This is a genomic window from Tersicoccus phoenicis (assembly GCF_001968835.1).
In the GTDB taxonomy this organism is placed as follows: Bacteria; Actinomycetota; Actinomycetes; order Actinomycetales; family Micrococcaceae; genus Tersicoccus; species Tersicoccus phoenicis.
In genome coordinates this window covers 1-52,985 of record NZ_MRDE01000018.1, presented here as the reverse complement: position 1 = coordinate 52,985, position 52,985 = coordinate 1, and the positions used below count along the sequence as shown (strand labels likewise).

The window sequence follows — 52,985 nt, the reverse complement described above, 5'->3', positions numbered from 1 at the left end:
CCCGAGGCCGTGCGGACTCTGCGAACCCAGGCCACCAGCCGATCCTACCGACCCCCGCTTAGTGCCTTAACAACACACTAACCCCGACCATCACCCCACGTCAGCCCCCTCTAGCTTGTCGAGACCACAGCAAGTGACCCAACTCAGGGGGAGCCCGTGCGACGCCCGGCTTCCCCGATCATGCCTCGGTGAGGCGGGCGCGCAGGGCGTCCAGGTCCTCCGGCGCGAGGCCGGCCCGCAGCAGGTAGTCGGCGGCGTCGAGCTCGGCCAGCGTACGCAGCAGGTGGGTGCGGGTCTCCGCGACCCAGGCGTCCAGCTGCTCAGGGGTCCGGTAGCGCTCGACCGGGTGGTTGATGACACGGAACCGCTCGTTGGCGGCGCGGACACCGACCTCGTAGTCATCGGCGATGGCCTCGTCCGGGACGCCGAGCAGCTGCAGCAGGAGCATCACGACCAACCCGGTGCGATCCCGCCCTCCGGAACAGTGCACCAGGACTCCGCCCGGCGGGGCGGTGGCGACGTCGTGCACGATCCGCACGAAGCGCTCGGGCCACAACCGGAGGTTGTCGGCGTAGTACTTCGGGGTGTTCAGGTAGGGCCAACACAGCTGTTTGAACTCGACGTGCGTGGGGTCCTCGGTCGGGCGGACCAGCCGGTGCAGGCCGTCGAGTGCCTCGTCGTCCACGACCGCGTCGCTGGACCGCCGGCCACGCTCGTCGTCGTTGCGCAGGTCGATCACGGTGCTCACCCCGTCCGCGCGCAACTGGACCCAGCCGGCGGTCGTCATCGTCTCCGGACGACCGGAACGGAACAATTGCCCGTGTGCGACCCGGCCCCCGCCCGCCACGGGCAATCCGCCCAGGTCCCGAACATTGATGGCGCCTTCCCACTGCGGCGTGCTGATCCCCATGCCCGGAGGCTATCAATCTTCTCGTTTGTCGAAGGAAATGGCACCCGAGTCGAACCCACCCGAACGATCCTCGAGGTACGTGCCTGTTCGGACGAAAGGGGACGTGTCGACCAGAGCGAGCTCTGCGAGCGCCGGGAGATCCAGTCCCCGTGTCCGGGCCGGGACGTACCGGACCGATCCACCGCGATGGAACAGCAAGAACACGGAAAAGGCGCCGACCTCACGGTCGACGCCTTTTCGACTGAAGAACAACTCAGGCCGGAACGCGCTCGGCCAGCTCCTCCTCCACCCACCGCCACGGCCGGGTGCGGCGGCACAGGTACTCGGCGTACGCGATGGAGGTCAGGAAGTCCGGGAACTCGGCCCGCAGGGACGAGCGCTCCAGGATCTCCCGCGCCTCGTCGAACCGGTCACCGTCCGTGCGCTCCAGCCCGTCGAACTCCTCGTCGAGCAGGCGTTCCACGTACTCGGCGGTGACGATCTCCCCGTCCTTGGTCAGCGCCTCGCAGTGGATCCACTGCCAGAGCTGGGCCCGGGAGATCTCGGCGGTGCCCAGGTCCTCCATCCGATTCCCCACCGCCACGGCGCCCGTCCCGCGCAGCCACGACTCGAGGTACCGCAGCCCGATCCTCAGGTTGACCAGGATGCCGTCCTCGGTGATGCTGCCCGTCGTCGCGGCGACGTCCAACAGCGCCCGGTCGGAGAACTCCACGTCCTCCCGCAGCCGATCCAGCTGGTTCGGGGCCTCGCCGAGCGCCACGTCGAACACCGCCCGGCACCGCATCACCAGACCGGGGTGCGCCACCCAGGACCCGTCGAACCCGGCCTCGGCCTCGCGCTCCTTGTCCCGCACAACCCGTGCCAGGGCCCGGTCGTTCTCCCCGGCGTGCTCGGTCACCGGGATCACCGTGCTCAACCCGCCGATCGCGTGGGTACCCCGCCGGTGGGCGACGGCCACGAGCTGCTCGGTGAAGGCCCGCATGAACGGCTGGCTCATGCTCACCCGTTCCCGGTCCGGCAGAATGAACCGCGGCCCGCGCTGCCGGAAGTTCTTGATCATGCTGAACACGTAGTCCCACCGGCCGGCGTTCAGGCCGGCCGCATGCTCGCGCAGCTCGTACAGGATCTCGTCCATCTCGAACGCGGCCGTGATGGTCTCGACCAGCACCGTGGCCCGGATGGTGCCGCGCGGGATGCCCAGCAGCTTCTGCGCCAGCACGAACACGTCGTTCCAGAGCCGCGCTTCCTCGGCCGACTCGATCTTCGGCAGGTAGAAGTACGGGCCGGAGCCATGGCTGATCAGGTGCTGCGCGTTGTGGAACAGGTAGAGCGCCAGGTCCACCAGTCCACCCCACACGGGCCGACCGGCGATCTGCAGGTGCTTCTCCGGCAGGTGCAGGCCGCGGGGCCGCACGATGACGGTCGGTCGTGGACCGTCGGGGACAGTCCCAGAATCCAGCTCGGGGATCGCGCCGCGCAGGCCGTCGTTCAGGTTGAGCTGGCCGGTGATGACGTTCTCCCAGGTGGGCACGCTGGCGTCCTCGAGGTCGGCCAACCACACGTTGGCGCCCGAGGTCAGGGCGGTCACGGTCGACGCTCGGTCCACCGGGGTGGTGATCTCGACCCGCCGGTCGGTCAGGTCCGGCGCGGGAGGCGCGACCCGCCACGTGGTGTCCGCCCGCACGTGGGCCGTGTCCGTGCGATAGGCCGGATCCTTGCCCAGGGCGATCGACCGGCGGCGGGTGCGCCGCGCCTCGAGCAGTTCGTCCCGGCGGGCGCACGTCGCGCGGTGCAGGGCGGCGACGAACCGCAGCGCGTCCGCGGTCAGGACCTCCTCCTCCCGTCGGATCGACGGCGCCAGCAGCGTCACTCCGTTGATGATGCAGCCCTCGGTGCTGATGTGGTTCATCTGATTCCCTCCTTGCGACCTGCGTGTCTCGAGCGGAAGATCTCCGCGTCCTTCAACACTGCTGGAGCAGTACCGCCGTTGCCCCCGGAAAGCCGAGTGAAGTTGTCTCGTTCTTCGCGGTCGGACAAGAAGGGGCGGGTGAGAAGGGGCGGCAGCGCGTCGACGGCTCCACTGCCGCGGGCGAGCACGATCGAGGGCGACCGCCGCCCGGTCCCGGACAGACCGGAGGGCCGGCACCCCGACGTCGTCGGTGGTGCCGGCCCTCGGCGGACTCGGGAGCGCGGAGCGCTCAGCGGTGATCGGATGCGTGGCGGCTCAGTGGAACTGGCCCTCCTCGGTGGAGCCGACCAGCGCCAGCGTGGACCCGGTCGGGTTGAGGGCGGTGGAGACCAGGTCGAAGTACCCGGTGCCGACCTCCCGCTGGTGCTTCGTGGCGGTGTAGCCGCGGGACTCGGCGCCGAACTCGCGCTCCTGCAGGTCGACGTAGGCGGACATGCCGTCGCGGGCGTACCCGTGCGCCAGGTCGAACATGGAGTAGTTCAGGGCGTGGAACCCGGCCAGGGTGATGAACTGGAAGGTGAATCCCATGGCGCCCAGCTCCCGCTGGAACGTCGCGATCGTCGCGTCGTCCAGGTGCTTCCTCCAGTTGAACGACGGCGAGCAGTTGTAGGCCAGCATCTGGTCCGGGTGCTCGGCCTTGACCGCCTCGGCGAAGCGGCGCGCCAGCTCCAGGTCCGGCGTCCCGGTCTCCATCCAGATCAGGTCGGCGTACGGGGCGTAGGCCTTGGCCCGGGCGATGCACGGCTCGATGCCGTTGCGCACGGTGTAGAAGCCCTCGGCGGTCCGCTCGCCGGTGAGGAACGGAACGTCCCGCTCGTCGACGTCGGAGGTGATGAGGGTGGCGGCCTCCGCGTCGGTGCGGGCGACGACGACGCTCCGCGTCCCGGACACGTCGGCGGCCAGGCGCGCGGCGTTCAGGGTGCGGACGTGCTGCTGGGTGGGGATCAGCACCTTGCCGCCGAGGTGCCCGCACTTCTTCTCGCTCGCCAGCTGGTCCTCCCAGTGCACGCCCGCGGCACCGGCGGCGATCATCGACTTCATCAGCTCGTAGGCGTTCAGCGGGCCGCCGAAGCCGGCCTCGGCGTCGGCGACGATCGGCACCAGCCAGTCCTCGACGGAGCTCTTGCCCTCGGCGAACTCGATCTGGTCCGCCCGCAGCAACGCGTTGTTGATCCGGCGCACCACCGTGGGCACGGAGTTGACCGGGTACAGCGACTGGTCGGGGTAGGTCTGGCCGGACGTGTTCGCGTCGGCGGCGACCTGCCAACCGGAGAGGTAGATGGCCTGCAGGCCGGCCTTGACCTGCTGCACGGCCTGGTTGCCGGTCAGGGCACCGAGGGCGTTGACGTAGCCGCCGTCGGCCCGGCCCTCCTGCAGCGTGGTCCACAGTTTCTCGGCGCCGCGGCGGGCCAGCGTGTGCTCCTCCTGCACCCGGCCGCGCAGCCGGACGACGTCCTCGGCGGTGTAGTCGCGGGTGACGCCTTCCCACCGGGAGTCGGCCTCCCATTCGAGGGTCAGGGCCTCCGCCTGCTGCGTGAGGGACTGGTTCGTGGGCTGGTCGTCCGTGGGCTGGTCGTTCGTGGGATGGCGATCCGTACTCATCGGATGCTCCTTCGCGTCGATGCGGGCGGCGCGCGTGATGCGGTGCGCCTTGCTGTGCCTTTCACTTTGCTCGATCTGCGCGGCCCTGGACCCTCTGATCGTGGTGAAGAACACCATTTCTTCCTCTAGAGTGCAGAAATGACCGTTGACGGATGGTACCGGGATCCCGCCGACCGCCGCGCCCGGGAAGACGCCCCGGACCTGGACGTGATCAGCCTCGGCCGCCGGGTCCGACACCTGCGCAAGCGCCGGGGCCTGACCCTCGATCAGGTGTCCAGCGCCGTGGGCACCGCTCCCAGTCAGCTGAGCCTGATCGAGAACGGCAAGCGCGAGCCGAGACTGAGCCTGCTTCGCGCACTCGCCTCGACGTTCGACGTCGCCCTCGACGACCTGCTCGGCGCCGAGCCACCCACCAGGCGAGCCGCCCTGGAGATCGCCCTGGAGAAGGCGCAACGCGGTCCGCTCTACCAGTCGCTCGGTCTGCCGACCATCCGGGTCGGCCCCCGCACGTCGACCGAGGTGCTCGAGGCGATCGTCGGACTGCAGGGAGCCCTGGAGCGGCAACTCGAGGAACAGATCGCCACGCCCGAGGAGGCACGACGCGCGAACACGGAACTGCGCGCGGAGATGCGACGGCGGGACAACTACTTCCCCGCGATCGAGCAGGAGGCCACGGCCTTGCTCGGCGCCATCGGGTACACCGGCGGCCCACTGTCCCAGCACGTCATCGCCGACATCGCCCGGCACCTCGACTTCACCCTGCACCATGTCGGCAACCTGCCGCACTCCACCCGCTCGGTCACCGACCTCAAGCACCGGCGGATCTACCTGCCACGGGGCAACGGGGAAGGCCACGACCCCCGCTCCGTGCTCCTGCAGGCACTCGGGCACCACGTGCTCGGCCACGGCACGCCGGGCGACTACGGCGAGTTCCTGCGGCAGCGGGTGGAGACCAACTACTTCGCCGCCGCCCTGCTGCTGCCGGAGGAGACCACGGTGGCCTTCCTGCAGCGGGCGAAGGCCGTCCGTGAGCTTGCGGTCGAGGACATCCGCGACGCCTTCGCCGTCTCCTACGAGACCGCGGCCCACCGGTTCACCAACCTGGCCACCCACCACCTGGGCATCCCCCTGCACTTCCAGAAGGTGCATCGCTCCGGGATCATCTACAAGGCGTACGAGAACGACGGCGTCAGCTTTCCGGCCGACCACACGGGCGCCATCGAGGGGCAGCCGGTGTGCCGGTACTGGACGTCCCGCGAGGTGTTCGACGTGCCGGACCAGTTCTCGGCCTTCAACCAGTACACCGACACGCCGGCGGGAACCTACTGGTGCACCGCGCGGACCGAGCACAGCGCGGGTGGTCTGTTCTCGCTGAGCATCGGGCTGCCGTACGCGCACGTGAAGTGGTTCCGCGGCCGGGAGACGACGGCCCGGTCGGTGTCCCGCTGCCCCGACCCGGACTGCTGCCGGCGGCCGCCGGGGGAGTTGGCGGACGCGTGGGCGGGCCTGGCGTGGCCCAGCGCGCGAGCACACTCCCATCTGATGGCGGCACTGCCGCCGGGCGCGTTCCCCGGGGTGGACGAGACCGAGGTCTACGAGTTCCTGCAGGCGCAGGCCGAGCGCTGATTCAGATTCAGCGAGCGTCGAGGCCGTTCGAGTGCATCACGCCGGTCCGGCGTCGCGCGGGATCGTCACCACCCAGACGAAGTCGGCGACCGGGGTGACGGCATCGAAGGAGCGCTCCTCGTCGGCGTCGATCCGCGCCGACCGCCTCTCCCCGATCCGCGTCTCCGCCCCGCCCGCCAGCACCCGCACCTCACCGGCGGTCACGTGCACCATGGACGCGGGGGCGCCGGGCGCCGATCCGGTGCGGTAGCGGTCGCCCCGGACCAGGTGCCACGTCCACAGCTCGATGGTCGCCTCGGGCGTCTCGACGGCGTTGACGAGATAGGCCCAGCTCCCTTCCTCGGTGGACCAGATCTCGACGCCGTCGGGCGCCGGCCGGTCCTGGACGCCGACCAAGGCGGCGAAGCTGGTGCCGAGTGCTCCGGCGATCTTGTCCACGGTGGACACGCTCGGGTTCGCCTGGCCCAACTCGACCTGGGTGAGCATCCGACGGCTGACGCCGCTGCGTTCGGCCAGCTTCACGACGCTCAACTCGAGACCCGTCCGCAGCGCGCGGATCCGGGCACCGAGCAGACGGGCCACGTCCGACCGGATCTGATCGCTCATGCGCTCCTCACGGAATGATCGGCCACAGGATGGCCGGCGGTCTGCTCCCCACTGCCTCAACACCACCTGTCTGAGCAGTATAGTGCTCAGAGAGGTCCAGCACGGTGACGCGTGCGTCAGGACCCACCATCGATGGCGCAGGACGAGGACGACGGGAGGGGGCACCATGACCAGGACGCCGACGCTCGCCCCGGACCGGGTCGACACGTCGCGCCACCGGTGGGACGTGCTTCGCTGGCAGGTGGGCTACGGGACGTTCGGCGTGCCCCAGGCGGCCGCGCCGATCGCCTTCGCGCTGGTGGCCCTGGCGGTCACCGGGTCAGCCAGATCCGGAGCGGCCCTGGTGTTCGCGATGACGACCGCTCAGGTACTCGGCGCGGTTCCCGTGAGTCGACTCGGTGTGAGTTTCAACAGCGTCCGCTACCTGCGCGGGCTCATCGCCCTGCGGACGATCGCGCTCGCCGTCCTGACGGTGCTCGCCGGGCTGAGCGTGCCCTTCCCCTGGCTCTTCGCGCCGGTCGTCGCCGCGGGCGTGGTCAACGGGGCGGCGTACGGCTACCAGCGGCTGTTGCTCAACCACCTGGTCGAACCGGCCGGGCTGCCCCGGGCGCTCGGGGTGGCGGCGACCCTGAACGAGGTCACCTTCGCCGTGGCGCCGGCGCTCGCCGCCCTGCTCGGCGCGATCTCCCCGACGTGGGCACTGGCCGCGGTCACCGCGCTCGGCGTCGCCCCCCTGCTGCTGTTGCCGAGCGTGCCGACGGCCGGCCCTCCCGGTCCCGCAGGGCCGCCGCGAGGACCGCGACGCGCCCGCCAACCGATCGGGCGCCCCGCCGCTCTCTGGCTGCTGTGCGCCGGCGCCAGCGGTGCCGCGGTCGCGGCGATCGAGGTCGGTGCCGTGTCCTTCGCCCTGTCCTTCGGGCTCGGGCCCGGCTGGGCGTTCCTCTTCGCCCTGGTGCTGTGTGCGGGCTCGGTGAGCGGCGGGATCTGGGTCAGCGTTCGGAACCGCGTCCCCGGGCTGGGGACGGTCACCGTCTTCCTCGGACTCACGACGGCGGCGTCCGGCCTGGTCCTCGCCGGCAGGCAGCTCGTCACGGCCCTGGCCGGGGCCGCCGTCATCGGCTTCCTGCTGCCGGCCCTGGGCACGTTCTATTCACTCGTCGTCGACCGGCTCGCGCCCCCGCACCGGCGGGCCGAACTCTTCGCCCTGCTGCGCACCGCGAACAACGTCGGTGTCATCGCCGTCAGCGCCCTGCTGGCCCTGCTCGGTCTGACCGCCGCGCTCATCGGCTCGTTCGCTCTGCTGGTGCTCGCCACCGTGCTCGTGGCGGTGTACGCCGCCCGGGTCCGTGGTGCTCGTCCGCCGGCCGACGCCGTCTGAGCAGCTGACCAGCGAGCGAGCCGTCAGCGGGGGTCGAGCGCCTTGACGACCCGGCCCACCGAACCGCCGAGGTTCCACTGCTCGCCGAGCGCCTCGACCCGTTCCCGGTACTTTCCCGTGATCGGGCGCAACTGCGTGTCGACATCGCCCAGATCCAGGTCCCGGACCACCCGCACGACCGGGGCGGCCGCGGCCAGGTAGTCCGTGGCGGCGATGATCTTCGCGCGGGCGCCGCGGGACATGCCGCTGCCGGCGTCCGCGGCGGCGGCGATCACGCCGTCGAGGTCGCCGTGGTCGGCGATCAGCCCGGCGGCGGTCTTCTCACCGACGCCGGCGACGCCGGGCAGTCCGTCCGAGGTATCGCCGCGCAGCGTCGCGAAGTCCGCGTACTGGGCGGCCGCAATGCCGTACTTCTGCCGGATCACCGCCTCGGTGACCACCTCGATCCGGTTCATTCCGCGGGCCGTGTTGATCACCCGGACCCCGGCGGCGTCGTCGACCAGCTGGAACAGGTCGCGGTCGGAGGTCACGACGTCGACGGGCCTGTCCGCTCGCGTCGCGAGGGTACCGATGACGTCGTCGGCTTCGTGGTCCGCGGCCCCGACCACGGCGATGCCGAGGGCGCCGAGGGTACGCCGGATCAGCGGCACCTGCGGTTCCAGCGATTCCGGGGTATCCTCGACGTCGGTGCCGCCGGGCACCGCCGTCCGGACGCGGTGCGCCTTGTATCCCGGAATCAGGGCGGTGCGCCAGTGCGGCCGCCAGTTCTCGTCCCAGCATGCGACGAGGTCCGTGGGCCGGTACTCGCCGATCAGCCGGGCGACGGCGTCGAGCAGGCCGCGCACGGCGTTGACGCTGGTGCCGTCGGCCGCCTTGAGGGAGTCCGGCAGCCCGTGGAAGGCGCGGAAGTACATGGCGGCGGTGTCCAGCAGCATCAGTCGTTCGGCCATGCGGTGATCATGGCACGCCGCCGCGGGTCCTCACGAGCACTCAGTGGTCGACCGAGCGCATCCCGTTCTCGTCATACCGCTCGCCGGAGGCGACGCCGACCGGGGCGACCTCGTCGAGCGCGGCCAGCTCGTCGCCGGTCAGGTCCAGGTCGGCCGCCGCGACGTTCTCCCGCAGGTAGGTGCGCCGCTTGGTGCCGGGGATAGCGACCACCGACTCCTGGGCCAGCACCCACGCCAACGCCAGCTGGCCCGGCGTGACGTCGCGGGCCTGCGCGAGCTCGGTGACCCGGCGGACGACGGCGAGGTTCGCGTCCAGGTTCTCACCGCTGAAGCGTGGCGCGTTCCTGCGGAAGTCGTCGTCGGCCAGCCGCTCGGGGCTGGTGATCGCGCCGGTCAGCATGCCGCGGCCCAATGGCGAGTAGGCGACGAACGCGATGCCGAGCTCCCGCGTGGTGGCCAGCACCCCGTTGGTCTCCGGTTCCCGCTGGAACAGCGAGTACTCGGTCTGCACGGCGGAGATCGGGTGCGCGGCGTGCGCCCGGCGGATCGTCTCCGGCGAGGCTTCACTGATGCCGAGGTAGCGGACCTTGCCCTCGGTGACGAACTCGGCCAACGCGCCGATGGTCTCCTCGATCGGCCGGTCCGGGTCGATCCGGTGCACGTAGTAGAGGTCCACGTGGTCGCGCTGCAGGTTCGTCAGGGATCGCTCCAGGGCCTTCCGGGCGTACTCCGGGCTGCCGTTGACCGGGCCGCGGCTGCCGTCCTCGCCGACCTCGACGCCGAACTTGGTGGCCAGCGCGTACTCGTCGGCGCGGTGCCCGATCGCCGTCGCGATCAGTTGCTCGTTCAGGAACGGGCCGTACAGCTCGGCCGTGTCGATCAGGCTGACCCCGAGGTCGAGGGCGAGGTTGAGCGTCGCCGCGGACTCGTCGTCGTCACGGGGCCCGTAGAAGGCGCTCATGCCCATCGCGCCGAGTCCTTCGTTGCTGGCCCGCAGGCCCTGACTGCCCCATGGCACCGTCTTCATCGTGTTCTCCTTCGTGCTCACGTCCGTGGTGTTCCCTCCGTCAGCATGCGCCCTTGCCCGAGGGTCCCGCCAGTGCGCGGGCCCGGACGGGATCCACGTCGACGGCGCCCGGACCAGTGACTAGGCTGCCGATCAGAGCCGGCCAACGGTGCCGGCCACGACCGGAGGGAGTGAGCGCCATGACGCGGGAGAGCGAAGCGCGCCTGTCCGCAGACGGGCTGAGCCGCAACCTCGGCGGCGAGTACGCGCAAGAACACGGGTACGGGGACGCCGAGAACTACTCCGACGGCAGCCCCAAGCATGTGCCGGAGCCCCCGCTGCACGGGCACCACGACGAGGACGCCGGCGCGCCGGGCGCCGATGCCGGGCGCACCGGTGGGCACACGGAGTCCGCCGAGCCGAGCGAGGAGCGGACCGAGGAACTGGAGCAGGAGGCGTACGGCGAGCGGGGCTCCGGCAAGACCGACCCCGCGGACTACACCCAGGCCCCGGGCTGAGCCGCCCCGGTCACTGCCACGACGACGGCCCCGGCTGCTGATCCTCAGCCGGGGCCGCTGTGCGTCATCGTCGGGGTGACCGCGGTCGGCGACCGGTCACCAGTCGTAGAAGCCGCGACCCGATTTCTTGCCGAGCTCTCCGCGGGCGACCTTCTCGCGCAGCAGCGCCGGCGGGGCGAACCGGTCGCCGAGCGTGGAGGCCAGGTACTCGGCGATGCCGAGCCGGACATCCAGACCGACGATGTCGGTGAGCTTCAGCGGCCCGACCGGGTACTTGTAGCCGAGCACCATCGCCGCGTCGATGTCCTCGGCCGAGGCGACACCCTCCTCGAGCATCCGGATCGCTTCCAGGCCGATGGCCACGCCCAGCCGGGAGGACGCGAACCCGGGAGCGTCCCGGACGACCACGGGGGTCTTGTCCAGGTCCCGGACCCAGGACGGGGCGAGGTCACGCAGTTCGTCGGCGGTCCGCTCCCCGATCACGACCTCGACCAGGCCGGACGCGGGCACCGGATTGAAGAAGTGCAACCCGCAGAACCGCTCGGGGTGGCGCAGGGAGGTCGCCAACCGGTCCACCGACAGGGACGACGTGTTGGTCGCCAGCCAGGCGTTGGCGGCCAGCCGCTGCTCGACCTGAGTCAGTGCCGCCACCTTCAGGTCGACGTCCTCCGGGACCGCCTCGACCACCAGCCCGCGGCCGGTGAAGTCGTCGTAGTCGGTGGACACGGTCAATCGGCCGGTCAGGGTCGGGAGGTCGTCGTGCGTGCTGCCCCGCTCCACGGACGCCGCCAGCGAGGACTCGACCCGGTCCCGGGCCGCCGTCGCGGCAGCCTGGTCCCGTTCGACGACGACGACGTCGGCCCCGGCCAGGATGAACGCGTGGGCGACACCGGCACCCATCCGACCACCGCCGAGGACGCCCACGCGGGTGGGGATGCCGCGGGGGACGCTGGTGGTGCTCATGTCGCGGTTCCCTTCGTGGTCCGGGAGGCCCGTCCGGTCAGGAAGGCGTCCATCCGGGTGAACTTGGCGTCGGATTCGAACAGGATGCCCTGGGCGAGGGTGTCGATCACGGGGTGCGCCTCGCGGGGGGCGTGGAAGACGGTCTTGGTCAGCCGGACGGCGAGCGGGTCCTGGGCGGCGATCCGGTCGGCCAGCGCGTGTGCGGCGGCGAGCAGGTCCGCGGACTCGTGCACCTCGGTGATCAGGTGTGCGGCGAGGGCTTCGTCGGCGTCGAGCACTCGCCCGGCCAGCAGGATCTCCTTGGCCAGCGGCTCGCCGATCAGTTCCTTGAGCCGCCAGGTGGCGCCGGCGCCAGCGGTGATGCCGAGGTTCGTCTCGGGGTTGCCGATCTTCACGCTGGGCGTGCCGATCCGGAAGTCGGCGGCGAAGGCGAGTTCGGCGCCACCTCCCAGGGCGTACCCGTCCAGCGCCGCGATCACGGGCAGCGGCAGCTGCGCGACGCGGATGAAGATGCTCGCGTTGATGCCGGCGAGCGCCTCTTCACGGCGGCGTTCCCGCAGTTGCGCGATGTCCGCACCGGAGGCGAAGACGCCCTTCGCCGTCTCGGTAGCCGGCGTGCCGGAGAGGATGAGGATGCGCGGTTCACGCTCCAGCCGGTAGCAGACGTCGTGCAGTTCGGCGACCATGGTCGCGTCGATGGCGTTGCGGACCTCGGGCCGGTTCAGGGCGACGTGGACCCGGTCCTCGCGCTCGTCCAGGATCAGCGTCGTGTAGTCGGCCATCGTCACACCCGCTCCAGCAGCAGGGCGGTGCCCTGGCCGACGCCCACGCACATGGTGGCCAGGCCCTTCTCCGCACGCTCACGTTCCATCCGACCCAGCAGGGTGATCGCGATCCGGGAACCGGACGAACCGAGCGGATGGCCGAGCGCGATGGCTCCGCCGTCGTTGTTGACGATCGACGGATCCAGGCCGAGTCGGCGGATGCAGGCGAGGGACTGGGTGGCGAACGCCTCGTTGAGTTCGACGGCGCCGAGGTCGTCGAGGGACCAGCCGGTGCGGCCGAGCACCTTCTGCGTGGCGGGGACGGGGCCGATCCCCATGACGGGGGCGGGCACGCCGGCGGAGGCGCCGTCGACGATCCGGGCGCGGGCCGTCAGTCCGTATTGCTCGATCGCGGCCTCAGAGGCGACGACGATGGCGGACGCGCCGTCGTTCAGGGAGCTGGAGTTGCCGGCGGTGACGACGCTGCCGCCCTTCACCACGGGCCTGAGCTTCGCCAGCACCTCCGTGGTGGTACCCGCCCGGGGACCCTCGTCGGTGTCGACGACGGTCTCGCCCTTGCGCGTCTGCACCGTGACGGGAACGATCTCGTCGGCGAACCGCCCGGCCGCGATGGCGGCGATGGCCTTCTCCTGGGAGCCGGCGGCGAACGCGTCGGCGTCCTCGCGGCTGATGGTGTCGACGCGGGCGACCTCCTCGGCCGTCTCCGGCATCGAGTAGGTCGTCTTCTCCTGCGCCTGGAAGAGGGGGTTGACGAACCGCCAGCCGATGGAGGTGTCGAAGGTGTCCCCCGGCTTGGCGAACGCCGTCGTCGGCTTGGCCATCACCCACGGGGCGCGGGACATCGACTCGACGCCGCCGGCGACGACGACGTCCGCGGCGCCGGCCTTGATCATGTGGCTGGCCATGATGATGGCACTCATGCCCGACGCGCAGAGGCGGTTGACGGTGATGCCGGGGACGCTGTCCTCGAAGCCGGCCAGCAGCCAGGCCATCCGTGCGACGTTGCGGTTCTCCTCACCGGCGCCGTTGGCGTTGCCGAGGATCACTTCCTCGACGACGTGTGACGGCACTCCCGCCCGCTGCACTGCCTCCTTGACGACGAGCGCGGCGAGGTCGTCCGGGCGGACGGACGACAGAGCGCCGCCGTACCGGCCGACCGGGGTGCGCGCACCGCCGACGAGAAACGCTTCGGGCATCGGGAACTCCTTCGTCCAGTTGCGGGGGCGGCCGGGTCCCGCGCCGATCACGGGCACAGGGGTGTCCGCCGACGAAATACCGACCGATCGTTCAAGAATGTCACGGGGTGCGGGACGGGTCAACGTGTGTCGGCGCGCGACGGGCTTCCGGAGGCGCGAGCCAGTTTCTCCGCCGAGTGGCCGGATGAGGCACTCATCCGGTCCCAATGACGACACCGTCCGCACACTCGGCGGAGAGGCAGCGGACCCACACCCCGGGCCGCCTGTGGATAACTCGGCGCAGCCCGACGCCCTCAGGTTCATGCTGGCGCCATGAGACCAGCTCTCCCCCTCCCGCTCTCACTCCGTGACGCGTGCTTCACCGTTGATCAGGCCCTCGATCTGGGCGTCACCGCCGCAAGACTGCGCGGCCGCGATCTGGTCGCACCGTCGCGCTCACTACGGCTGTCATCGGCGGCGGAACCGGACCCGCTTGCTGTAGCGCGGGGCCTGCTGGTCCTGCACAGCGACGCCGTCGTGAGCCACCAGACCGCCGCCCTGTGGTGGCAACTGCCCCTCCCCCGTCGGCTGACCGAGGACCCGGTCGTCCACCTGAGTCTTCCGACTCACGACAGCGTTGCCGCGCATGTCCGGCGTCGTGGTGTGACCGCTCATCGCACCGCGCTCCTGCCCGAGGACGTGCGCAGGCGCGGCCGGTGGACCGTGACGAGCGTCGAGCGAACCTACCTCGATCTCGCACCGGTCCTCACAGAGGATGAACTCGTGGCCCTCGGTGACGCCATCGTGTGCGCACACCCCGACGATCGCCCGGCGCCCCGTCGCACCTTGAGCACGCCGACACGACTGGAGGAGCGCTGTGCCAGCTCGCACGCCCGAGGGGTGCGAGCGGCACGGGCCGCCCTGGCCCTCGTGCGGGTCGGCAGTGACTCGGCGCCCGAGACCCAACTCCGGCTCCTCGTCGTTCGCGCCGGTCTGCCCGAGCCCGAGCTGAACGTCGTGCTCGTCATCCCCGGGCAGTGGCGGCGCGTCTTCCCCGACCTGGCATTCCGACAACACCGGGTCTGCGTCCAGTACGACGGCGCCCACCATGCGGATCCGCTGCAGCACCGGCTGGACATCGAACGCACCGACCTGACAGTGGCCGCCGGCTGGGTCGAAGTGCGGATCAGCGCCGACGACCTCCGCGTCGTCGTCCCGCACCGCTCAGGACTGGTTCCGCGCGCCGTCGTCAAGGTCGAGGACGCGCTTCGCGCGCAGGCGCTCCGGCTGCGGTGACGGGCTGCGGTGCAGTGCACGGTACTCCGCCGAGTGGCCGGATCACGCACGCATCCGGTCCCGATGAAGGCAACGTCCGCACACTCGGCGATGGGTGGGTGGCTCGCCAGAAAACCCTCAGAACCCCAGACTGGCCAGCGTCTGCCGTAGCGTGCCCGCCGACTCCCGCAGCAGGCCCAGCTCACGGCCGTTCATCGGCACCTCCAGCACCCGCTCGATGCCGTTTCCGCCGACGATCGTCGGCACCGACAGGGCGACGCCGGTGATGCCCGCGTAGTCGTCCAGCACGCTGGAGACCGGCAGCACGGAGTGTTCGTCGCGGAGGACGGCTTCGACGATCCGCGCGCCCGAGAGGCCGATGGCGTAGTTCGTCGCCCCTTTGCCGCGGATCACGGTGTACGCCGCGTTGACCACCTGGTCCGTGAGCTGTTCGAGGTACTCCCACGTGAACAGCTGCCGCCCGTCGACCGTCCAGTCCCGGATCGGCACCAGGCCGATGGTGGCACTGGACCACAGGGGGAACTCGCTGTCCCCGTGCTCACCGACGATGGTGGCGTGCACGCTGGACGTCGAGACGCCGGCCTTCTGCGAGATCAGCCACCGCAGTCGAGAGGTGTCCAGCACGGTGCCGGAGGAGAACACACGATGCGCGGGCAGGCCGCTGATCCGGCGGGCGGCGACCGTGAGCACGTCGCACGGGTTGGTCACCAGCACGTACACCGCGTCCGGCGCCTGCTCGAGCAGGCGCGGCAGGACGGACGTCAGGATCGCGATGTTCGCCCCGGCCAGGTCGAGCCGGGTCTGCCCGGGCTGCTGCTTCGCCCCGGCGGTGATCACGACGACGTCGGCGCCCGCGACGACGGCGGGGTCGTCACCACCGGTGATCCTCGACGATCCGGTGAACTGGGTGCCGTGGGCGAGGTCCAGCACCTCGGCCTGCACCTTCTCCGTGGCGATGTCGAAGAGGGCCACCTCGCGGGTGGATCCGCGGATCAGCGCGGCGTAGGCGAGGGAGGTTCCTACCGCGCCGGCTCCGACCACCGCGAGCTTCGACCGGGACGTCGTCGTCATGGCTGATCCCTTCTCCGTCCACGGCACCCGCGAACGGATTGCCGGGCACCAGCCTACGAATCGAACCGTACGCCGCGCCACTACAATTGCCGGGTGACGACGCCCGCCGAAAACGACCCAGCACAGCCCGGCCACCGGCGGGACGAGGTACCCGCGTCGATCTCCGACGTCTTCGACCCGCAGCAGTGGCGACCCGTCGAGGGTTTCGGCTTCACCGACGTCACCTATCACCGGCAGGTCGAGCGCGACGCCGACGGCGCCGTGGTCATGGACCTGCCGGCCGTGCGGATCGCCTTCGACCGGCCCGAGGTCCGCAACGCCTTCCGCCCGCACACGGTGGACGAGTTGTACCGGGCCCTCGATCACGCCCGGATGACTCCCGATGTCGGGACCGTGCTGCTGACCGGCAACGGCCCCTCCCCCAAGGACGGCGGCCACGCGTTCTGCTCGGGCGGGGACCAACGGATCCGCGGCCGGGACGGGTACCGGTATGCCGAGGGGCAGACATCCGAGACGGTGGACCCGGCGCGGGCCGGCCGCCTGCACATCCTTGAGGTGCAGCGCCTGATCCGGACCATGCCGAAGATCGTCATCGCCGTCGTCAACGGTTGGGCAGCCGGTGGTGGACACAGTCTGCACGTGGTCTGCGACCTGACCATCGCGTCCCGTCAGCACGGGAAGTTCAAGCAGACCGACGCGACGGTCGGCTCCTACGACGCCGGCTACGGCTCGGCGCTGCTGGCCCGGCAGGTCGGCCAGAAGTTCGCCCGCGAGATCTTCTTCCTGGCCCGCGAGTACTCCGCCGAAGACATGGTGCGGATGGGCGCCGTGAACGAGACCGTCGACCACCAGGATCTGGAGCGGACGGCGCTGGCGTACGCCGCGGACATCGCCCGGCAGTCCCCGCAGGCCCTGCGGATGCTCAAGTTCGCGTTCAACCTGCCCGACGACGGCATGTTCGGTCAGCAGGTCTTCGCCGGGGAGGCGACCCGGCTCGGGTACATGACCGACGAAGCCGTCGAGGGCCGCGACGCGTTCCTGGACAAGCGCGACCCGGACTGGTCTCGCTTCCCGCACTACTTCTGAGTCGGCGTCCCGCACCGTGACCGTCGACCTGCTCCCCCTGCTCACCCCGCGCGGTGGCGATCCGCTCGCCCTGCTCCGCCCGCTCGCGGCCGCGTTGGACGGCGGCTCGGCCATCGTCGCGTCCCCCGATCCGCAGGTTCTCGCCACCGTGACCGCGCTCGCCGAGCAAGCCGGTGTACCCGACGGGACCGCGGCGGTCGTCTCCACCTCCGGATCGTCGGGTACCCCCAAGCACACGCTGCTGCCCGTGACGGCCCTGCGCGCGTCGGCCGACGCCACCCGGGACCGTCTCGGCGGGCCCGGCCGCTGGCTGCTCGCCCTGCCCGGACATTACGTGGCGGGCTTGCAGGTGCTCAGCCGGTCCCTCCTCGACGGCACCGTCCCCGTGGCGATGGACGACGCCGTCCCGTTCGACGGGTCCGGCTTCCGGGCGGCGGCAGCCCGGCTCGGCACCGCGCACCCGGACGGAAACCGGCGCTACGCTTCCCTCGTGCCGGCTCAACTGGCCCTGCTCCTGGACGGGACACCGGATCGGCCCGTCGACGCGGCGGAGCGGGCGGCCAACCTCGCCGTCCTGACCGGCCTCGACGCCGTCCTGCTCGGCGGCGCCCGCGCCGACCCCGGGTTACTGGCGCGGGCCCGAGGCGCCGGTGTTCGCGTGATCACCACCTACGGCATGAGTGAGACCTGCGGCGGTTGCGTCTACGACGGCGTTCCCCTGAGCGGGGTCCGGGCCGAGGTCGACGACGGCATCGTCCGCCTGGGCGGACCGGTGGTCGCGGGCGGCTATCTCGGGGATCCGCGCGGAACCGCTGCGGCGTTCACCGAGCGGGAGGGCACCCGCTGGTTCATCACCAGCGACACCGGGACCCTCGAGGACGGACTGCTGACCGTGACCGGGCGTGCCGACGACGTCATCAACACCGGTGGCCTCAAGGTCTCTGCGACGGTGCTCGCGCAGACCATCGAGGAGTTGCCCGGTGTGCGTGACGCGTTCGTCACCGGCCTGCCGGATCCGCTCTGGGGCCAACGCGTGGCCGCCTGGGTCGCGGGGTCCACCACGGCCGACGCCGTCCGCGCGCACGTGAGCGCTCGGCTGGGCGGTCGGCTGGCACCCAAGCTCGTGCGCTGCACCGACGCCCTGCCCATGCTCCCCACCGGCAAACCCGACCGGCAACGGATGATCGAGGACCTGAACCAGATGGCGGCCCAGTGGGCCGGACAGGAGGCGTGAGCGTGGCGAGCACGGCCCAGTGGGTGGAAGGGGCCCGGTTGCGGACCCTGCCGATGGCGATGGCCCCCGTGATCGCCGGCTCCGCCGCGGCGGCGGGGCTGGGCGCGTTCCACCCGCTCCGCGCCCTGCTCGCCCTCGTCGTGGCGCTGCTGCTGCAGATCGGGGTGAACTACGCGAACGACTACTCGGACGGCATCCGCGGCACCGACGACGCGCGGGTGGGCCCCCTGCGCCTGGTCGGCTCCGGCGCGGCGTCCCCGGCCGCGGTCAAGCGGGCCGCTCTCGGCTGCTTCGCGGTGGCGATGGTCGCCGGCCTCCTGCTCGTCGTGCTCAGCGGAACCTGGTGGCTGCTGGCCCTGGGCGCGGCGTCCGTGGCGGCCGCCTGGTACTACACCGGCGGATCCCGCCCCTACGGCTACCGCGGCCTGGGCGACGTGTTCGTCTTCGTGTTCTTCGGCCTGGTCGCGACCCTCGGGACCACCTACACCCAGGCACTGACCGTCAGCGCCGAGGCCGTCGTAGCCGCCGTCGCCACCGGCCTGATCGCCACCGCGTTGTTGATGGCCAACAACATCCGGGACATCCCCACGGACCGGGCGGTGGGCAAGCACACGCTCGCGGTCCGGCTCGGTGACCGGGCGGCCCGAGGGAGCTACGTCGGGATGCTCGCCGTCGCCCTGTTGCTCGTGCTCGTGGTGACACCCGCGAACCCCTGGTTGCTGCTCGTGCTGCTGCTGGCGCCGGTGTGCGTGCCGGCCTGCCGGCGAGTGTTGACCGCGAAAGACCGGGCGCAACTCATTCCCGTGCTGCGCCAGACGGGACTCATCAACCTCGGATACAGCATCCTGTTCACGATCGGGATCCTGCTCGACCTCCCGTCCTGAACCCGCGCGGCCACCGCGGCCCGAAAACCGCGGAACAAGTCAGGAGGGCGGTCGCCGGTCCGCCGGATGGTTGGCGACCCGCGCCGACGCGTCGCCCGACGACCGCACCGATCCCGCGTCCCGGTCACGCTCGGGCCCGGGATTCTCGTCGTCCCGCGGAGCGACCTGCTCGTGTTCGTCCCAGTAACCGTCCTCGGCGGCCGCGTCGTCGCGTTCGCTCGTGGACCGGCGACCGGTCCGGCCGGTGATCCGGTTACCGACCTGCGCTGCGGCCGCGGCCCGCAGCCGGCCGAAGAAGAGGTAGCTGATGCAGAACGAGGCGACGAGAGCAACGATCAGCGACATGACGATGCCGAGCCGGAGCAGCAGGCCGAGCGCGAAGATCAGGGCAACGAGGCCGAGCCGGGCGGCGGAATACTTCAAGAGGGCCACCGTCCCAGTCTAGTCGTCGACGCGGAAGGACCCGCCCCACCGGCCGTCGGCGGCCGCCCAGCCGACATCCAGATCCCCCGACTAGAATCCGGACATGCGTTACCTGCCGTTCGCCGTGCTGGCGGTCGCGACGATCTACACCCTCGTCGACTGCGTGCGGTCCGACCGCGCACAGATCAGGGCGCTCCCGAGGGTCGTCTGGTTCGTACTCATCCTGGTGGTACCGGTGTTCGGCGTCGTGTTGTGGTTCCTGTTCGGGCGACCGCAGGCGATACCCGAAGCGGCACCGGCCGTCCGACCTCTGGCGCCCGACGACGATCCACGGTTCCTCTCGGACCTCGCCGAGCGGCAACGACGCGAACGCGCGGCCAGACGCGCCACGGAAAGAGCGGCCGAGCAGAAGCGGGCTGACGAGGCGGCCGCCGAGCAGAAGCGTGCTGCTGGTGAGTCCCGGCAGGACCAGCACCCGGACCGGAACGGCCGCAATCCCGCGCAGGGTTCCGCCGGCGCGGGGACCGACGAGAACACGGGATCCTGACGGCCGGTCCCTGCCACACCGCGGAGGCTCGCCCGCCCGGTCGAGTCGGAACTTGCATCATGGCCCGGAACCGGGCACCGGTCCGAACCTGGCACAGTCCCCTGACCGGGGCGGTCGGAACCCGGTGAGTCTCACACGCCGTGACACCTCAGACGCCCGAGTAGGAGTGCAACCCGTTGATCACGGTATTGACCACTGTGAAGTTCACGATCACGCACAAGTAGCCGACGATGGACAGCCAAGCGGCACGCGTCCCCGTCCAGCCCCGGGTCGCCCGAGCATGCAGGTAACCGGCGTACACCACCCAGATGATGAACGTCCACACCTCCTTGGGGTCCCAACCCCAGTAGCGGCCCCATGCGCTCTCGGCCCAGATCGCCCCCGCCATCAGGGTGAACGTCCAGAACACGAAGCCGACGGCGTTGATCCGGTACGAGACGTTCTCCAGCGTCAACGCGGACGGCACCCGGCCGAGGAACGTGGACAGACGCGGTGACCGGCCGGCTGCGATCGCGGCCTCCCGGCGCGACTGCAGGAGTTGCAGGACGCTCATGCTGAAGGAGAGCGTGAACAACGCCGAGGAGAAGACCGCCACGGAGACGTGGATGACCAGCCAGTAGCTCTGCAGAGCAGGAATCAGCTGCGCCACCGGAGTGCGGAACGAGATCGTGGCCGCGCACAGCATGATCAGCACCAAGCCGACGACGAAGGTCCCGAGGAAGCGCAGGTCCCGCCGGATCAGCGTTGCCAGGAAGACGCCCGCGACGAGCAAAGCACCGGTGGTGGCGAATTCGTACATGTTGCCCCACGGCACCCGGGTCGCCGCGATGCCGCGGGTGACCACGGCGGCGGCGTGGATGACGAACGCCACGGTGGTCAGAGCGACACCGATGCGAGCCGCCCGGCGCCGTACCGCGGTGTATCGCAGATCGTCCTCGCGAGACGCCGCCGCGGCCTGCACCAGGCCGTCGGGACCGGTACGAGCCGGATTCAGAGGTCGCTCGCCGGACCCCGCCGCGCCGCCGACCATGGCGGGAACGCGCGCTTCGGGTCGGTTCGCGGCGGCAGCGGCGGCCGCGCGCGCGTCGACGGCGCGCAACGTCTTCGAGCTCACCGCCATGTCCCAGGCGAAGGCCACGAAGGCCACCAGGTAGACGAACGCAGCGGAGAGCATCAGCAGCTCGCTGTACTGGCCGAGAGTCTCGTTGATTCCCATCACAGTCCTGTTCCGCGGTCGGCGCCGGCGTTACCGCCGACCTCATTGTTGCCGTTCACGCTCCGATCGGCCACCAGCTCGTCGTCGAGCGCCCGGCCGAGAGCGTTCCGCGCTCCCTCGAGCCGGTGGTCCTCACCGCGGGCGAGCAGTCCGTACTCGACCATCACCCGGCCGTCCGCGGCCCGGCCGGCCCGCACCCACGCTCGCCGTCGTGGGACGAACAAGGACCCGATCAGACCGAGGAGGGCGGCACTGGAGAACACCAGCGCCCCGATCGAGCCGGGGTCGTGCCGCACGTCGATCGCGATGAACCGCTTGACCCCGTCGAAGGTGATCGACCCGAGGCCGTCCGGCAGTTGCTGGGTGGGCCGACTCCGGTCCAGCACGATGCCACCGGCCGGCTTGGTCCGTCCGTTGAGCTGGGTGAGCTTCGACGTGTCGAGTGCGAAGACAGAGGCCGGTACCCCGTTGTCGAGTCCCAGGTCGCCCTTGTACGAGTTCAGGTTCAGCTGGGGCAGCAACGGGTCGGGATCGGCAGAGAAGGCGACCTTGTCCTCGCCGGCCACCGCCGTGGGCAGGAAGAAGCCGACGAAGGACAGTTGTTCGGGCTTCGCGTCGGGCACCTTGAGCACGAACGTCGACGTGAACATCCCGTCGGTGGGGGTGCTCACCACGGGGCCGCTCCACGCCACCTTGCCCTCGCCGTCACGGACGGTCACCACCGGTGCGTACCCGTTCCCGACCAGGAAGATGCCGCTGTTGCCCAGCGTGATCGGGGCGTTGACCTTCAGATCCTGCCGCTTCGGCGCCGATGTCGGCGTCTCTCGGGTGGTCAGGTTGGCGGTGAAGTCGATGGGCTGCCCGTACTTGCGGGACTGGCGGTCGAACGTGACGTTGAACTTGTCCAGCCGGACGGAGAACGGGTCCAGGTTGCTGGCGGTGAAGTTCGCGCCCGGGGTGAACGCGTCGTAACCGATCAGTGTGTTGACGAAGCTGTCCCCCTCGACGAGGGTCCGCTGACCGCGATAGCCGAACAGACCGCCGACGGCGACGGAGACGAGCACACCGATCAGGGCGGTGTGGAACAAGAGGTTGCCGGTCTCCCGCAAGTAGCCGCGTTCCGCCGCGGCGGACGGCCGCTCCCCGTCCAGGTCCTGCAGCCGCACCCGGTAACCGCGACGCTTGAGCACAGCGCCGGCCCGCCGTGCGACGTCAGCCACGTCGGCTTCCACCGCGGCCGGAACCACGAGCGTGCCGTACTGCGGCAACCGGGACAGCCGGCGGGGGGTCTTCGGCGGTGGCTGGCGCAGCGCCTTCACGTGCGCCAGTATCCGTGGCACCACGCACCCGATGAGCGAGATGAACAGCAGGAGGTAGATCGAGGAGAACCACACCGACGCGTACACGTCGAAGAACTGGAACCGGTCCAGCCACGGACCCATGGCGGGGTTGTTCTTCAGGAACTGGGTGACGGTGGCCGGGTTCGACGGCCGCTGCGGGAACAGGGAACCGGGCACGGCGGCGACCGCGAGCAGCAGCAGCAGCAGCAGGGCCACCCGCATACTGGTCAGCTGCCGCCACGCCCAGCGGAGCGTACCGACGAAGCCGAGCCGCGGCAGTGCGGGACCGTCCTGGCGACGGCGCCGACCCTTCCCCCCCGCCGCGGTGGGGCCGGGGGCAGGAGCGGAGCCGGGGTCGACGGCGGCGGGATCGGTCTTCTGCGGTGTCAAATCGGCAACCTCACCGAGCTGGAGAACCAGGCCTGCAGCGCGGCCACCCAGACGTTCCACACGCCTGAGACCATCAACAGGCCGACAGCGATCAGCATGCCCCCGCCGGCCCGCTGGAGAGCCAGCCGGTGTCGGCGCAGCGCGGCGAGCGCGTCCGCGCTGCGCCGCAGGGCCAGCGCGATGACCAGGAACGGGACGCCGAGGCCCAGGCAGTAGAAGAACGTCAACCAGGCACCGCGGACTGCGCCGGCGCCGGTGGAGAAGGACAGGGCCTGGACGGCCGCGAAGGTCGGGCCGATGCACGGCGCCCATCCGAGCGCGAACGTCAGCCCGAGCACAGGTGCGCCCCACAGTCCGGCGGGCGGGCGGGCGTGGATCCGCCGCTCGCCCTGCAGCCGGGACAGGCCGCCCAGGAAGACGACACCCATCACGATGACGACCAGGCCGAGCACCTGGGACACCCAGGGAGCGCCCTTCAACCACGCGCCGGCCTGCCCGAAGACGGCACCGATCAGCATGAAGACGATCGAGAAGCCGAGCACGAACAGGCCGACACCGGCCAGCACCCGGCCGCGATGGCGCTCCTGCAGGTCGGCACCCGTCAAGCCGGTGACGTAGCCGAGATAACCGGGAACCAGCGGCAGCACGCAGGGCGACGCGAAGGAGACGAGCCCCGCGAGCATCGCGACCGGCACGGCCACCAGCATCGACCCGCCCAACGCCGTCTCGGCGAAGGAGTTGGCCGCCATGGCAATGCCCACGGACCCCACAGCGGCGGCGGTCACGACTGTTGCGCGGACTGGATCAAGGACTTCAGCGTGCCCTTGTCCAACCGACCGAGGATGCGGGCACTGACCCGACCCTGCTTGTCCAGCACGATAGTGGTCGGCACGGACTGCGGCGGCACGTACTGTGCCATCGCCAGCAGCACAGTACCGTTGCGGTCCTCGAAGGACGGATAGGTGGTGCCGAAGGTCCGCTCGAACGCGGCAGCGGTGGGCGCGTCGTCCCGCACGTTGACCCCGTAGAACTGGGTGCCGGTGGGCTTGAACTGCTGGTACAGCGACTCCAGGTCCTTTGCCTCCGCCCGGCACGGCGGGCAACCGGCGTACCAGAAGTTCAACACCGTGACTTTCCCCCTGAAGCTCGCGGCATCGACCGTCTCGCCGTTGAACAGCTTGGAACTGAACGAGACAGGATTGCCGCGGTTGCCAGCGGTGTACTCCTGCACGGACCCGTCCCCGGCGATGTAGTTCTTCCCGTCCCCGGCTCGCGCCTGCTGGGCCAGGCTGTCACTGGCGGTACAGCCGGCGAGCACGGGAGCGGCCAGCAGCAGGAGCGAGACGGCGGCGACCGCGCGTGCGCGGGCATGTCGCCGAGAGCTGAGCGAGAACATCACAGCGGACTATGCTCCCGGAAGCTGATCGGCGCCTGAGAGCAGCGCACCGGCGGGTTCCTGGTAATCGACGCCGGTCAGCTCCGTACCTTCGAAGTGGAAGCTCGTCACCGAGGCGAGAGCGCATTCGCGGGACCGCGGATCGTGCCAGAGCGGCCGTTGCTCCGCGCTGAGCCGGGTGACCCAGATCGGCAGCTGGTGGCTGACCATGACGGCCTCGGCGCCGGCACCGCCTGCCGCCTCGGCCTCGGCCCGGGCGGTGTGTACGGCCGCGACCACGCGCGCCACCTGCCTCCGGTAGGGCTCTCCCCAGCTTGGCCGCAGCGGGTTGACCAGAAAGGGCCAGTGCTTCGGCTTGCGCAACTCCGCGCGGGTCATCCGCAACCCTTCGAAGTGGTTCTCCGCCTCGATGATGCGCCCCTCCGTGGCGATCGGCAGACCGAGCGCTGCACCCAGCGGCGCGGCGGTCTGCTGCGCGCGCAGCAAGGGAGACGCCTTCAGGACGACGACCTCCGCGCCGTCGGCGGCACGCTGGCCGAAGTATTCGGCGACCGTGGTGGCCATCCGCCGGCCAAGCTCGGAGAGTCCGTACCCGTCGAGCCGGCCGTAGAGCACGTGAGCGGGGTTGTGCACCTCACCGTGGCGAAGCAGATGAACCGTGGGCATGCGTCCCAGTCTGGCAGACCCCGGGATGGGAATAGATTCCGAGGACCGCCCGTTGACGCGGACAGTTGAGCTTTCAACTGATTTTCCCCAGCATCGGAACACGGCAGGCCGTCCTGCCGGGAAGGATTCAGATCATGACGACCTCCATCGAGCAGATCAACGGACTCACCCAGGGCGTGTGGACCGCCGACGTGTCGCACAGCCATGTCGCATGGTCGGTGCGGCACGCCGGCATCAGCAAGGTGCGCGGCACCTTCGACTCTTTCACCTCGACCCTGACCGTGGGCGAGACCCTCGAGCAGAGCGTCGTCGTCGCCGACATCGACGTCGCGAGCGTGAACTCCAAGGACGAGAACCGCGACGGGCACGTTCGTGGCACGGACTTCTTCGACGCGGAGAACTTCCCGACCATGTCGTTCCGCTCGACTTCGGTGTCCGGCACGCAGGACGATCTCACCATCACCGGCGAGCTGACCATCCGCGGCACCACCCAGGAGGTCACCCTGACCGGTGAGCTCAGCGGAGTGGCCACCGACCCGTTCGGGATAACCCGCACCGGCGTCACCGCTTCCACCTCGATCAGCCGCAAGGCCTTCGGTATCACCTGGAACGCCGCCCTCGAGGCCGGCGGGGTGATGGTGAGCGACAAGGTCACCATCGACCTCGACGTCGAGTACACCGCCCCCCAGGCGGCCTGACCTCGCGTCACCGTTCCGACGGACGCACTTCACGGTAGGGTTGCGGTACGTCCCCAGTGACGTGCTGCAACCCTGCTGCGTTTCCCGATCCGGGTGATCACTCGCCAGACGGCCGGCTGCCCGGAACGACGGCCGAGATCAGGAGCTGGTTCGATGAGCAACGCCAACCCGGGTGAGCCGGGCACTCCCCGACCGGAGGACGGCAACGGTCAGCAGTACCCCGGTCACGACCAGTCGTGGTCCGGCCAGCAAGCGTACGGTGAAGGTCAGTCGTCCTCGTACGGGCAGAACTCCGACTTGGGACCGAACCCGTCCTACGGGCGGCAGGACCAGGGCGGTCAGTACCCCGCCTACGGTCAGCAGTACCCAGCGTACGGGCAGAACTCCGACTTCGGACCGAACCCCTCCTACGGTCAGCAGGACCAGGGCGGCCAGTACCCGGCCTACGGTCAGCAGTACCCGGCGTACGGGCAGCCCCCCTTCTCGTCCGGGCCCGGGCGGAACGCCTGGGGACCCGATTCGTCCCGGCCTGCCACGATGCCCCGCGAAGTGAACATCGGCTCGTGGCTGATCGCGCTCGGAGCTCTGCTGGCCATGATCTACACCGTCATGCAGGCCATCTTCATCGGCTCGCCGCAGGGACAGAACTACATCGAACAGGCCCTGCGGCAGACCGGCCAGAACACGCAGGGCATCAGCGTGGCACAACTCGCCGGCACAGGCCGGGCGATGCTACTGGTGGGCGGCCTCATCGCCCTGGTGCTTTATGTCCTCGTCGTCGTCTTCGTGCGCCGGGGCAAGAACTGGGCCCGGATCCTGGGCACCGTGCTCGCCGCACTCTCGCTCGTTTTCCTGGGCTTCAACCTCGGCGGTCTGGCCACGGTCGTCGGAATCGCCGGCGTCGTTCTGCTGTGGCTGCGCCCGGCCCGACCGTGGTTCCGGAAGGCTCCGGCCGTCACACCGTGGGGACGCTGAGCCGCATCAGCACCGGGCGAGGAGCCGTCGGAGCCGGTCGGGGTCGATCCGCCAGAAGTCACGCTGGACCCCGTCCACCAGCACGACCGGGATCTCCTCGCCGAAGCGAGCGGTCAGTTCGTCGTTCCCGTCGATGGACCGCTCGGTCCAGTCCAGTCCCATGGAACCGGTCACGTCCGCGACGACCTGCCGTGCGGCCTCGCACAGGTGACAGCCCGGACGTGTGAGCAGGACCACGAGGGGCGCGGCAACGGACGACGTGGACATCTGAGCTCCTGGGTCGGGGCCTCGACCACGACGGCGGCCGGGCCGACACTGAAACAGCGAGCGCCGGCCCACCGGATCCGGGGCCGGCGCTCGACGCCTACTTCTTGTTGCGACGCTGGTGACGAGTCTTGCGCAGCAGCTTGCGGTGCTTCTTCTTCGCCATCCGCTTCCGGCGCTTCTTGATGACTGAACCCACGAGTCCTCCACTCATTCGCTGTATGTGACGGTGCGGCAGCCTCTCCGGGCGCTCTCGCACGCCGTGGCTCGCCGACAGTTCCTTCCAAGGGTACCCGCATCGCCGCTCCGGGCCGTCGTCCTAGTCGTCCTACCCGTCGGACCCTCGGCCCGGTGGTGGTCACAAGCCGGTCAGGCCGAGTCGACCTTCCGCAGCCCGGCGGACCGCAACTGCTCCGTGACGGCGGATTCGGGCACCCGATACGAGCGACCGAACTGGACTGCGGGGAGGTCACCGGCGTGGATGAGGCGATATACCGTCATCCGGGACACCCGCGCCAGGTCGGCGACCTCCGCCACGGTCAGGAACTTCACGTCGGTGACGTTCTGCTCTCGCGGCATCTGCCTCTGCCCCTTTCGCCCGACGATCGAATCCGCGCACGGGTGTGTCGACACGCCGGGGACGGTGCTTCTCGCCACTCTAGTGGGTGGGGCGTCGGAAGTGAAAGTGTGCAGCCTAACGCTCTCACGGAAGATGGGCGGCGACGACACGCGGACCTCGTACAACGGTTCGCCCCGCCGGTCTGGCCGACCGGAGTCATTCCCGGCCGTTGCGGCGGCGCAGACGGGGGATGTTCGCGATCATCTCGGCGGCCCGACCCGCCGCCCTCCCGACGGTCCGGCCGATCGGGGACGAGCCGTCCTCTTCCACGACGACTCCGGTCGCCGACTCCCGCACCGTCCGGACGGCGTCGCTTCCGGCGGACCCGGCCTCGTTCGGGCGCCGCGCACCGTCCGGCACCGGCTCCTGGCTCCGGGCCGTCGCCGCGGTGCCGGAGGCAAACTCGTCGAGCCACCGGGCCGCCTCCAGCAGCGGCTCCAGGCGGAGCGAGTAGAGACGGCGCTGCCCGGAGGCGCGCATCCGCACCAATCCACTCTCGCGCAGGGTGCGCAGGTGCTTGGAGACGGACGGCTGGCTCACCGCCAACTCGATCACCAGGTCGCCGACCGAGCGCTCCTGCCCGCGCAAGGCGGCCAGGAGCCGCCGTCGCGTGGGGTCGGCGAGCAACCCGTACACCTCGCTACCGGTGCGGGCATCCGGTGTCATCGAGGGATGCCTCTCCCCGTCGGCGTTCCCGTGCATCGGGGCGGTCGTCGGCGCCTCGCTGGGCTGGTTCGTCGTCAGTCGAACCACGGGTCCAGCCCGTGCAGGGGGAAGACCTCCTTGCGGGTGGCCATCACCGCCCGGTCGGTCTCGTCGTTCGGGTCATAACCGACCTCCCAGGAACGCCACCACAGGTCCACGTCGTCCGTCATCCACAGCGGCGCCTCCTTGCCGTACCGCGTCAGCACATAGTCCTGCCAGCGCCGCGGCGTCGGCGCCGCCACCGGCACCGGATCCCCCGTGACGATGCCGACCAGGTGCGCCCAGACGCGCGGCACGACAGCGGTGGTGCTGTAACCGCCGCCCCCGGTGGCCAGCCAACGGCCCTCACACAGGTCGGTCGCGAGATCCCGGACGTCGAGGGCGATCTGGCGCTGAGCGTCGACGCTGGTGCGGAGGTCCGTCAGCGGGTCCTGGAAGTGGCTGTCGCAACCGTGCTGGCTGACGATCACCTCGGGGGAGAAGGCGCGCGCCAGCTGCGGCACCACGGCGTGAAACGCCCGTAGCCAGGCGCCGTCACCCGTCGTCGGAGGGAGCGCGACGTTGACCGCACAGCCCTGCGCGCCCGGGCCGCCGGTCTCGTTCGCGAAGCCGGTGCCGGGGAACAGCGCAAGCCCGGTCTCGTGCAGGGAGATCGTCATCACGCGCGGATCGTCCCAGAAGATGCTCTCGGTGCCGTCCCCGTGGTGGGCGTCGACGTCGATGTACAACACTCGGGACGCGCCCCCGGCGAGCAGCCGGGTCACCGCGGCAGCCGCGTCGTTGTAGATGCAGAAGCCGCTCGCCCGGCTGCGGGAAGCGTGGTGCATGCCCCCGGAGAAGTTGACCGCCCGCGCCACCGTCCCGTCGACGATGGCATCGGCGGCCTGGAGCGACGCGCCGACGATCCGCGCGCCGGCTTCGTGCATGCCGGCGAACGCGGGATCGTCGGTGGTGCCGAGGCCGCGCTCCTCGTCCGGCAGGCCCGGGTCGACGCTGACCCGGTGGACGGCGTCGATGTAGTCGGCGTCGTGCACGGTGCTCAGCTCCGCGTCGGTCGCCACTCGTGGCTCGATCCGCCGCACGCCGGGCCGGTCGAACAGGCCGAGTTCGGCGGCGAGGTGGGCCGTCAGATCGAGTCGGCTCGGGTGCATCGGGTGCTGCTCCCCGAAGTTGTACGCGGTCAAGGACTCCCCCCAGACGACCGCGGACGCGGCAGCGCAGCTCGGTCGGTCCCTCACCGTCCCTACCCTACGGGCCGTACCTCACGCACGCGCACGCGACCATGCACAATGGAGGCGATGAGCGCCACCCGCACCCCCTGGACCAGGGACACGGAACGCAGCCCCCTCTGGCTGCTGTCCGTCGCGCGCGACTTCATCGATCGGCTGGCCGGGAGTTCGCCCGCTCGGCTGGCCCTGATCACGTTCGCATGCATCGTGCTCGTCTTCACCGGCCTGCTCTCGCTGCCGTGGGCGAGCAGCAGCGGCCAGGTGACACCGCTGCACGACGCCCTGTTCACCGCCGTGTCCGCCGTCTGCGTGACGGGCCTGACGGTGGTGTCCACCGCCACTCACTGGTCCGGTTTCGGCCAGGTGGTCATCCTGCTCGCGATCCAGATCGGCGGTCTGGGCGTGCTCACCCTCGCGTCGATCCTGGCGGTGGCGGTCAGCCGTCGGCTCGGCGTGCGGGGGAAGCTGATCGCCCTCGAGGAGATGAACACCGGGCGGCTCGGGGAGGTCGGCGCACTGCTGCGGATCGTGGTCACGACGTCGGCCGCCATCGAGTTGGCCATCGCCCTCGTCCTGGCGCCGCGGTTCATGATGCTCGGCGAACCCTTCGGCCAGGCCGTCTGGCACGCGGTGTTCTACGCGGTCTCGGCCTTCAACAACGCCGGCTTCACCCCGCACAGCGACGGCATCGTGCCCTACGGGGAGGATCTGTGGATCCTGCTGCCGCTGATGGCCGGTGTGTTCGTCGGCTCCCTCGGGTTCCCCGTGATCATGGTGCTGATGGTCAACCGGACCCGGTTCCGCGCCTGGACGCTGCACGCGAAGCTGACCGTCGAGGTGTCGGTCGTCCTGCTCGTGGTCGGCGCCGTGGCGTGGGGTGCGTTCGAGTGGTCCAATCCCGCGACGATCGGGGCGATGAGCACAACGGACAAGGTACTCAACGCTGTCTTCGCCTCGGTGATGATGCGCTCGGGCGGGTTCAACCTCGTGGACATGAACCAGTTGGACCAGACGTCCGTTCTGGTCACGGATGCGCTCATGTTCGCCGGCGGCGGTTCGGCGTCGACGGCGGGCGGGATCAAGGTGACCACGATCGCCGTCGTCGTCCTCGCCATCGTTGCCGAGGCCCGGGGTGACGCGGACGTGCGCGCCCACGGACGGACCATTCCGGCGTCGGCCATGCGCGTCGCCATGGCGGTGATCGCCGTCAGTGCCACCATGGTGACCGTCGCGACGGCGGTGCTGCTGCAGATCAGCGGGCAGCCACTGGATCGGGTGCTGTTCGAGGTGATCTCCGGATTCGCCACCTGCGGGTTGAGCAACGGCCTGTCCGCCGAACTGCCGCCGGCGGGGAAATATGTCCTGGCCGTCTTGATGTTCCTCGGCCGGATGGGGCCCATCACCGTCTCGACGGCGCTCGCCCTGCGTCAGCGGCGTACGCTGTACCACTTCCCGGAAGAGAGGCCGATCCTTGGCTGACCGTCCCGCACACAATCAACCGGTGCTCGTGGTCGGTCTGGGCCGGTTCGGCTCGGCGACGGCCGACCAGCTCGTCAAACAGGGGCGCGAGGTGCTCGCGATCGAGCGTGACCCCGTTCTCGTGCAGAAGTGGGCGGGCGCGCTCACCCACGTCGTGGACGCGGACGCGACCGATATCGATGCGCTCCGGCAGCTCGGCGCGCAGGAGTTCAACTCCGCCGTCGTCGGCGTGGGCACGTCCATCGAGTCCTCCGTGCTGATCACGGTCAATCTCGTGGACCTCGGCGTCGAGCACCTGTGGGTCAAGGCGATCACCCCGGCGCACGGAAAGATCCTCTCCCGCATCGGCGCGAATCACGTGATCTATCCTGAGGCCGACGCCGGCCGCCGGGCGGCCCACCTGGTCTCCGGCCGGCTGCTGGACTACATCGAGTTCGACGACGACTTCGCCATCGTCAAGATGCGCCCGCCGCGCGAGACGCAGGGCTTCACCATCCGCGAGGCTTCCGTGCGGAAAAAATACGGGGTGACGATCGTGGGTGTGAAGTCCCCCGGCGAGGACTTCACCTACGCGACCGGGGACACCAAGGTCTCGGGCCGGGACCTGCTCATCGTCTCCGGTCACGTGGACCTGATCGAGCGGTTCGCGGCCCGGCCGTAGGTGCGCGGGCGTGCCCGGGCGCAGGCGCGCCAGCGCCGGACGCACGGGCAGCAAGCACCGCCCGGGCGGGCGGTTCAACTGCCGCGGAGCTCCTGCGTGATGGCGGCGGCTCGGGCCGCGGCATTGGCGGTCCCGTGGGCCACGATGTCCCGCAGCCCCTCCCGGTCGAAGGTCGCGATGGCCTGCTCCGTGGTGCCGTTCGGACTGGTGACTTTCCGGCGTAGGGTGGCGGCGTCGTCGTCGGTGGCGCGCATCAGTTCGCCCGCCCCGGACACCGTTTCCTCCGCCAGCCGGCCGGCCAGCGCTCGGTCCAGGCCGAGCGCCACCCCGGCGTCCGTGATCGCCTCGGTCAGGTAGAACACGTAGGCCGGTCCGGAGCCGCTGATCGCCGAGACGGCGTCCTGCTGCTCCTCCGGGACGGTCACAACCAGGCCCGACCCGGCCAGCACGCCCCCCACCAGGGCGGTCTGCTCGTCGGTGACGGACGCGCCCGGCGAGACGGCGAGCACACCCCGCTGGACGCGGGACGGGGTGTTCGGCATCACCCGCACCACGGGCTGGCCGGCGGGCATGGCGGCCTCGATCATCGCGTTGGTCACGGCGGCGGCCACGCTGACGACGACGGCCGTCGGAGCGAGGGCACCGGCGATCTCCCGGGCCATGTCCTCGATGCCGACGGGCTTCACCCCGAGGACGACGACGTCGGCGCCCTCGGCCGCACGGGCGTTCGCGGCGTCGTCGTCACCGGCCGCGTACACCGTGATCCCGTACCGGTCGCGGAGCTCGTCGGCACGCTCCGGACGGCGGACGGTGGCGATGACGGTGCCGGGGTCCTTCCCGGAGGCGAGCACACCGGCGAGGATCGATTCGTTCATCGACCCGGTACCGATGAAGGCGACGCGGGCGGCGTGCACGGAGGGGACGGAGGAACACGGCGATTCAGTCATGCTGCCGATTGTGTCAGCTGACGGGCCGACCGCAGTCGCTACCTGTCAGCCTGTCTGATAGGCTCGCGGCCATTCACGTCGGCGTGTGTGCGCCGTCACTCACCAGGAGGTCGTCAGTGTCGACGCCGAAGCAGGCAACCACCCCTACGACCACCACGGAGACTCGCGTCGATCCGTACTTGGTCGACGGGTCCGCCGTCCAGGAGCCACCCACCACATGGCGTGGGCGTCTGCGCTTCCTCGGCCCGGGCATGATCACCTCGGCGGCCGTGGTCGGCTCCGGTGAACTGCTCACGGCCACGACCCTCGGCGCCCAGGTCGGCTTCATGCTCTTCTGGCTGGTCTTCGTCTCGACGTTCCTCAAGGTGTGGGTTCAGGTCGAGCTCGGCCGCTGGTCCATCTCGACCGGCAAGGTCGCGCTCCAGGGCTACGACGACGTGCCGCCGCGGCTGGGCCGTCGCGGCTGGATGGCCTGGCTCGTCCTGCTCATGTTCGTCCAGTTCCTCACCAGCCAGGCGGGCGTGATCAGCGCCGCGGCCTTCGCGTTCAGTTCGCTGTTCCCGATCGGCCCGGAACCGTACTCGCTGCTCTCGATCGGCACCTGGGTGCTGATCCTCGCCCTGATCGCGATCGCCATCCACGCGGCCAACAAGTACGCCGTCGTCGAGAAGGTCTCGACCGTTCTGGTGCTGCTGGTCACGCTGTTCGCCGTCGCGATGGTGTTCGTCATCCAGGGCACCGAGTTCGCCTGGACCGGGGGTGACATCGTCGACGGGTTCCGCTTCCAGATCGCCCTCGGCGCCATGGGCATCGCGCTGTCGATGTTCGGCCTGACCGGCGTCGGTGCCGGCGAGATCACCGCCTACACGTACTGGTGTGTGGAGAAGGGCTACGCCGCCTGGACCGGCCCGCGCGACGACTCCGATTCCTGGGTCGCCCGTGCCCGTGGCTGGATCTCCGTGATGAAGCTCGACGCCTGGGTCTCCTGGATCGTCTACACGGTCTCCACCGCGGCCTTCTATCTGCTTGGCGCGGCCGTGCTGCACCCACAGGACCTGGTCCCGAAGGGCAACGACGTCATGACCACCCTGTCCAGCGTCTATGACATGACCGTCGGCTCGTGGGGTGCCGTGGTGTTCCTGCTCGGCGCGGGACTGGCCCTGTTCAAGACGATCCTCGCCAACGTGCCCAGCCTGGGCCGGCAGATCGGGAACACGCTGGCCTTGTTCGGCGCATTCGACTGGCACGATGCGGTCAAGCGCGACCGCTGGATGCGGGGCATCATGATCGCCCTGCCCCTGATCTGGGGCGCCTTCGGGACCATCGTCTCCTCGCCGCTGCCACTGGTCGTCCTGGCCGGCGTGCTCAACGCGATCTTCCTGATCGGCGTGGCGATCGCCACCGTCCACCTCGGCCACACCCAGACCGACGTGCGCGTCAAGGACGGCAAGTTGACCACGGCGATGCTGGTGATCTCGGCGATCTCCATCACGTTCGTCGGCGTCGTCGGACTGATCAACTCCTTCTGACCGACTCACACCGATCAGCTGCCCGAAGAGATTGCGCATGGAACTGACGGGGACCCCCCTGACGGACCAGGTCCGCCGCGCCCTGATCGCCTACATCGACGAACGGAACCTCGCGGCGGGCGACGCCCTGCCCTCGACGGCCGAGCTGAGCGAGCGGTTCGGCGTGTCCCGGCCCGTGGTCCGCGAGGCGCTCAGCGCCCTCGCGGCCCTCGGCCTGATCGAGCTCTCGAACGGGCGCCACGCGGTGGTCAAGGAGCTGGACGAGCAGCTGATCACCCTGTATCTGTCCCGGGCCCTCCGCAGCACCCCCCGACGGCTCACCGCGCTGATGGAGCTGCGGGTCCCGCTTGAGATCCAGGCGGCCGCCCTGGCGGCCGAACGGGCCACAGACGCGGAGCGTGAGGCGCTGTCGGTGTTGGTGCACGGGATGACCGGCCAGATCGGGAAAGCGGATGCCTACGTACGGCTGGATCTGCAACTGCACCGGCAGATCGCCGTGCTCGGCGGCAATCCAGCGCTACTGGGAATCACGGACGCCGTCCGGGGACAGGTCTTCGACGCGATGACCCGGCTGCGTGCGCTTCGTGAGGAGCGCGGTCTGGTCGGTGCCGAGCACCGGGAGCACGACGCCGTGGTCGCGGCCATCGTCGCCGGGGACGCTGAGGCCGCCGGGGAGGCGATGCGCGCCCACCTGCGGACCACCGGGCAGCTGGTCGCCGTGCTCGACGACGCTACCGCGACCTCACCCACCCAACCCGTCTGACCGGGCGATTCCCGGAGACAGTGCGGGCAGACCCGTACCGTGACGACGATGTCGAGAGAGAGCGATGCCATGCGTGTGCTGGAACTGCAGTCCGCCGGTGACCTGCGGGTCGTCGAACGGCCGACTCCGCGGGTCGGAGCGGGCGACGTCCTGATCCGGGTCGGTTGGGGCGGGATCTGCGGTTCCGACATCGCGTACTGGCGCTCGGGCCGGTCCGGCAGCGCCGTCCAGCGTCACCCGTTCGTCCTCGGCCACGAGATCGCCGGCACCGTCGTCACGGTCGGAGCCGAGGTGGACGCACTGTCCCCCGGTGACGCGGTCACCGTGCACCCCGCGGCGACGGCCGGCGCCCTGCCGGAGCGGCTCGCCGGCCGGGACAACCTGCACCCGAACCTGACCTACCTCGGATCGGCCGCGCACGACCCGCACACCGACGGCGGTTTCGCCGAGCAGATCGCCGCGCCCGCGAGCCGGGTGCGCCGCCTGCCCGCCGCCCTGCCGATCCGTCGCGCCGCTCTGGCCGAACCCCTCGGCGTCGCACTGCACGCCGTCACCCGGGCCGGGGACGTGACCGGGCAGGATGTCCTCGTCAGCGGGGCCGGGCCCATCGGCGCCCTGACGGTGGTGGCGCTGCGCGCGGCCGGGGCCGGCCGGGTCACCGTGATCGATCCCGCGCCGGCCGCCCGGGACCGTGCCACTGCACTCGGCGCGGACCGTGTGCTCGATGTCGGAGAGGCGATCACGGGCTCGCCCACCGTGGCCTTCGAAGCCTCCGGGGCGGCCACGTCCGTCGCCTCGGTGCTCGGACTGGTCGCCACCGGCGGCGTCGTCGTCCAGGTCGGCAACCTGCCGCTCGACCCTGTCACGGTCCCGCTGGCCCTGCTGGTGAGCCGCGAGCTCGACTATCGGGGTACGTACCGGTTCGTGAACGAGATCGACCGCGCAGTGGAGGTGCTCGCCGCGACGCCCGCCGCCGAGACCGTGATCACGCATGAGTTTGCCCTCGACGAGACCGACGAGGCGTTCGCGACCGCCGCCGACGGGCAGCGCAGCTGCAAGGTCCTCCTGCGGTTCTGACCCGCGTTCATTGCCGGGCCCGTTGCCAGCCACTTCTCAGCCGCTGCACGGGCTCGTCACACGTTCGCTTTCTACGCTGGTTCTACCTCATGAAGGTGCGAGTGATGATGATGGACGGGATTGCCCGATCCGGTCCGAGGGCCGGTGGCCCGGCCGCTGTGGCGGTCGAACCACCGGCCCTTTCTCGTCGGCCCACCCCGACGTGGACGTTCAGGTGATCCCCAGACCACATCGAGCGTCCGCCCAAGAGCCGTCCCTAGAGTGGTGGCTACCTCCTCAAGGTGCGAGTGATGAAGGATCGGGCTGCCCCGCCCGGTCCAGGTGCCGGCGAGCGAAGGACAGCGTGTCTCCCAGCAGCTGTTCGCGCTCGCCGGCACCTTTTGCTTTCCGGGTCGAGACCTCGGCGATGACGGAGCCGTCCCAGTCGGTCTGTGCCAGGTGCCGCAGCACCGCGGCGGGGTCCTGGTTCCCTTCGCCGGGCAGCAGGTGCTCGTCCCGGTTCTGCGCACCGGACCCGTCCGTCAGATGCACGTGCCGCAGCCGCTCCCCCAGTTCCTGCACCGACACCAGGCTGTGCGATCCGGCGCACGCGGCGTGTGAGAAGTCCCAGGTGACGTGGTCGTATTCGAGCGGTACCGGATCCCAGTGCGGCAGGTACGCTCGCCGGTCGCGTCCCCGCACCCGCCACGGGTACATGTTCTCGACCGCAATCATCACGCCGTAGTCGGCCATGATCCGGCGGATGCCGGTGGCGAAATGGTCCGCGTACCCCGTCTGCCAGCGGAACGGCGGGTGCACGACGACGGTGGGTGCCTCCACCTCCGCCGCCATCGCGCAGCTGAGTTCGACCTTGGTCCAGGCGGTCCCCCATACCTGCTGGGTGAGCAGCAGCGTCGGGGCGTGCACGGACAGGATCGGCAGCTGGTAGTGCTCCCGCAGGTCCCGCAGCCGCGACGGGTCACGGCTGATCGAGTTGTTCGTGACCATCACCTCGACACCGTCGTATCCGAGGTCCCGCGCGACGGCGAAGGTGTCGACCACGGTGAGCGGGTAGACGGACGAGGACGACAGCCCGACGGGAATGTCCCGGGGCGCGCTCACGCGCTCGGCTCCCCGAATGCGGCGGCCACGGCCGGGCGGCGCAGTTCCTTCGGAAGTCGACGCTGGTTCTCGTCGCGCCACTCCGAGGGCGCGACACCGGTGATCACGAGCTGATCGAGGCGGCGCAGGATCAAGCCCTCCCGCAGCGCCCACGGGCAGATGTGCAGCTGCTCGACGTCGAACGCGAGCATCGCGGCTTCGGCCACCAGCGCGCCGGCCAGCACCTGCCGGGCCCGCAGCTCGGAGACGCCGGGCAGGTTCACCCGATCGCCGGCGGACATCGCGGACATCCGCTGCGCCCAGAGGGAGAGGTCGTGCCGGTCCAGGGTGCGCCGCACGTAGGGTCCGGCCCCGCTCGGAGCGGCCCCGGCGATCCGCGCCAGCGAGCGGAAGGTCTTGGAGGTGCCGGCGACGAGGGTGGGCCGCCCCAGATCGGCGAAGGAACTCACCACCGGCGCCAGCGTGTCCTTGATGTGCGCGCGCAGGGCCTTGACGCTGGCCGTGGTCGGCGGGTCCTCCGGCAGCCAGTCGCGGGTCAGCCGCCCGGCACCCAGCGGCACCGACACGTTCCGGGCGGGCAGCTCGTCGTCGCCCATCGCCATCTCGAACGATCCGCCGCCGATGTCCAGGTCGAGGATGGTGCCCGCTCCCCAGCCGAACCAGCGCCGTGCGGCGAAGAACGTCACCGCCGCCTCCCGGTCACCCGGCAACTCCATCAGCGTCACCGCGGTCCGCTCGGCGATGGCGTCGAGCACCTCGCGCCCGTTCGCCGCCTCCCGGATCGCCGACGTCGCGAAGGCCAGCAGGTCCTCCGCGCCATGGTCGCGAGCGACGTCATGCGCCTCGCGGACGAACCCGATCAGTTGCGCCTGGCCCTCGGCGGTGATTCGTCCCTGCTCGTCGAGGTGCCGCACCAGGGCGAGCGGCCGCTTGTGCGAGGCGAAGGCCGCCGGCTGGGCCCCCGCATAGGCGTCGACGAGCAGCAGATGGACGGTGTTGGAGCCGATGTCCAGGACACCCAGACGCATGGCGGCCATCCTCCTGTCGGTTGCCCGCGGCCGGCCGCGGGATGCGGTCAGACCTTGCTGCGGGTGCGACCGGTCGCGGCCTTGCCACTGGTGCGACGGGTCGGCCGCTTCGCGGGACCCTTGTCGCGCTTCTCCGCCAGCAACTCGACCGCACGCTCGTGGGTCAGCTCCTCGATCGAGTCACTGCGCGGGACGGTGATGTTCGTGGTGCCGTCGGTGATGTACGGGCCGAACCGGCCCTCCTTGACCGTGATCGGCTTCTCCGAGACCGGGTCCGTGCCCAGTTCCTTCAACGGCGGTCGGGCTGCGGCCCGGCCCCGCTGCTTCGGCTCGGCGTAGATCCTCAGCGCCTCCTCGAGGGTGACGGTGAAGATCTGCTCCTCGCCGGGCAGGGAACGGCTGTCGGTCCCCCTCTTCAGGTAGGGGCCGAACCGGCCGTTCTGCGCGGTGATCGGTACGCCGTCGGGGTCGGTGCCGACCACCCGGGGCAGGCTCAGCAGTTTCAGCGCGTCCTCGAGGGTGACCGTCTGCAGGCTCATCGACGAGAACAACGACGCGGTGCGCGCCTTCGGCTTGACGGGCTTCTTCGGCGGCTTCGGTTTGCCGTTCTTGTAGTACTCCACCGGCTGGTCCTCGGCCGAGGGCTCCGGGACGATCTCGGTGACGTAGGCGCCGTACCGGCCGTTCTTGGCGACGATGGTGCGCCCGGTCTCCGGGTCGATGCCGAGCTGGTGCTCCTCGGGCCCGGCACTGGCCATCAGCTCCAGCGCCCTCTCCGGGGTCAGCTCGTCAGGGGCCAGGTCCTCGGGCACGTTCGCGCGTTCGGGTTCGGTGCCCTCGGGTGCGTCGGCGGCGGCGGCACGCTCCAGGTAGGGACCGAACTTGCCCACGCGCAGCACGATGTCGTCGGTGACGGGCAGCGAGTTGATCTCCCGGGCGTCGATGTCGCCGAGGTTCTCCACGATGGTGCTCAGCCCGGAGTCGTCGCCGTCCCCGTAGTAGAAGTCGCGCAGCCAGTCGACGCGCGCCTGTTCGCCGCGGGCGATCCGGTCGAGGTCCTCCTCCATCTGGGCGGTGAAGTCGTAGTCGACGTAGTCGTGGAAGTGCTGCTCGAGCAGCCGGACCACGGAGAACGCCACCCAGCTGGGCACGAGGGCCGAGCCGCGGCTGCGGACGTAGCCGCGGTCCATGATCGTGGAGATGGTGGCGGCGTAGGTGGACGGGCGGCCGATGCCGGCCTCTTCCAGGGCCTTGACCAGCGACGCCTCGGTGTACCGGGGCGGGGCGGAGGTCTCGTGGCCGTGGGCGGCCAGCTCGTCGGCGGTCAGCGCGTCGCCCTCGCTCACATCGGGCAGCCGCGTGTCGCCGGCCTTCGCGTCCGCACCGGCACGGGCCTCCTCGCCGCGGTCCTCGTCGGTGCCTTCCTCGTAGGCGGCGAGGAAGCCCCGGAAGGTGATCACCGTGCCCGATGCGGTGAACTCGGCGTTCCGGCCGTCGCTGGCGGTGGCACCGACCCGGATGGTCGCGGTCGAGCCCCTGGCGTCGGCCATCTGGGAGGCGACGGTCCGCTTCCAGATCAACTCGTACAGCCGGAACTCGTCGCGGCTGAGTTGCCCGGAGACCTGGGCGGGGGTGCGGAACGCGTCACCGGCGGGGCGGATGGCCTCGTGGGCCTCCTGAGCGTTCTTGTCGCCGCCCTTGTACACGCGGCGGGACTCCGGCACGTACTCGGAGCCGTAGAGCTCCCCCGCCTGCCGGCGGGCGGCGTTGATCGCCTCGTCGGACAGGGCCGGCGAGTCGGTACGCATGTAGGTGATGTAGCCGTTCTCGTACAGTCGCTGCGCCACCTGCATCGTGCTGCGCGAGGAGAACCGCAGCTTGCGGGCCGCCTCCTGTTGCAGGGTCGAGGTGGTGAACGGAGCGGCCGGGCGGCGGGTGTACGGCTTGGTGTCGACGCCGCGGACGGCGAAGTCAGCGCCGTCGAGCGCGGCGACCAGGCCACGCGCGCCCTGCTCGTCGAGGTGGACGGCCTGCCGGGTCTTCAGCCGACCGGCGTCGTCGAAGTCGCGGCCGGTGGCCACCCGGGTACCGTCGAGACTGGCCAGGCGGGCGGTGAAGGAGGGCGCAGACGCGTCGGACCGGCTCTCCTCCGGCACGGCGAACGTGCTCGTCAGATCCCAGTACGCGGCCGGGACGAACGCCATCCGTTCCCGTTCCCGCTCGACGACGAGCCGGGTCGCGACGGACTGGACGCGGCCGGCGGACAGGCCACGCGAGACCTTCCGCCACAGCACCGGGGAGATCTCGTACCCGTAGAGGCGGTCGAGGACGCGCCGGGTCTCCTGCGCGTCGACGAGGGCGATGTCGACATCGCGCATGTTGCCCAGGGCCCGCTGGATGGCCTCGCGAGTGATCTCGGGGAAGGTGAGCCGGTGCACGGGCACCTTCGGTTTGAGCACCTCGAGCAGGTGCCAGGCGATGGCCTCGCCCTCGCGATCACCGTCAGTGGCGAGATAGAGCTCGTCGGCGTCCTTGAGTGCGGCCTTGAGCTCGCTGACCTTCTTCTTCTTGTCGGGCGAGACGACGTAATAGGGCTCGAAGTCCTTGTCCAGGTCCACGGCGAACTTGCCGACGGAGGACTTCTTCAGCGCGTCGGGCAGCTCCGACGGCTGCGGCAGGTCACGGATGTGCCCCATCGAGGCCTCGACCTCGAATCCCGGACCGAGGTAGGACGCGATGGTCTTCCCCTTGGCCGGCGACTCGACGATCACGAGCTTCTTGCCGGTCTGCTGACGGGCCTTTGCGGGCACTGCGACTTCCTGACTTTCCTTCGGTTGCGAACCGGTCGGGTTCGTGACCATCGAATCATACGACCGGCCCCCGGACGTCCACCGGTGGCCCGCCTCACTCCGGCCCTCACTCCAGCGGGAGGAGAAACCCGTCGACGACGGCGCACCGGACCTGGCCGAGGAGCGTGCCCGCGAAACCGAGGTCCTCGGGGCCGAGAAGGGCGGTGAGGGCGGCGATGAGTTGCCCGACCGTCAACTCGCCGTCGCAGGCACCGACGAACCCGGCAAGTGCGGTGGACGCCTGCACGGTCCGGCGGAAGCCGCCGCCCTGGCGCAACAGGATGACGGTGGGGTCGGTGGCGCCGGGGGTACCGTGCCGCTCCTCCGTGACGTCCGGCGCGACGACCAGGCGCAGGCCGGCCAGGCCGGCGTCGTCCAGGCCGGCGAGCCGGTCGTGGCGGGCGATGGTGGCGCCGATAGCGGGGCCGAGTGGCTGGTCGAGCACCTGGATCAGGGACTCCAACCGCCGCAACGGCTCACCCGCGGAACGGGTGCCCGGGCGGCGAAGCCAGATCATGCCGAAGCCGATGGCGGCGACGTCGCGGGCCGCGAAGTCGGCCAGGTACGCGGCGTAGGCGCGGCGGTAGCCATCCGGATCCATCGCCTGGGCGGCGTCGCGCAGCCACAGTTCGGCGTACTCGGCCGGGCTCTGCGTGTCGCGCTGGATCACCCACCACTCGAGGCCGTCCTCGCCGCCCGGGGCCCCTCCGTGGGGAGCGAACCACGCGGAGGTCACCGTGTCGTCCCACGTGGCCCCGGCGGGAATCTCCCAGTTGCCGAGCAGCTGGGCGGTGCCTCCGTCCGCGAGGTGTGCCGGGAGGGTGCGGACCAGGTCGGTGACGAGCCGGTCGCCCGTCTGCCCGCCGTCCCGGTAGGTATATCGGGAGTCCGTGGTTTCCTGCGCCGCACGGGGAGTGATCACGAACGGCGGGTTGGACACGATCAAGTCGAACGTCTCGTTCGCGACCGGTTCGAGCAGACTGCCCTGACGCAGCTCGACGCGGGCGGACAGGTCGGCCGGGTCCAGGTCGAGCGCGGCGGCGTTGAGCAGCAGGTTGAACCGGGTGTAGGCCAGGGCACGGGCGGAGAGGTCGGTGGCCGTCACGTGCCGGGCGTGGCGGAGCAGGTGGAAGGTCTGGATGCCGCACCCGGTGCCGAGGTCGAGCGCCGTCTCGACTGGGCGGCGGTCGGTCACCTGCGCCAGGGTGAGGGAGGCGCGCCCGATGCCGAGCACATGGTCGTGCCGCAGCGGCCCGTCGGTCTGCAGGGCGCCGAGGTCGGCGGCGACCCAGAGGCGGGTGGCGTCGTCGGCCTCGTACGGGCGCAGGTCGACACGGGCCCGCAGCAGGGTCGCGCCTGCCTCGGCCGGCTCGGCCTGGGTCGGCACGGCGGCAACCGGTTCGGCGACAACCGGTTCGGCGGAAACCGGTTCGGCGACCCCGCAAGCCACCAGGTCAGCCGCGGTGTCCGCGCCGAAGGCGTCGATCGGGACCGGCAGGCCGAGCAGCAGCAGCCGGCTCAGCGCGGCCCGGGTGCGGTTCTCCGAGTCGGCGTCGGCGAGCACTCGGGCGGTCGCCAACTCAGCGGGAACGGTCTCGTCGCGGTCCAGGGCCGCGGCGGCGTCCTCGCCGATCAGGTCGCGGACTCCGTCGACGGTGTACGTCGCGGCCGCGAAGCGGGACACCAACCGGGCGAGCGCCGCCGGATCGTCCGCGCGCGGCGCATCAAGGACGTCGACGGTGGACGGCGAGGAGGTCGCGGGCGACGGGTCGGACACGGCCACCAGCCTAGCCACGGACGATCGACGGTGACGGCGTCAGTCCGCGTCCGATTCCCGGCCCAGGTGGAACGCCCGGCCGGTCAGCTCGGTGGGGGTGATCTGCACGAACCGGGTCTTCCGGGTGGGGATCCACGAGCGCAGCGGAAGGCTCTCGGCCGCGTCGATCTCCGCGGTGGTCTCGAGCGTGCGCGCCGTACCGTGGACGACGACGCTGCGGGCCTGCCCTCCGGTGACCTCGTCGGCCTCCAGCGCCACCGCGGCGTTGACGGTCAGGGACAGCAGTTTGGTGCCCTCGGCGGTGCGGAACGTGATCCGCCCGTCGCGGGCAACGAAATTGAGCGGGAAGACGTCGATCCGGCCGGCCGGGGCGACGGCGAGGCGCCCGAACCGCGAGCGTTCCAGGAACTCCCAGCACTGGGCATCGGTGAGGGTGCGGATCGCGTCGTCGTCGGCGTTCATCCCTCGATCCTCCCACCTCTACGTAACCGTAGAAAAGGGTGGTCGTGTCCGCGACCGATGGGAGAATGGACGTGATGACGGACGGACGCACAAGCCTGGCTCTGCTGGGACGCACCGGGGGCACCGGTGGTTCCGGCGACGATCGGGACGTCGGGGACCGCGGTGCCGCCGGGCTGGCGGCTGCCCTCGCCGCCGCCGTCCCAGGCGGGAACCGAACCCCGGCGCAGGTGCGGCACGTCCGAGTGCTGCCGGCCCGGGACGCGGTGCCCGTGCCGTGGCCGGGCTGGGTGCACCCCGCCGTCGTGGACGCCTTCACCCGACGCGGCGTGCCGGAGCCGTGGGCCCACCAGGTCGAAGCCGCCGACGCCGCTCACGCCGGACGCCACGTGGTGCTGGCCACCGGGACGGCGTCGGGCAAGTCGCTGGCGTTCCAGCTGCCCGCCCTGGACGCGGTGGTCCGGGCCGAGGAGCTGGCCGGTACGGCCCTGGACCGGGACGGCGCCACCGTGCTCTACCTCTCTCCGACCAAGGCGCTCGCCGCGGACCAGCTGGCGTCCTGGACCGGTCTGGCCGTGCCCGGCATCCGGGCGGCGACCTACGACGGGGATACCGACCCGGCCGAACGCGCCTGGGTCCGAGACCATGCGAACGTCGTGCTCGCCAACCCGGACATGCTGCACGTGGGCATCCTGCCCAACCACGTGCGCTGGGCCCGGTTCCTGCGCCGCCTGCGGTACGTGATCGTCGACGAGGCGCACGGCTACCGCGGCGTGTTCGGTGCGCACGTGGCCAACGTGCTGCGCCGGCTGCGGCGTGTGTGCGCCCGGTACGGCGGGAACCCGGTGTTCATCGGCGCCTCGGCGACGTCCTTCGAACCCGAGGGCTCGTTCTCCCGGCTGATCGGCGCCCCCGCCACCGCCGTCGAGACCGACGCCTCGCCGCACGGTCAGGTGACGGTCGCCCTCTGGGAGCCCTCCTTGACCGACCAGGACGGCGAGAACGGGGCCCCACGGCGCCGCACGGTGATCGCCGAGTCCGCCGACCTGATGGCGGACCTGGTCTCCGGGGCCGTGCGCACCATCGCGTTCATCCGGTCGCGTCGGGGGGCGGAGAGCATCGCGGCCATGGCCCAGCGCCTCCTCGCCGACGTCGACCGCACCCTGCCCGGCCGGGTGGCCGCCTACCGGTCCGGCTACCTCCCCGAGGAGCGTCGCGCGCTGGAGCACGCCCTGCGGGACGGCCGGCTGCTCGGGGTCGCGAGCACCTCGGCGCTGGAGCTCGGCATCGACATCGCCGGGCTGGACGCCGTGCTGATCGGCGGCTGGCCGGGCACCCGCGCGTCCCTGTTCCAGCAGATCGGCCGGGCCGGGCGCGCGGGCCAGGACGCGCTGGCGGTGTTCGTCGCGAGCGATGACCCGCTCGACACCTACCTGGTCAACCATCCCGAGGCGATCTTCGACCGCGCGGTGGAGGCCGCCGTGTTCGCCCCGCAGAATCCGTACGTTCTGGGCCCGCACCTGTGCGCGGCCGCGGCGGAGGCGCCGCTCACCCCCGCGGACCTCGACCTGTTCGGGCCCGCCGCCGCCGGCGTCGTCGAGGACCTGACCACCCAGGGGTTCCTGCGGCGCCGCCCGGCCGGTTGGTTCTGGACCCACCCGCAGAGCGCGGCCGCGGCGGTGAGCCTGCGGGGCGCCGCGGGGCAGCCGATCGACATCATCGACTCGGCCACCGGGGCACTGCTCGGCACCGTGGGGGCGGGGCAGAGCCACCACCAGCTGCACCCCGGCGCCGTCTACACGCATCAGCAGGTCACGTTCGTCGTCGACGACCTGGACGAGGCGAATCACTGTGCGATCGTCAGCCGCGGTGAGCCGGACTACTACACCACCGCCCGGGACATCACCGACATCGAGGTGCTGAGCACGGATCTTTCCATGCCCTGGGGCCCGGTGACCGTGTGCTTCGGGCGGGTGCGCGTGTCCACCCAGGTGGTGGCGTTCCAACGCAAACGGTTCACCAGCAACGAGGTGATCGGTGAGGAACCGCTCGACCTACCGGTCCGGGAACTGATCACCCAGGCGGTCTGGTTCGTGGCGCCGGGTCCCCTGCTGGAGGCGGCAGGCATCAGCAGCGCCGAGCTGCCGGGCGCCCTGCACGCCGCCGAACACGCCGCCATCGGCATGCTGCCGCTGGTGGCCACGAGCGACCGGTGGGACATCGGCGGCGTCTCCACGGCGCTGCACGCCGACACGGAGCGCCCCAGCATCTTCGTCTACGACGGGTACGCGGGCGGCGCCGGTTTCGCCGAGCGCGGGTACGAGGCCGCGGGCACCTGGCTACGAGCGACGGCGGACGCGATCCGCGTCTGCGAGTGCGAGACCGGGTGCCCGTCCTGTATCCAGTCGCCCAAGTGCGGGAACCGGAACAACCCCCTGGAGAAGACGGCCGCTATCCGCCTGCTGGACGAGCTCGTGCGGCACGGACCGGCCCCCGATCGCCCCTGAGCGCAGATCCACAACCTTCGGACGACAGGACAGCCCCATGAACGTGCCGAGAACGGCCCCCACCCCCGGGGACAGTGACCGGGAGACACCCGACATCGCAGCGGAGACGACGGCCGTGTACCTGTCGGCCACCGATGCCCGCGCCGCCGAGATGCTCACCGACCTGGCCGGCCTCTACGAGGACCGGTATGGTCCCGGCGCCCGTGCCGAGATGAACCGATATTCCGCGGATCTGTTCGATCCGCCGCTCGGGGCGTTCCTGCTCCTGATGCTCGATGATCTGGCGGTGGCCGGCGGAGCGTTCATGCCACACAGTGCGGGCACCGTGGAGTTCAAGCGCATCTGGACCCACCGGCAGCACCGCCGGCGGGGCCTGAGCCGTCGGGTACTGCGGGAGCTCGAGGCGGAGGCCGCGCGGCGCGGGTATCGCCGGGTGGTCCTCACCACCGGGCCGCGACAACCCGAAGCGATCGCGCTGTACCGGAACGCGGGATACACACGCTTGCTCGACGTGGCGACGCCGACCGAGGCGGTCGACCTGCTGACGTTCGAGAAATGGCTCCCGGAGTCGGCCAACTGACCGCCTCCGGGGACGACCCTCCCGTCACCATGCCCGGTCCATGTTGCGGCACGGTGCCGGGAAGGGGAGTCATGGTGGTTCCGGTGCGGCCCGGCCCGGTCAGGGTGGCGCCCCGGCACGCGCCCGGCCGGTCGCGGCGGGCCACGGATACGGCATCGGCGCGGTGACCACGATCTGGGCCGTGCCGCCGCGCTCGGCCGTGATCCGGCACACCTCCATCCGGACCCGGTTGGCGACGGCGATCGCCCCGGCAACGCGGCAGGGTTCCCCGTCCCGCAACCCGCGTGCGGTATCCGCGGCCGCGAGCGCGGTCAGATCGGCCCCGGTGGTGGCGCGCGCCTGCGCGGCGGCGGCCTGCCCCAGGAGCAGCAGCGCACCGATCAGCGCCAGCACCACCCCGCACAGACCGACGACGAGGACGGTGACTGCCCCACGATCGGTGTCGCCGACTTCCCGGCCGGCCGCGGGCACGGCTGTCCTCCCGGATGGCTGCGACCGGCTCATGCACATCGTCCACCACGCCGTGAGCGGGGTTCCGTGTCGTCTGCGGTGCGCCGAGTCGTGAACAGGTCCACACCGCGGTGCGTCGCGGCTTCCGCTGTCGTGTCCACGACGCCCTGATCGCCCGGCGAACCGGTAGCCTCCCGAGCAGCGGTGGCCTCCGCGACGACGGAGAACGGGAAGATCACCCCGCCGAGCACCGGTATCCGTTCCTCGACGCGCACCCACACCAGCGATCCGCCGCCACCGATGGTGACCCGTGCTCCGGCGCCGGACTGCTGCAGCGCCATGTCGCGTGCCGCCGACTCCGACTCGCCGCGGGCAAGGGCCCGCACGGCAGCGCGTGCGGCGCCCTCCGCACGCACCTGGGTGATCCCGGCCGCGGCTGCGGTGAGCAGCAGACCGAGGAGCAGCACCACGGTCGGCAGGACGATGGCCAGTTCCGCGGTCACCGAGCCCCGGTCAGCCGTTCGACCGGCCCTGCGTGGACACATCGTCAGCCGCCGAGAGCCTGCCGGATGATGGCGGTCAGCAGACCCTTGACCTCGTTCCCCTTGAGGATGAGAACCAGCAGGCCCGCAAATCCGACGGCGGCGAGGGTGGCGATGGCGTACTCGGCGGTGGCCATACCCTCCTCGCCGCGCACGACCCGACGATAGAACGCCAGCACGGCTGTCAGGCCTCGACGCGACGCCTGGCGGAGTGTCCCCCGGTGATCGCTCCACCGGATCCGGTGCGCAGCACGGGGCGCTCTCGCTGCCTGGCCCTGAATCGCTGCGCCATCAGGGTCGGCCGGGGTCACGCCCACGTGGCGGCGAGCCCGGCGCTCATCCAGGTGGACGATCCGACGGTCACGGCCGTCGTCCGTCGTCGGACTGTCCTCCAACGAGGACCGGCCCGCTCCGGGGTGGTCCGCCAGCAGGGAGGTGGAGCTCGGCCCCGGCCGCGCGTCGTCGTGGTGCTCGTTCCCGGGTCGGGTCGCCGGTTCACCGGCGCCGGCGGGCCGGACCGCAGACTGTGACATGACTGATCCTCTCCTTCAGGCCGTCGGCGACGGCCGCTGACCCCAGCGTGGAGCGATCCGCCCGGTGGCTGAAGGGCCACGGCTGGAACGGTGCACAACGAGCCGACGACCCGCGGCTGTGGAGGGAGAGCCGACGCCCGAGCAGCACCCGGGTCACGAGCGGAGGGCCGGCAGCAGGGCGAGGACCACCGGCACGATCCCGAGGCAGATGAAGGCCGGTAGCTGACACAGGCCGAGCGGCAGGACGAGCCGCACGCCGAGGGACGCCGCTCGCCGCTCGGTCTCCTGCCGCCGCCGGACGCGCAGATCACTGGCGCGGGACCGCAGCAGCGCCGCCGACGGGGCTCCTGTGGTCGCCGCGAACAGGACGGCCTCCAGGAGCGGCCCGAGGGCCGCGGGGGCGTCGCGTGGCAACGGCTTGCCCCCGGCCGAGCGTGGTGGCCGCATCCGCACCGTCATGGCCGTCGCGGTGGGCCAGTCGGCGCCGAGGCGTCGCGCGGCGACGACTCGCTCGAGCTGGGGCCCGACCGTGAGCGGATGCAGGCGCGACAACAGGTCCAGGGCGGGGTCGATCGCCACGCCGGCCTCGAACATGGCCGCGAGCAGGTCGAGCAGCAGCGCCGCGTCCGGGCTCGACCGGGGCGGCCCGCTCCCCCGGGCACGCGGGCGAGCGGGGCCCTCTCGTCGCAGCGTGCCGGGACGGATCCCGGGTTCCCCTCGGTGGGCCGACGCGGGCAGTCCGGCCACCACGACGGCCGCTCCGCACAGGAGGGACAGCAGCAACCCCGTCAGCACCGCGTCCCCCAGAACGGCCCGCACCCGCGGGCACCGTGCCCCGTCATCAGCCCGCCGCGACCGCTAGCAGGCGGCGCACCCAGAGGTGACCCAGAAGCATCAGGCCGGCGGCCAGGGCGACCAACACCCAGCCGACCGGGGTCGTGGTCAGTACCCGCACCGGGTCGGCGCCCATCAGCACCCCCAGCCCGAGGCCGGCAACGGGCAGCCAGCGCAGGATCCGGACGGTCACCGCCGGCCCCGCCAGCGCCGCAGCCCGGGCAGCGTCAGCGTCCCGGGCATCGGCCTGGGCCGCGGCGAACCGGTCGAGCAGACTCGCCAGCGGGGCTCCCGTCGCGCGGGCGATGTCGATGCAGTCCGCCAGTCCCGCCCAACCGTCGGCCATCGCCCGACGGACAGCGCGATCGCCGGGGTCCCGTTCCGGGCCCTCGAGCCGCCGGGTGTCCCGCAGCGCCTCCGTCGGATCACGGCCCCACCGGGCGTCCCTCGCCGCGGCCCGCAGCATCCGGTCCACCGGACCGGCCGCCGTACCGGCCTCTGCTTCGGCTTTCACTTCGGTCGACAATGCGGATGCGGCCCAGCGTCCAGCCAGCACTTCCGACCAGACCGACGTCAACGGCCGGCCCGCCGCGAGCAATGCACTCAGCTGGCGCAGCGTCCGTACCTGATCGTCGAGGTCGGCCGTTCTCGCCCGACGACGGCGCCGGCGTCGGGCGAGACCGGCGCTCGGGACCGGGCCCTGATCCGGACGCCCGACCCGCTCCAGTGGTGACCCCTGACCCGATGCGGTGACCGGAACCATCGCCAGGGTCGCCGCGGTCGCCAGCAGCAGGGCGACCAGCACCCCCGTCACGGCCGCCCTTCCCATCCGGGCGATGCGCCGTCGAGCAGGGCGGTCAGACGTTCCCACGCAGGTCCACGGGAGAGGCCCGAATGCGCAGCGCCGTCCGTCGATACCTGCAGGGCAGGCTCCGTCCGAAGCCTGCCGCGGTGATCCAGGTCGAAGACGGCGATCTCCGTGACGGCGCGGCCGGCCGGGCCGCGGGCCAGGTGGATCACCAGGTCGAGGGCCGAGATGCACTGCAGTGCCGTGGTCTGCGGGGACCAGCCCGCAAGCGCGCCGAGTGCCACCATCCGGGCCGGCACGGTGGCGCCGGTGTTGGCGTGCACGGTCGCGCCGGCACCGCGGTGCCCGGTGTTCATCGCGCCGAGCAGGTCGCGGATCTCCTCCCCGCGGCACTCCCCGACGACGAGCCGGTCCGGGCGCATCCGCAGGGCCTCGCGTACGAGGTCGGTCAATTCGACCGCTCCGGCGCCTTCGACGTTGCCGCGTCGGGACTGTAGCCGCACCGTGTGCGGGTGATCCGGTTCCAGCTCGGCGACGTCCTCGATGACCACCAACCGCTCATCCGACGCCGCCTCTCCCAACAGTGCCGCCAGCAAGGTGGTCTTGCCGCTGCCCGTGGCACCGCTGATCAGCAGATTGCGTCGCGCAGCCATGACGGCACGGAGCAGGTCGGCGTCCCGGTCGGCGATCATCCCGGAGTGCACCAGGTCGCTCAGACTCGCCCCCTGGTGCCGCTGCAGCCGGATGGACAGTAACGTCCCCGTCGCCGAGATCGGCGGCAGCACCGCATGCACGCGGATCCCACCGGCCAGGTGTACGTCGGCGCTCGGCCGGCCGTCGTCCAGGCGGCCGCCGGCGGTGGCGATGAGCCGGACGGCCAAGGCACGGACCTCGGCTTCGGAACCGAACCGGACGGCCGTTCGTTCCATCCCGCGTCCCCGGTCCACCCACACCGCCGTGGGACCGTTGACGACGATGTCGGTGGTGGCAGCGTCCCGGGCTAGTGGTGCGAGCCGGCCCAGCCCGGTCAGCTCGGCCGTGATCTCGTCGATGGCCGCGAGGGTGCCGGTCGAGCCGAGCAGTTGACCGCTGTCGGCCAGCGCGCGGGCCACGCTCGCCGGAGTGAGCGGCCGGCCCTGGTCGAGGATGAGACCGGCGGCGGCCGCCAACGAAGGCCGCAGGCCCGCGGTGTCACCCGGGGCGCTCATCGCGGCGTGCCGCCCTGGGCGAAGTGCAGGATCGCGTCAGGGGCGGAGCACCGGCGCCCGGACAGGTCGGTGGGGGCGAGCCCGGCGCCCAGTCGTCGGCCGACCGAGGGCAGAGCACGCCACGGGAGGTAGTGCAGGGCGCCGACCGTCGCGGCGATCGCCTCGGCATCGAGGCCGTCCGGGGGCGAGCCCGCCACCACGGCGAGCAACCCTTCCGGGTCGAGTCCCTCGCACCCGACCGGGAGGCGGGCCTGGCCGTGGCCCGGCAGCACGACGACCATCCGGTCGACCAACCCGCTCCACTCCTGCACCGAGTGACGGTCACGGCCGATGTCGACCACGGCCAATGAGAACGCCTCCCGGGCCGCAGCCGCCACCGCCCCCAGCACCCGCACCGGCACCCCGGTCACGCCGCCGCCGAGCAGCGGGATTCCGTGGGGACGGGGTACCGCCTCCGAGAGCTGATCACCCGGGATGCGTCCGGCCGCTTCGCTCAGTTCCGTCCAGCGCACCCCCGGTTCGCCCGCCGCCAGGATCACGTCCAGTCCGTGGCCGAGCGGGTCGGCGTCCACCAGCAGGCAGCCGATCCGGGCCCGCCTCGCCGCCTCCGCCACCGCCACACACACCGAGGTCGCGCCGACACCGCCGCATGCTCCCACCACCCCGACGACGGCGCCTGTTCGCTCGGTCGCGTCCCGGTCGCGATCCCGGTCCGGCGGTGTGCCGAGGCCGTCGTCCAGCACGTCCACCAGCCACGCGGCCGCCTCCGGCACCACGGCTACCCGGTCGGCTCCCCAACGACCGGCCGCGTCCCACAGTGCGGTGCCCTCGCCCGCCAGACCGACGATGATGGTGGTGCCCCGCCACGGCTTCGTCGGACGGTCCCCGACGGTCCCACCGGTGCTGCCGGCCACCGCGAGGGTGGCGAGCGCCACGTCGCTGCCGAGCAGTACGACCGACGCGCCACCCAGCGCCGGGTCCAGCACCGACCGCACCAGCGTCACCGGACACCGAGCGGCCGATGCGACCCGTTCGATCTCGGCCTGCAGCAGGTCCGAGTCGGTCACCGCGAACACCCCCGCCGCCGCCGACCCCCGCGGGACCCACCCCGATGAGGCGGTCGAGCAGGAGCCGGTGGACGGGGGGGACGTCGAGCGGTCGACCGGCATCGGCACGGCGTCGATGAAGCGGTGCCGGGCCGACCGGTGACGCTCGAATCCGTCCGGTTCGGAACGCTGCCGTTCGGATCCCTGTGCCACGCGCATCCGCGGAGGAGAGAGGGCCATGTCCCACCCTGCATCGGGCACCGAGGCGACGGCCAGCACGTCGGCACTGATTGTGGACACCGGCGGGCCGGGCGCTGCCTGGGGAGGGAGAAGCGAGAGCCAGCGGGTGCGCCGCTCGCCCGGCGGCACACGGCACACGGCACACGGCACACGGCAGGATGGTGAGCATGTACACCGTGGTGGCCCGTGAGGCCGACGCCGTCCTGCTGCAGGACGCCGACGACGCCGGGGCCCCCACCGGGGTACCGCAGCGGCTGTCGGATGCGGAGGTGGTCGCCGCGGTCGCCCACCGCGAGGCCGCCGGACCCACCCGCTGGGTGTTCGCCCGCACCACGGACTGGTACCCGCGCTGGCTCCGCGAAGGCGTGACGGTGGCCCGCGCTCACGACCTCGGCCTGTGCGGCCGGATCCTGGGCTTCTCCCAGGACGCGGCCGCCGCCGGGTACAACCCGGACACCCGGTTCGCTCCACGTACGGTGGAGACCTCCAACGTCGACACCGAGCGAGCGGAGCAGCAGGCCACCCTGTTCGACGCCGCCCACGGCACGAGCCCGGCAGCAGGCGCGGAATCGTCTTCCGACGACCTGCTGGCCGAGCTGACGGCCCAGCTGAAGGCCGTCGCCACCAGCGAGCACCCGTGGCGGCTGCGTCTGCTGCTCGCCGCCGAGTCGGCCGGCGCCCTGGCCGGCGCCGAGATGCACCACGCCGGCCTCCCGTTCCGGGCCGACCTGCATGATGCCTATCTGAGCCGTGTCCTCGGGCCCCGGGTGCCGCACGGGCAGCGCCCGCAGAAGCTGCAGCAGCTGGCCGGCGTCCTGCAGGAGTCTCTGGCAGCCCCCACCGTGAACCTCGACTCAACGCAGGAGTTGCTGCGTGCCCTGCGCCGGGCCCCTGTGCGTCAGGATGGTGTGAGACAACAGGGTTGATGTGCTTCCCATTGTATGGGGCGAGATTGGAACGAGATCCGAGATGACGATGACCGTAGCTGATGCCGGCACCGATGATGGTGGGGTGGTGACTCCTCGAGCTGACCGTCCCAG

53 protein-coding genes are annotated in these 52,985 nt (G+C 71.1%); 18 read left to right on the top strand and 35 right to left on the bottom strand.

Features of this window, described 5'->3' with window-relative positions; genetic code table 11:
- Positions 1-178: 178 nt before the first annotated feature.
- From BKD30_RS04495 to aceA, 3 genes are all read right to left on the bottom strand, one after another.
- A complete protein-coding gene (locus tag BKD30_RS04495) occupies positions 179-910 on the bottom strand; it encodes a tyrosine-protein phosphatase (RefSeq protein ID WP_083956010.1) in 732 nt (243 codons plus the stop codon).
- A gap of 253 nt (positions 911-1,163) precedes the next feature.
- Entirely contained in the window at positions 1,164-2,819 is a 1,656-nt protein-coding gene (gene aceB, locus BKD30_RS04490) for a malate synthase A (protein WP_076702618.1), read from the bottom strand.
- 315 nt (positions 2,820-3,134) lie between these two features.
- Positions 3,135-4,481, bottom strand: a complete 1,347-nt coding sequence (aceA, locus tag BKD30_RS04485; protein WP_076702642.1) for an isocitrate lyase — start codon at positions 4,479-4,481, stop codon at positions 3,135-3,137.
- Between the two features lie 138 nt (positions 4,482-4,619).
- Here aceA and BKD30_RS04480 point away from each other — a divergent pair, with 138 nt between their 5' ends.
- A complete protein-coding gene (locus tag BKD30_RS04480) occupies positions 4,620-6,107 on the top strand; it encodes a helix-turn-helix transcriptional regulator (protein ID WP_076702616.1) in 1,488 nt (495 codons plus the stop codon).
- A gap of 36 nt (positions 6,108-6,143) precedes the next feature.
- Here the strand turns inward: BKD30_RS04480 and BKD30_RS04475 are convergent, their stop codons facing one another.
- Positions 6,144-6,713, bottom strand: coding sequence for a helix-turn-helix domain-containing protein (locus tag BKD30_RS04475; protein ID WP_076702614.1), 570 nt, complete (start codon positions 6,711-6,713; stop codon positions 6,144-6,146).
- 166 nt (positions 6,714-6,879) lie between these two features.
- Between BKD30_RS04475 and BKD30_RS04470 the strand changes: the two genes are divergently transcribed.
- Positions 6,880-8,091, top strand: a complete 1,212-nt coding sequence (locus BKD30_RS04470) for an MFS transporter (protein WP_076702612.1) — start codon at positions 6,880-6,882, stop codon at positions 8,089-8,091.
- Positions 8,092-8,114: 23 nt separating this feature from the next.
- Here BKD30_RS04470 and BKD30_RS04465 read toward each other — a convergent pair whose 3' ends face one another.
- On the bottom strand, positions 8,115-9,041 hold the full coding sequence (locus BKD30_RS04465) for a 5'-3' exonuclease (protein WP_173893022.1): 927 nt from the start codon (positions 9,039-9,041) through the stop codon (positions 8,115-8,117).
- A gap of 40 nt (positions 9,042-9,081) precedes the next feature.
- A complete protein-coding gene (locus BKD30_RS04460) occupies positions 9,082-10,068 on the bottom strand; it encodes an aldo/keto reductase (RefSeq protein WP_076702638.1) in 987 nt (328 codons plus the stop codon).
- Positions 10,069-10,247: 179 nt separating this feature from the next.
- Between BKD30_RS04460 and BKD30_RS04455 the strand changes: the two genes are divergently transcribed.
- Positions 10,248-10,565 carry a hypothetical protein gene (locus BKD30_RS04455; protein WP_076702610.1) on the top strand — a complete coding sequence of 106 codons (318 nt, stop codon included), beginning with the start codon at positions 10,248-10,250 and terminating at the stop codon, positions 10,563-10,565.
- Positions 10,566-10,661: 96 nt separating this feature from the next.
- Here BKD30_RS04455 and BKD30_RS04450 read toward each other — a convergent pair whose 3' ends face one another.
- From BKD30_RS04450 to BKD30_RS15545, 4 genes are all read right to left on the bottom strand, one after another.
- Positions 10,662-11,528 carry a 3-hydroxyacyl-CoA dehydrogenase family protein gene (locus tag BKD30_RS04450; RefSeq protein ID WP_076702608.1) on the bottom strand — a complete coding sequence of 289 codons (867 nt, stop codon included), beginning with the start codon at positions 11,526-11,528 and terminating at the stop codon, positions 10,662-10,664.
- Positions 11,525-12,310 (bottom strand): enoyl-CoA hydratase/isomerase family protein, encoded by a 786-nt coding sequence (locus tag BKD30_RS04445; protein ID WP_076702607.1) that lies wholly within the window; start codon positions 12,308-12,310, stop codon positions 11,525-11,527. The genes BKD30_RS04450 and BKD30_RS04445 overlap by 4 nt, the downstream gene beginning before the upstream one ends.
- Before the next feature lie 2 nt (positions 12,311-12,312).
- The gene (locus BKD30_RS04440; RefSeq protein WP_076702637.1) at positions 12,313-13,509 is read right to left on the bottom strand and encodes a thiolase family protein; all 1,197 of its coding nucleotides are present in this window, start codon (positions 13,507-13,509) and stop codon (positions 12,313-12,315) included.
- A 447-nt stretch (positions 13,510-13,956) separates the two neighbouring features.
- Positions 13,957-14,163: a hypothetical protein gene (locus BKD30_RS15545; protein ID WP_083956009.1), complete on the bottom strand. Its 207-nt coding sequence runs from the start codon at positions 14,161-14,163 to the stop codon at positions 13,957-13,959.
- Between the two features lie 108 nt (positions 14,164-14,271).
- Between BKD30_RS15545 and BKD30_RS04435 the strand changes: the two genes are divergently transcribed.
- Positions 14,272-14,784: a hypothetical protein gene (locus tag BKD30_RS04435; protein WP_143588062.1), complete on the top strand. Its 513-nt coding sequence runs from the start codon at positions 14,272-14,274 to the stop codon at positions 14,782-14,784.
- Between the two features lie 117 nt (positions 14,785-14,901).
- On the opposite strand, the gene BKD30_RS04430 is transcribed toward BKD30_RS04435, so the two are convergent.
- A complete protein-coding gene (locus BKD30_RS04430) occupies positions 14,902-15,855 on the bottom strand; it encodes an L-lactate dehydrogenase (protein WP_076702603.1) in 954 nt (317 codons plus the stop codon).
- A gap of 93 nt (positions 15,856-15,948) precedes the next feature.
- Here BKD30_RS04430 and BKD30_RS04425 point away from each other — a divergent pair, with 93 nt between their 5' ends.
- From BKD30_RS04425 to BKD30_RS04415, 3 genes are read left to right on the top strand one after another with little or no spacing between them, the layout of a single operon-like run.
- Positions 15,949-16,941, top strand: a complete 993-nt coding sequence (locus tag BKD30_RS04425; protein WP_076702601.1) for a 1,4-dihydroxy-2-naphthoyl-CoA synthase — start codon at positions 15,949-15,951, stop codon at positions 16,939-16,941.
- Between the two features lie 16 nt (positions 16,942-16,957).
- Positions 16,958-18,175, top strand: a complete 1,218-nt coding sequence (locus tag BKD30_RS04420) for an AMP-binding protein (RefSeq protein WP_143588061.1) — start codon at positions 16,958-16,960, stop codon at positions 18,173-18,175.
- Between the two features lie 2 nt (positions 18,176-18,177).
- The gene (locus BKD30_RS04415) at positions 18,178-19,059 is read left to right on the top strand and encodes a 1,4-dihydroxy-2-naphthoate polyprenyltransferase (protein ID WP_076702598.1); all 882 of its coding nucleotides are present in this window, start codon (positions 18,178-18,180) and stop codon (positions 19,057-19,059) included.
- Positions 19,060-19,098: 39 nt separating this feature from the next.
- Here the strand turns inward: BKD30_RS04415 and BKD30_RS04410 are convergent, their stop codons facing one another.
- Positions 19,099-19,491, bottom strand: coding sequence for a DUF4229 domain-containing protein (locus BKD30_RS04410; protein ID WP_076702594.1), 393 nt, complete (start codon positions 19,489-19,491; stop codon positions 19,099-19,101).
- Between the two features lie 94 nt (positions 19,492-19,585).
- Between BKD30_RS04410 and BKD30_RS04405 the strand changes: the two genes are divergently transcribed.
- Positions 19,586-20,029, top strand: coding sequence for a PLD nuclease N-terminal domain-containing protein (locus tag BKD30_RS04405; protein WP_076702591.1), 444 nt, complete (start codon positions 19,586-19,588; stop codon positions 20,027-20,029).
- Positions 20,030-20,177: 148 nt separating this feature from the next.
- Here the strand turns inward: BKD30_RS04405 and ccsB are convergent, their stop codons facing one another.
- From ccsB to BKD30_RS04380, 5 genes are read right to left on the bottom strand one after another with little or no spacing between them, the layout of a single operon-like run.
- Entirely contained in the window at positions 20,178-21,245 is a 1,068-nt protein-coding gene (gene ccsB, locus BKD30_RS04400) for a c-type cytochrome biogenesis protein CcsB (protein WP_076702588.1), read from the bottom strand.
- Positions 21,245-22,975, bottom strand: a complete 1,731-nt coding sequence (gene resB, locus BKD30_RS04395) for a cytochrome c biogenesis protein ResB (protein WP_408033356.1) — start codon at positions 22,973-22,975, stop codon at positions 21,245-21,247. Before resB ends, ccsB begins: the two co-directional genes overlap by 1 nt.
- Positions 22,972-23,724: a cytochrome c biogenesis CcdA family protein gene (locus BKD30_RS04390; protein ID WP_076702631.1), complete on the bottom strand. Its 753-nt coding sequence runs from the start codon at positions 23,722-23,724 to the stop codon at positions 22,972-22,974. Before BKD30_RS04390 ends, resB begins: the two co-directional genes overlap by 4 nt.
- Positions 23,725-23,756: 32 nt before the next feature.
- Positions 23,757-24,371 carry a TlpA family protein disulfide reductase gene (locus BKD30_RS04385; protein WP_076702585.1) on the bottom strand — a complete coding sequence of 205 codons (615 nt, stop codon included), beginning with the start codon at positions 24,369-24,371 and terminating at the stop codon, positions 23,757-23,759.
- 9 nt (positions 24,372-24,380) lie between these two features.
- The gene (locus BKD30_RS04380; RefSeq protein ID WP_076702581.1) at positions 24,381-25,037 is read right to left on the bottom strand and encodes a histidine phosphatase family protein; all 657 of its coding nucleotides are present in this window, start codon (positions 25,035-25,037) and stop codon (positions 24,381-24,383) included.
- A gap of 134 nt (positions 25,038-25,171) precedes the next feature.
- Here BKD30_RS04380 and BKD30_RS04375 point away from each other — a divergent pair, with 134 nt between their 5' ends.
- Both BKD30_RS04375 and BKD30_RS04370 read left to right on the top strand, forming a co-directional pair.
- Positions 25,172-25,735 carry a YceI family protein gene (locus tag BKD30_RS04375; RefSeq protein ID WP_076702578.1) on the top strand — a complete coding sequence of 188 codons (564 nt, stop codon included), beginning with the start codon at positions 25,172-25,174 and terminating at the stop codon, positions 25,733-25,735.
- Positions 25,736-25,888: 153 nt separating this feature from the next.
- Positions 25,889-26,710 carry a hypothetical protein gene (locus tag BKD30_RS04370; RefSeq protein WP_076702574.1) on the top strand — a complete coding sequence of 274 codons (822 nt, stop codon included), beginning with the start codon at positions 25,889-25,891 and terminating at the stop codon, positions 26,708-26,710.
- A gap of 6 nt (positions 26,711-26,716) precedes the next feature.
- Here BKD30_RS04370 and BKD30_RS04365 read toward each other — a convergent pair whose 3' ends face one another.
- The 5 genes from BKD30_RS04365 to BKD30_RS04345 form a co-directional block, all read right to left on the bottom strand.
- Positions 26,717-26,977: a glutaredoxin family protein gene (locus BKD30_RS04365; protein WP_076702571.1), complete on the bottom strand. Its 261-nt coding sequence runs from the start codon at positions 26,975-26,977 to the stop codon at positions 26,717-26,719.
- Between the two features lie 97 nt (positions 26,978-27,074).
- Positions 27,075-27,173, bottom strand: a complete 99-nt coding sequence (locus BKD30_RS04360) for a 30S ribosomal protein bS22 (RefSeq protein WP_003792170.1) — start codon at positions 27,171-27,173, stop codon at positions 27,075-27,077.
- Between the two features lie 170 nt (positions 27,174-27,343).
- Complete coding sequence (locus BKD30_RS04355; RefSeq protein ID WP_076702568.1) at positions 27,344-27,553, bottom strand: helix-turn-helix domain-containing protein; 210 nt, start codon at positions 27,551-27,553, stop codon at positions 27,344-27,346.
- A 196-nt stretch (positions 27,554-27,749) separates the two neighbouring features.
- Positions 27,750-28,346, bottom strand: a complete 597-nt coding sequence (locus BKD30_RS04350; protein WP_235861445.1) for an ArsR/SmtB family transcription factor — start codon at positions 28,344-28,346, stop codon at positions 27,750-27,752.
- The gene (locus BKD30_RS04345) at positions 28,334-29,536 is read right to left on the bottom strand and encodes an acetoin utilization protein AcuC (protein ID WP_076702565.1); all 1,203 of its coding nucleotides are present in this window, start codon (positions 29,534-29,536) and stop codon (positions 28,334-28,336) included. Before BKD30_RS04345 ends, BKD30_RS04350 begins: the two co-directional genes overlap by 13 nt.
- Before the next feature lie 60 nt (positions 29,537-29,596).
- On the opposite strand from BKD30_RS04345, the gene BKD30_RS04340 reads away from it, so the two are divergent.
- Both BKD30_RS04340 and BKD30_RS04335 read left to right on the top strand, forming a co-directional pair.
- On the top strand, positions 29,597-31,006 hold the full coding sequence (locus BKD30_RS04340) for a TrkH family potassium uptake protein (RefSeq protein WP_083956007.1): 1,410 nt from the start codon (positions 29,597-29,599) through the stop codon (positions 31,004-31,006).
- A gap of 22 nt (positions 31,007-31,028) precedes the next feature.
- Positions 31,029-31,667: a potassium channel family protein gene (locus tag BKD30_RS04335; RefSeq protein ID WP_076702558.1), complete on the top strand. Its 639-nt coding sequence runs from the start codon at positions 31,029-31,031 to the stop codon at positions 31,665-31,667.
- 74 nt (positions 31,668-31,741) lie between these two features.
- On the opposite strand, the gene proC is transcribed toward BKD30_RS04335, so the two are convergent.
- A complete protein-coding gene (proC, locus tag BKD30_RS04330; RefSeq protein ID WP_076702554.1) occupies positions 31,742-32,614 on the bottom strand; it encodes a pyrroline-5-carboxylate reductase in 873 nt (290 codons plus the stop codon).
- A gap of 116 nt (positions 32,615-32,730) precedes the next feature.
- Here proC and BKD30_RS04325 point away from each other — a divergent pair, with 116 nt between their 5' ends.
- The 3 genes from BKD30_RS04325 to BKD30_RS04315 are packed head-to-tail and all read left to right on the top strand — an operon-like array spanning position 32,731 to position 35,983.
- Positions 32,731-34,143, top strand: a complete 1,413-nt coding sequence (locus BKD30_RS04325) for an Nramp family divalent metal transporter (protein WP_076702550.1) — start codon at positions 32,731-32,733, stop codon at positions 34,141-34,143.
- A gap of 37 nt (positions 34,144-34,180) precedes the next feature.
- On the top strand, positions 34,181-34,906 hold the full coding sequence (locus BKD30_RS16830) for a FadR/GntR family transcriptional regulator (RefSeq protein WP_076702547.1): 726 nt from the start codon (positions 34,181-34,183) through the stop codon (positions 34,904-34,906).
- A 48-nt stretch (positions 34,907-34,954) separates the two neighbouring features.
- The gene (locus tag BKD30_RS04315) at positions 34,955-35,983 is read left to right on the top strand and encodes an L-idonate 5-dehydrogenase (protein WP_235861442.1); all 1,029 of its coding nucleotides are present in this window, start codon (positions 34,955-34,957) and stop codon (positions 35,981-35,983) included.
- Positions 35,984-36,259: 276 nt separating this feature from the next.
- Here BKD30_RS04315 and BKD30_RS04310 read toward each other — a convergent pair whose 3' ends face one another.
- The 5 genes from BKD30_RS04310 to BKD30_RS04290 all read right to left on the bottom strand — a co-directional run bounded on the left by BKD30_RS04310 (position 36,260) and on the right by BKD30_RS04290 (position 43,200).
- Positions 36,260-37,084: a sugar phosphate isomerase/epimerase family protein gene (locus BKD30_RS04310; protein ID WP_143588059.1), complete on the bottom strand. Its 825-nt coding sequence runs from the start codon at positions 37,082-37,084 to the stop codon at positions 36,260-36,262.
- Positions 37,081-38,112 (bottom strand): Ppx/GppA phosphatase family protein, encoded by a 1,032-nt coding sequence (locus BKD30_RS04305; protein ID WP_076702541.1) that lies wholly within the window; start codon positions 38,110-38,112, stop codon positions 37,081-37,083. Before BKD30_RS04305 ends, BKD30_RS04310 begins: the two co-directional genes overlap by 4 nt.
- A gap of 47 nt (positions 38,113-38,159) precedes the next feature.
- Positions 38,160-40,922, bottom strand: coding sequence for a type I DNA topoisomerase (gene topA / locus BKD30_RS04300; RefSeq protein WP_076702538.1), 2,763 nt, complete (start codon positions 40,920-40,922; stop codon positions 38,160-38,162).
- Positions 40,923-41,028: 106 nt separating this feature from the next.
- Positions 41,029-42,738 carry a DUF7059 domain-containing protein gene (locus tag BKD30_RS04295; RefSeq protein WP_076702626.1) on the bottom strand — a complete coding sequence of 570 codons (1,710 nt, stop codon included), beginning with the start codon at positions 42,736-42,738 and terminating at the stop codon, positions 41,029-41,031.
- A 39-nt stretch (positions 42,739-42,777) separates the two neighbouring features.
- Entirely contained in the window at positions 42,778-43,200 is a 423-nt protein-coding gene (locus tag BKD30_RS04290) for a pyridoxamine 5'-phosphate oxidase family protein (protein WP_076702534.1), read from the bottom strand.
- Between the two features lie 74 nt (positions 43,201-43,274).
- On the opposite strand from BKD30_RS04290, the gene BKD30_RS04285 reads away from it, so the two are divergent.
- Positions 43,275-45,704 carry a DEAD/DEAH box helicase gene (locus tag BKD30_RS04285; protein WP_143588057.1) on the top strand — a complete coding sequence of 810 codons (2,430 nt, stop codon included), beginning with the start codon at positions 43,275-43,277 and terminating at the stop codon, positions 45,702-45,704.
- 37 nt (positions 45,705-45,741) lie between these two features.
- The gene (locus BKD30_RS04280; RefSeq protein WP_076702530.1) at positions 45,742-46,284 is read left to right on the top strand and encodes a GNAT family N-acetyltransferase; all 543 of its coding nucleotides are present in this window, start codon (positions 45,742-45,744) and stop codon (positions 46,282-46,284) included.
- Between the two features lie 99 nt (positions 46,285-46,383).
- On the opposite strand, the gene BKD30_RS04275 is transcribed toward BKD30_RS04280, so the two are convergent.
- From BKD30_RS04275 to ssd, 7 genes are all read right to left on the bottom strand, one after another.
- Entirely contained in the window at positions 46,384-46,755 is a 372-nt protein-coding gene (locus BKD30_RS04275; RefSeq protein WP_159440540.1) for an Rv3654c family TadE-like protein, read from the bottom strand.
- Positions 46,756-46,784: 29 nt separating this feature from the next.
- A complete protein-coding gene (locus BKD30_RS04270; protein ID WP_076702522.1) occupies positions 46,785-47,237 on the bottom strand; it encodes a TadE family type IV pilus minor pilin in 453 nt (150 codons plus the stop codon).
- 44 nt (positions 47,238-47,281) lie between these two features.
- Positions 47,282-47,809: a DUF4244 domain-containing protein gene (locus tag BKD30_RS16915; RefSeq protein ID WP_328586892.1), complete on the bottom strand. Its 528-nt coding sequence runs from the start codon at positions 47,807-47,809 to the stop codon at positions 47,282-47,284.
- Positions 47,810-47,962: 153 nt separating this feature from the next.
- Entirely contained in the window at positions 47,963-48,628 is a 666-nt protein-coding gene (locus tag BKD30_RS04260; protein ID WP_083956006.1) for a type II secretion system F family protein, read from the bottom strand.
- Positions 48,629-48,650: 22 nt separating this feature from the next.
- On the bottom strand, positions 48,651-49,472 hold the full coding sequence (locus tag BKD30_RS04255; RefSeq protein ID WP_143588056.1) for a type II secretion system F family protein: 822 nt from the start codon (positions 49,470-49,472) through the stop codon (positions 48,651-48,653).
- A complete protein-coding gene (locus BKD30_RS04250) occupies positions 49,454-50,659 on the bottom strand; it encodes a TadA family conjugal transfer-associated ATPase (RefSeq protein WP_083956005.1) in 1,206 nt (401 codons plus the stop codon). The genes BKD30_RS04255 and BKD30_RS04250 overlap by 19 nt, the downstream gene beginning before the upstream one ends.
- On the bottom strand, positions 50,656-52,005 hold the full coding sequence (gene ssd, locus BKD30_RS04245; protein WP_143588055.1) for a septum site-determining protein Ssd: 1,350 nt from the start codon (positions 52,003-52,005) through the stop codon (positions 50,656-50,658). The genes BKD30_RS04250 and ssd overlap by 4 nt, the downstream gene beginning before the upstream one ends.
- Positions 52,006-52,112: 107 nt before the next feature.
- Here ssd and BKD30_RS04240 point away from each other — a divergent pair, with 107 nt between their 5' ends.
- Entirely contained in the window at positions 52,113-52,871 is a 759-nt protein-coding gene (locus BKD30_RS04240) for a hypothetical protein (protein ID WP_076702510.1), read from the top strand.
- Positions 52,872-52,985 lie beyond the last annotated feature (114 nt).

Coding starts and splice junctions, on each gene's coding strand:
- BKD30_RS04495 (WP_083956010.1), bottom strand. CDS start 910: ATGGGGATCAGCACGCCGCAGTGGGAAGGCGCCATCAATGTTCGGGAC.
- aceB (WP_076702618.1), bottom strand. CDS start 2,819: ATGAACCACATCAGCACCGAGGGCTGCATCATCAACGGAGTGACGCTG.
- aceA (WP_076702642.1), bottom strand. CDS start 4,481: ATGAGTACGGATCGCCATCCCACGAACGACCAGCCCACGGACGACCAG.
- BKD30_RS04480 (WP_076702616.1), top strand. CDS start 4,620: ATGACCGTTGACGGATGGTACCGGGATCCCGCCGACCGCCGCGCCCGG.
- BKD30_RS04475 (WP_076702614.1), bottom strand. CDS start 6,713: ATGAGCGATCAGATCCGGTCGGACGTGGCCCGTCTGCTCGGTGCCCGG.
- BKD30_RS04470 (WP_076702612.1), top strand. CDS start 6,880: ATGACCAGGACGCCGACGCTCGCCCCGGACCGGGTCGACACGTCGCGC.
- BKD30_RS04465 (WP_173893022.1), bottom strand. CDS start 9,041: ATGGCCGAACGACTGATGCTGCTGGACACCGCCGCCATGTACTTCCGC.
- BKD30_RS04460 (WP_076702638.1), bottom strand. CDS start 10,068: ATGAAGACGGTGCCATGGGGCAGTCAGGGCCTGCGGGCCAGCAACGAA.
- BKD30_RS04455 (WP_076702610.1), top strand. CDS start 10,248: ATGACGCGGGAGAGCGAAGCGCGCCTGTCCGCAGACGGGCTGAGCCGC.
- BKD30_RS04450 (WP_076702608.1), bottom strand. CDS start 11,528: ATGAGCACCACCAGCGTCCCCCGCGGCATCCCCACCCGCGTGGGCGTC.
- BKD30_RS04445 (WP_076702607.1), bottom strand. CDS start 12,310: ATGGCCGACTACACGACGCTGATCCTGGACGAGCGCGAGGACCGGGTC.
- BKD30_RS04440 (WP_076702637.1), bottom strand. CDS start 13,509: ATGCCCGAAGCGTTTCTCGTCGGCGGTGCGCGCACCCCGGTCGGCCGG.
- BKD30_RS15545 (WP_083956009.1), bottom strand. CDS start 14,163: ATGAGCGGTCACACCACGACGCCGGACATGCGCGGCAACGCTGTCGTG.
- BKD30_RS04430 (WP_076702603.1), bottom strand. CDS start 15,855: ATGACGACGACGTCCCGGTCGAAGCTCGCGGTGGTCGGAGCCGGCGCG.
- BKD30_RS04405 (WP_076702591.1), top strand. CDS start 19,586: ATGCGTTACCTGCCGTTCGCCGTGCTGGCGGTCGCGACGATCTACACC.
- ccsB (WP_076702588.1), bottom strand. CDS start 21,245: ATGGGAATCAACGAGACTCTCGGCCAGTACAGCGAGCTGCTGATGCTC.
- BKD30_RS04390 (WP_076702631.1), bottom strand. CDS start 23,724: ATGGCGGCCAACTCCTTCGCCGAGACGGCGTTGGGCGGGTCGATGCTG.
- BKD30_RS04385 (WP_076702585.1), bottom strand. CDS start 24,371: ATGTTCTCGCTCAGCTCTCGGCGACATGCCCGCGCACGCGCGGTCGCC.
- BKD30_RS04380 (WP_076702581.1), bottom strand. CDS start 25,037: ATGCCCACGGTTCATCTGCTTCGCCACGGTGAGGTGCACAACCCCGCT.
- BKD30_RS04375 (WP_076702578.1), top strand. CDS start 25,172: ATGACGACCTCCATCGAGCAGATCAACGGACTCACCCAGGGCGTGTGG.
- BKD30_RS04370 (WP_076702574.1), top strand. CDS start 25,889: ATGAGCAACGCCAACCCGGGTGAGCCGGGCACTCCCCGACCGGAGGAC.
- BKD30_RS04365 (WP_076702571.1), bottom strand. CDS start 26,977: ATGTCCACGTCGTCCGTTGCCGCGCCCCTCGTGGTCCTGCTCACACGT.
- BKD30_RS04355 (WP_076702568.1), bottom strand. CDS start 27,553: ATGCCGCGAGAGCAGAACGTCACCGACGTGAAGTTCCTGACCGTGGCG.
- BKD30_RS04340 (WP_083956007.1), top strand. CDS start 29,597: ATGAGCGCCACCCGCACCCCCTGGACCAGGGACACGGAACGCAGCCCC.
- proC (WP_076702554.1), bottom strand. CDS start 32,614: ATGACTGAATCGCCGTGTTCCTCCGTCCCCTCCGTGCACGCCGCCCGC.
- BKD30_RS16830 (WP_076702547.1), top strand. CDS start 34,181: ATGGAACTGACGGGGACCCCCCTGACGGACCAGGTCCGCCGCGCCCTG.
- BKD30_RS04315 (WP_235861442.1), top strand. CDS start 34,955: ATGTCGAGAGAGAGCGATGCCATGCGTGTGCTGGAACTGCAGTCCGCC.
- BKD30_RS04305 (WP_076702541.1), bottom strand. CDS start 38,112: ATGCGTCTGGGTGTCCTGGACATCGGCTCCAACACCGTCCATCTGCTG.
- BKD30_RS04290 (WP_076702534.1), bottom strand. CDS start 43,200: ATGAACGCCGACGACGACGCGATCCGCACCCTCACCGATGCCCAGTGC.
- BKD30_RS04285 (WP_143588057.1), top strand. CDS start 43,275: ATGACGGACGGACGCACAAGCCTGGCTCTGCTGGGACGCACCGGGGGC.
- BKD30_RS04280 (WP_076702530.1), top strand. CDS start 45,742: ATGAACGTGCCGAGAACGGCCCCCACCCCCGGGGACAGTGACCGGGAG.
- BKD30_RS16915 (WP_328586892.1), bottom strand. CDS start 47,809: ATGTCACAGTCTGCGGTCCGGCCCGCCGGCGCCGGTGAACCGGCGACC.
- BKD30_RS04255 (WP_143588056.1), bottom strand. CDS start 49,472: ATGGGAAGGGCGGCCGTGACGGGGGTGCTGGTCGCCCTGCTGCTGGCG.
- BKD30_RS04250 (WP_083956005.1), bottom strand. CDS start 50,659: ATGAGCGCCCCGGGTGACACCGCGGGCCTGCGGCCTTCGTTGGCGGCC.
- BKD30_RS04240 (WP_076702510.1), top strand. CDS start 52,113: ATGTACACCGTGGTGGCCCGTGAGGCCGACGCCGTCCTGCTGCAGGAC.